Genomic DNA, 57671 nt, shown 5'->3' on the forward strand with positions numbered 1-57671 from the left:
AAAACTTTTTTCAAGCGCTTAGCTTGGCTAATTTGACCTGCTGATTCGTTTTGGTTTCTTACGAAGCCATCCCGTGTCAGCGAGGTGGCATTATAGAGATTTCGATCACACTGGCAAGCCCTTTTTGAAGTTTTTCTTACTTTTTTGATTGTTCGAGCGTTTTTTGTTCAAAACACCCCATTTTCACTAGTATTCCTCTTAATTAAGGGCTTAAGGTGCCTATATAAAGGAGGATTTATGAGTTCAATACGCAGTTATAAAGGAATATCCCCTCAGATTGGGCAAGGTGTCTATATAGATACCAGTTCAGTACTGGTTGGTGATATCAAAATCGGTAACGACTCTAGCGTGTGGCCTTTGGTTGCAGCTCGAGGGGATGTGAACCACATTCATATTGGAGAGAGAACGAATATCCAAGATGGTAGTGTCTTGCACGTCACCCATAAGAATGCTGAAAACCCTGACGGTTATCCTCTCTTAATAGGTAATGATGTCACTATCGGGCATAAAGTAATGCTGCATGGCTGCACTATTGAGGATCGTGTACTTGTTGGTATGGGAGCGATCGTGTTGGATGGCGTGATTATCCAAAAAGAAGTGATGATTGGTGCTGGTAGCTTAGTGCCACCAAACAAGGTACTTGAAAGCGGTTACCTCTATGTAGGAAGCCCAGTAAAACAAGCTCGTCCATTAAATGATAAAGAGCGTGCCTTTCTACAGAAGTCTGCAGACAACTACGTTCAGAATAAAAATGACTATCTAGACTCTGTAATTTCAGTCTAAAGCGCTTTGATCTGAATCCGATTAGAGGAGTCATACTCCTCTTCTTCTATTAACTCTTCCGCTAGCTCTTCAATATCGAAACGTAACTCTGAAAAGATAACTAAAGCTTGATCGCCTTCTTCTATATCTTTACCTGCCAATCGTGATAATTCCTCAATAGACATGACACATTCAATCAATGCGCCCGACTGTTGTGCTGGGAACGTGATTGTTCGGCTCTCTTCATCCCAATCTTGGATATCAGGAAATAGAATTGATTGATTCATTTTTTATAAACACCCCATTACATCTCTAGATTTTTACGTAATTCTCTTAAAATCTGTTTTGTTCCCGGACGAAGACCACGCCAAAGCATAAAGCTTTCTGCTGCCTGCCCCACTAGCATACCCAAACCATCATAAGCAGCATGAACACCATTATCTAATGCCCATTGATTGAATACCGTCGTTCCAGATCCATAAACCATGTCATAAACGGCGCTAGTAGAATTGAAAATCACCTCAGACACTTCAGGAAGCTGCCCGCTTAGACCAGATGAGGTAGAGTTAATAATGACATCAAAGCCTTCATTAACATCACTTAGCCCCATCCCCTTGATGTTGCCATGCGACGAAAACATCTCAGCCAGAAGTTCAGCCTTGGAGCTGGTTCGATTAGCGACCACCAGCTGTTGTGGCTTTTGGTCGAGAAGAGGTTGAATCACTCCTCTCGCAGCACCACCAGCGCCAAGAAGAAGAACACGTGCTCCTTTTAGCGTGACTTGATGTTGAAGCAGGTCTTGAACTAAGCCCTCACCATCGGTGTTATCACCAATGATCTCTCCATCATCTAACTTCTTAAGGGTATTTACGGCACCAGCTAGTTCAGCTCTCTCAGTTAGGCGATTGGCAAACTGATACGCATCTTCTTTAAAAGGTGCTGTGACGTTACATCCTCGACCACCTTCACTGAAAAATGTTTTGGCCGCAGTGATAAATTCACCATGCTCTGGCTGTAATGCTGTATAGGTAAGTTGTTGTCTGGTTTGGCGAGCAAATAATGTGTGAATGAATGGCGATTTGCTTTGCCCAATAGGGTTACCGAAAACGGCATAACGATCTACTTGCTGTGTCATATCCTTACCTAACAGAAATAAAAAAGGGTCATCTATATAGATGACCCTATCACTATCCCTATAAGGAAGGAAGAACTACCAAACTCGAGGCTTTAGGTAGTCGCTATAAAGCAGAGCTTCCGGTGAACCCGCTTGTGGTTCGTAGCGGTATTCCCAGCGAGCCAATGGCGGCATCGACATTAATATAGACTCTGTACGACCGCCGCTTTGTAAACCAAATAGAGTGCCACGGTCATAGACTAAGTTAAATTCAACATAGCGACCACGACGATAAAGTTGGAAATCACGCTCGCGCTCACCATAAGGCGTCTGTTTGCGTCGTTCTACAATTGGTAAGTATGCGGCTGCAAAACCTTCACCGACCGCCTGCATATAAGCAAAGCTCTTTTCAAAGCCCCACTCGTTAAGATCATCAAAGAACAACCCACCAACACCACGTGTTTCGTCTCGGTGAGGAAGATAGAAGTACTTATCACACCACTCTTTGTGCTCTTGATAAACATAATCTCCAAATGGCGCACAAAGATCTTTGGCTGTTTGGTGCCAAGATTGGCAATCTTCATCGACAGGATAAAATGGCGTTAAGTCAAAACCACCACCAAACCACCAAATCGGGTCTTCCCCTTCTTTTTCCGCAATGAAGAATCGAACGTTCGCGTGTGAGGTTGGGATATATGGGTTTTTAGGGTGGATAACTAATGAAACCCCCATCGCCTCAAACTTACGTCCGGCTAATTCAGGTCGATGAGCTGTAGCTGAGGCAGGCATAGCCTTACCCGCTACGTGAGAGAAGTTAACCCCACCTTGCTCAAATACCGCACCGTTGGTCATCACACGAGTTCGACCACCGCCACCAAGGCGCTCGCCAGGCTCACGCTGCCATGCATCTTCTTCAAACAGTGCAGTACCATCAGCTTGCTCAAGCTGCTGGCAAATCGAATCTTGTAGACTCAGTAAAAACTGTTTTACTGCTTCTTTATCAATTGCTGACATCTTACTTCCTTTGCAGGGTTTAGCCCTGTCTTAATATTTTCGACGTTTTTGCATCTCTAATTTCGCTTGGCTTCTCACGACCACTCGTTTGACCTTCTAAAATAGCCACCAAATGTTGGCCAAGTTGCTGCTTAACTTCTTCAGTCGTCATACAAGGCGGCTCGCCGGTCAGGTTAGCACTGGTAGAGGTTAACGGCTTACCAAACTCATTACACATTCTTTGAACCAAAGGGTGATCAGTCACTCGTACCGCGATGGAATCAAATTGACCACTTACCCAGTCAGTAACTTTGCTGCTGGTTGGCATAATCCAAGTGACCGGACCTGGCCATGTCGCTTTCACTGTTACCAACTGTTCTTCCGTCAACTGGCTTTCATCAATGTAAGGTAACAGTTGCTCGTAACTTGCAGCAATTAAGATCAACCCTTTCTCGATCGGTCGTTGTTTTAAGTCGAGTAATTTCTTGATGGCTTGTGGATTATCGGGATCACAACCGACCCCAAAAACGCCTTCAGTCGGGTAAGCAATGACTTCACCTTGTTGTAATGCCTGCAAAGTATGTTGAAAGTTATCCACGGGTTGCCTCATTAATTCAGTTATCTAACTCACTAAGTGTACAAATTATCATTCACTGTGACTAAAGCTATTTGTTTATAAAATGTATCAATTAACAACTCAGACTGACGCAAACGTTTTCCTTAAGCAATTTTACCCGTATAATGCGCGCAAAATATCTAATCACTAATTAAATCGTACCTGAAGGAGTTTGAGATGACTGTCGGTATTATCATGGGTTCTAAATCTGATTGGCCAACAATGAAGCTAGCTGCAGAAATGTTGGATCAGTTTGGCGTGGCGTACGAAACAAAAGTGGTTTCTGCTCACCGCACACCTCAGTTGCTTGCAGACTACGCAACCAGTGCGAAAGAGCGCGGTATTAAAGTAATTATTGCTGGTGCTGGCGGTGCAGCGCACCTTCCGGGCATGACTGCTGCTTTCACAAGCGTACCAGTTCTGGGTGTTCCAGTTCAGTCTAAAGCACTGAAAGGCATGGACTCTCTGCTTTCTATCGTGCAGATGCCAAAAGGTATCGCGGTAGGTACTTTGGCTATCGGTGAAGCTGGCGCTGCCAATGCAGGCATCCTAGCGGCTCAAATCATTGGTACACACAATGAAGAAGTAATGGCAAAAGTAGAAGCATTCCGTTCTGAGCAAACAGAAACGGTTTTGGCTAATCCAAACCCTGCAGAGGACTAATTTCCATGCATGTTCTTGTGTTAGGCGCGGGCCAACTTGCTCGCATGATGTCCCTAGCTGGGGCACCGCTGAATATTGAAATTTCTGCTTTTGATGTTGGCAGCAAAAATATTGTTCACCCATTAACGCAAGCGATTCTAGGTAACGGCTTAGAAAATGCGATTGAGCGTGCGGACGTCATTACTGCTGAATTCGAACATATTCCTCACGATGTACTTGAGGTGTGTGAGCGCAGCGGTAAGTTCTTACCGACAACAGAAGCAATCAAAGCTGGCGGTGACCGTCGTCTTGAAAAAGCCCTGTTAGACGAAGCGAACGTGAAGAATGCTAAGTACTACGTGGTTAACTCTCGCGAAGACTTTGACGCTGCAATTGCTCACGTTGGCTTACCAATGGTGTTGAAGAGCACACTTGGCGGCTACGACGGCAAGGGCCAATGGCGCTTAAAGACATTAGACAATGTTGACGCGACTTGGGCAGAAATGGCTGAGTGCATTACCGCGACCGACAACCAAGCGATTGTGGCTGAAGAGTTTGTTCCGTTTGACCGCGAAGTATCACTGGTTGGTGCTCGTGATACCAATGGCGAGGTTCAAGTGTATCCACTGGCTGAGAATGTTCACACCGATGGCGTGTTGAGCTTATCAACAGCCATTGATGACATTGAACTGCAAGAGCAAGCTAAAGCCATGTTCACTGCCATTGCTGAGCGTTTAGATTACGTTGGCGTGCTAGCACTTGAGTTCTTTGATGTTCAAGGTTCACTGCTTGTTAATGAGATTGCACCACGTGTTCATAACTCGGGCCACTGGACGCAACAAGGCGCAGAGACTTGTCAGTTTGAAAACCACCTACGTGCAGTGTGTGGCATGCCACTAGGTAGCACTAAACTGATTCGTCCAACCGCAATGATCAACATTCTTGGCGAAGATACTCTTCCTGAGGCTATTCTTGCTCAAGGTGGTTGTCATGTTCATTGGTATGGCAAAGAAAAGCGTGCAGGTCGCAAGATGGGTCACATTAACGTGAGCGCTGACTACAACGCAGAATTACAAAGAGCTTTGTGCTCATTGGCTGAGATTCTTGATAAGCAAGCCTACCCTGCTGTGCATGAGTTTGCTGAGCAGATGAAGTAAGCCTACATTGGCTTATTGATATAAAAAGTTTATTGGATACAAAAACGGCGCTCAGTGAGCGCCGTTTTTTTGTGTCTATAATATCGAGTTATTGAGATTGAATGTGGTGACACTTGCGATCAGCGCATTGCTTCTTGGTACCACTGGCTGTTTTCTTCTCAAGTAACAACGGGAACTGGCACTGTTCACAACGACCTATAACAGGTGGCTGATTAACGGCGAACTTACACTTAGGGTAGTTATCACACGCATAGAAGGTTTTGCCATAGCGAGATTTACGCTCAACCAAGTGGCCTCGACCACACTCAGGGCAGGCAACAAGTGGCTGCTCTTCAGGTTGTTCTTTCGGTTGGTCCAAAGATTCGATGTGATTACACTCTGGATAACTGCTACAGCCAATGAACATCCCAAAGCGACCTTGCCTTAATACCAATTCGTTTTGGCATTTAGGACACGGAACGCCCAGCTCTTTCACCACATGACCATCATTTTGATGAAGAGACTTGATGTAATCACAGCTCGGATACTGCTTACAGCCTAAAAATGGGCCGTGCTTACCATGGCGAAGCTGAAGCTCCCCACCACACTGTGGACATGGTTCATGCTCTAACGCATGTTCATGTGCTGAAAAAAGCTGATTATCAATCTTACTACTCATGATAAGCCTGTATTAATGCAAGATACCTTGCTCTTTGGTGTACAACAGCTCTTCCATTTGCGTGTAAGCACTTTCATTACCCGGTACATTGAACAGTACCATTAAGATAATCCACTTCAGATCATCCAACTCAAATTCATTGGTCTCTAACCCCATGACACGATCAATCACCATTTCACGAATCTCTGTCGTGAGGACGTTGATCTGCTCAAGGAACAACAAGAAACCACGACACTCCATATTAATACGTGATATCTCTTTACTTGTGTAAACACGCATCGAGGTATTAGAGCACATAGTAATCGCCGCTTGGTTATCGGTATCTTGCAGTGCAGCAAGGTCTTCTAACCAATGGAGAGCCTTATAAATATCATCTTGGTGAAACCCCGCTCGAAGAAGTTCATCTTCAAGTTCGTCTTGATCCACCTGCAATTCAGAATCGCTATGGATGTAGGTTTCAAACAAGTACATCAGTATGTCCATCATCATAGCTTAGCCTCTCCCCTTTCGAATATAGCCACCGGAAACTGCAACAACATGCCCTGAGAGCTCAAGCTCTAAAAGCTGCATCATGACTTCATGCACAGGTATATGGGTTCTCTGTGCCAAAATATCAACGGGTGTCGCCTCTAATCCTACGTTAGCTAACAGCTGTGGAAATGGCAATTGTTCATTTTCACCCTCATTCGGCGTAGGTTCGAATAAGCTCGGCTGCTGATCTATAGACCAGTTTAACAGACTCTTTATTTCAATCAGAACATCTTGAGCATTTTGTACTAAACATGCTCCAGCTTTAATTAAGCTATTACCTCCGCGACTGGTTGGGCTATGAATTGAACCGGGCAGCGCAAACACCTCTCGGCCTTGCTCCATGGCATAGCGAGCCGTAATCAAAGAACCACTCTTTTCAGCTGCCTCAACCACCAAAGTTCCGAGCGACAACCCACTTATAATACGGTTACGGCGAGGGAAATGTTCAGGTCGTGGTTTGGCGCTTGGACGAAACTCTGAAATCAGCGCCCCATTTTCACAGATCCTATCGGCTAAATTTCTGTGCCGCGCAGGGTAAATTGAATCTAAGCCAGAGCCCAGCACCGCGAAAGTCTCTCCTCCTTTATCCAAAGCACCATCATGAGCATAGCCGTCAATGCCCAACGCTAAGCCACTGGTGACGATCAAGCCATTTTGTACAAACTCTTTAGCGAATGATTTCGCCGTCTGTAGACCTTCGATACTGGCATTACGGCTGCCAACCATCGCGATTTGAGGTTCAATCAGCTTTTCAACGTTACCTCTAACGAAAAGCACAGTAGGCGCCGAAGCAATCTCACTCAGCAATTTAGGATAATGTGGGCAACTCGGAGTCAGGATGTGATGGTTGGATTGTTTAGCTCGCCAAGCGAGACAAGCCTCTACCTCTCTTGGGGCCTGTTCTCTTAGATAGGAGATTTGTTTGGTTGATAAACCCAATGCTTGCAGCTGTTGCCCTGAGTAACCAACAATATTTAAAGGAGAATCAACACTGAGTAGGCGAGCAAGACGCTTTCCACCCAGTTGCGGAATATAACTTAACGTTAACCAAGCGATCAGTTGCTCTTCATTCACTCGCTTCCCTCTTCTGTCACTGCAAGGTCCAAAGGCGATACCGCCACAATGTCATTACTTACTGGCTTTGAACTTTGAGTGATCAACGCGAGGCTAAAATACTCATAAGGACGAATGACCATCAAGCTACCGAGCGAGGTACTTGGTAGCTGCACTTTATTACTCGCCGCAGACTCTTTATAGCTGTATTCACCCTGCTTACCAAACACCACCGCACCGCTTTCGCTGAGGGTAAACATAGAACCTTGGCGAAGGTTATCCTGTGAACCTTTGTTGATCACTACCACCTGATTCTTCGCGCTGTATTGGCTGCCATCTAATGAGCCCAAGATATTAGCAAATTGACCCGCCGCACTAGGTGCAGGATAAAACGTGGTAGAGAGCTTCACCTGATCAACACCAAGTTCTGGTAGCACAAGGTCGTTCAGCAATACCTCTTGCAGCTGAGTGTCTATCTGCAAGCTGCTGAACTCAGCATCCACTTCTTTTAAGCGCGCCGTGGCGACCAAACGCAAAGAGGTCATACTTGCTTGGGGTTGCTGCCGTTGGTAGGTTTCAACTGCGCGGTAGATACCCCACTTTTGATGCTGTTGGTTACCTGAGATAAATAACCGTTCTACACCCGATAAGAAGCGTTTGCCATCGCTGGTACCTAATACTCGTTGCGCTGATTCGATATCTTGCTGCTCTACCAAGCGATCAGACTGTAAATATGGCAAAACCAGCCCTTCATTGACGGTAGGTACTGCTTTCTTCTCAGAGACACGAATCTTAGGGCTAAGCTTGATAACAGGCTTGAGGCTCAATACAGGCTCGCCATTAATCCAAACCAAAGACAGTTTATCTCCGGGATAAATGAGATGAGGGTTTTCTATCTCTGGATTGACCTGCCATAACCTTGGCCACAACCATGGACTATCGAGATACATCGCAGAGATATCCCACAAAGTATCGCCCTTAACCACCACATACGCCTCAGGTGCGCCCTGTTTAATGGTTAAAGGTTGCTCACTATTTTCAGCCGTAGCGGCGAACGAAATCGAGGCACAAATAAGAGATAAAGCAGGCAATAAATGACGCATGACCTAGGTTCCTTGGTCTGAATATATGACATCTGATTGGAGAATTACCTTCAGGATGCTGTCATTTGACCTCTAAAATGTCTAGAATTGAGCCAACAAGGTTTAAGCTGTTTCGGCACAGTTCAATATTTCGAGTGTATATGTCTGTATTACAAGTATTAACATTACCAGATGATCGTCTACGTACCGTGGCGAAACCGGTAAAAGAAGTTACCCCAGAGATTCAAAAGTTCGTTGATGACATGATTGAAACCATGTACGACGAAGAAGGTATCGGCCTTGCGGCAACGCAAGTAGATTTCCACCAACGCATCGTTGTTATCGATATTTCAGAAACACGTGATGAGCCAATGGTGCTTATCAACCCTGAAATTACTGAGAAGCGCGGCGAAGATGGAATCGAAGAAGGCTGCCTATCTGTACCAGGCGCTCGAGCTCTAGTACCTCGCGCTGCAGAAGTAACGGTTAAAGCACTAGACCGTGACGGCAACGAATTCACATTCGACGCTGACGACCTTCTGGCTATCTGTGTTCAGCACGAACTTGACCACCTAGAAGGCAAGTTGTTTGTTGATTACCTATCGCCACTAAAGCGTAAACGTATCCAAGATAAGCTAGCGAAGATTAAACGTTTCAACGAGAAACAAGGTTAATAACCGCTGCTATTACTAAATTAGAAGGAAGCCTACCTTGAGTCAGTCTTTAAGAATTGTCTTTGCAGGTACTCCGGATTTCGCCGCCCGTCACTTGGCGGCGTTGTTGTCTTCGGAGCATGAAGTTGTTGCTGTTTACACACAGCCAGATCGCCCAGCAGGCCGCGGTAAAAAACTCACTGCGAGCCCAGTAAAAAACATCGCACTTGAAAACAATATTCCGGTTTACCAACCAGAAAACTTCAAGTCAGATGAGGCTAAGCAAGAGCTAGCTGAATTGAACGCTGACATCATGGTTGTTGTCGCTTACGGCTTATTGCTTCCGCAGGTTGTATTAGATACGCCTCGCTTAGGTTGTATCAACGTACATGGCTCTATCCTACCGCGCTGGCGTGGTGCTGCTCCGATTCAACGCTCTATTTGGGCAGGTGATAAAGAGACAGGCGTGACGATCATGCAGATGGATATCGGCCTAGATACTGGCGACATGCTAAGCATCGCAACGCTGCCTATCGAAGCGACAGATACTAGCGCATCAATGTACGAGAAGTTAGCGGGTCTTGGCCCTGACGCGCTTGTTGAATGTCTAGCGGACATCGCTTCTGGCAAAGCAGTTGCAGAAAAGCAAGACGATGAGCTTGCGAACTACGCGAAGAAGCTAAGCAAAGAAGAAGCGCGTATCAACTGGAGTGATGAAGCTGCGCATATTGAACGCTGCGTTCGTGCCTTCAACCCATGGCCAATGAGCCACTTTGAAGCTGCTGAGAACAGCATCAAAGTATGGCAAAGCCGTGTGGCAGAGCAAACTTCTGATAAGCCTTCAGGTACAATTCTGCAAGCGGATAAAACTGGTATCTACGTAGCGACAGGGCAAGGCGTACTTGTTCTTGAACAGCTGCAAGTTCCAGGTAAAAAAGCCATGTCAGTTCAGGATATCTTGAACTCACGTGCAAGCTGGTTTGAAGTTGGTACACAGCTTTCTTAATCCGCTTTTAAAGCTGCTAATTACGCAGCTAAGAAAACCTTTACGAGGGCAGAGATGCCCTCATGTATTCAAATAAATATTCGGTACCCCTCATGAATGTTCGCGCTGCTGCTGCAAATGTCCTATTCCAAGTTGTCGATAAAGGCCACTCTCTTTCACACGCTCTCCCTGCGGCTCAAAAAACGATCCGTCCGCGAGACCATGCTCTACTGCAAGAGATTTGCTACGGCGCACTTCGTTACCTGCCTCGTTTAGAGTCAATCGCTAACGAACTGATGGAAAACCCACTTAAAGGTAAAAAGCGTGTATTCCACCACCTAATCTTGGTGGGCATTTACCAACTAAGCTTTATGCGTATCCCTTCGCATGCTGCGGTTGCTGAAACGGTTGAGGGTACTAAAACACTGCGTGGTCCAAGCCTGAGTGGTTTGATCAACGCTGTACTACGTAGCTACCTACGTGACCAAGAAGAACTAGACGAGAAAGCCGTTAGCCACAATGCAGGCAAATACGGCCACCCAAGCTGGATTCTAAAAATGCTTCAAGAGAGCTACCCAGATCAATGGGAGCAACTGGTTGAAGCAAACAACAGTAAGGCACCAATGTGGCTGCGCGTTAACCGCCAACACCACACTCGTGACGAGTATGTTGAACTGCTTAAAAACGAAAACATTGAATACACATTGCACCCTGAAGCTGCTGATGCCATAAAATTAGCTGCACCTTGTGATGTTACTTTGCTTCCTGGCTTCGACAGAGGTTGGGTATCAGTGCAAGACGCTGCCGCTCAGCTTTCGGTTGATTACCTAACACCAAAAGATGGTGAGCTGATCTTAGATTGTTGTGCTGCACCAGGTGGTAAAACGGCACACATTCTTGAGCACACTCAAGATACTGAAGTGGTTGCGATTGACTGCGACATCAAACGTCTAGACCGCGTTTACGATAACCTTGAGCGCCTGCAACTGCGTGCCGACGTAATTTGTGGTGATGCTCGCTACCCTGAAGAGTGGTGGATGGGTGATAAGTTCGACCGTATTCTGCTTGATGCACCTTGTTCAGCGACTGGCGTTATTCGCCGTCACCCTGACATCAAGTGGCTACGTCGTGCGTCTGACATTGATGCGCTGGCTGAACTGCAAAGCGAGATTATGGATGCAATGTGGCGTCAGCTGAAAGAAGGCGGCACCATGGTTTATGCGACATGTTCTATCACGCCGCAAGAAAACGTGCTGCAAGTGAAAGCATTCCTAGCACGTACTGAAAATGCAACGCTGGTTGGGTCTGATATCGAAAATCCGGGTCGTCAAATACTACCTGGAGAAGAAGATATGGATGGCTTCTACTACGCAGTTCTAGTAAAACAGGCATAACAACTAACAGCGGCTAAGAATTTATTTCTTAGCCGCTGTTTCTTTCTAGTGCATTATCAAAACAAAGTTAGATAACTAGAATTACCACGGTAAAGAAAAGAGAAAGGCTATGAAGATCATTATCCTAGGTGCTGGACAAGTTGGCGGTACCCTTGCTGAAAACCTGGTTGGTGAAAACAACGACATCACCATTGTCGACCGTAATGCTGACCGACTTCGTGAACTTCAGGATAAGTACGACCTTAGGGTTGTAAACGGTTATGCCAGCCACCCAAACACACTACGTGAAGCGGGTGCGCAAGATGCCGACATGTTGGTTGCCGTAACTAACATGGATGAAACCAACATGGCTGCGTGTCAGGTTGCTTTCTCTCTTTTCAATACGCCGAACCGAATTGCTCGTATTCGTTCTCCTCAATACCTAGAAGAGAAAGAAGCGCTATTCAAATCAGGTGCCATCCCAGTCGATCACCTGATCGCACCCGAAGAACTAGTGACCAGCTACATCGAGCGCCTGATTCAATACCCAGGCGCACTGCAGGTTGTGAGCTTTGCTGAACAGAAGGTTAGCCTAGTAGCAGTAAAAGCCTACTACGGTGGTCCACTGGTGGGTAACGCACTGTCTGCTTTGCGTGAGCACATGCCGCACATTGATACCCGTGTTGCCGCTATTTTCCGTCAAGGTCGCCCTATTCGCCCACAAGGCACCACCATCATTGAAGCCGATGATGAGGTTTTCTTTGTGGCAGCGAGTAACCATATCCGCTCAGTAATGAGTGAGCTACAACGCCTAGAGAAACCGTACCGCCGCATCATGATTGTCGGTGGTGGTAACATTGGTGCAAGCTTGGCAAAACGCCTTGAGCAGAGCTACAGCATCAAGCTTATCGAGCGCAGCTACACTCGTGCCGAAAAGCTGTCTGAAGAATTAGAAAACACCATCGTCTTCTGTGGCGATGCGGCAGACCAAGAGCTGCTAACCGAAGAGAACATCGATCAAGTGGACGTGTTCATTGCCCTAACCAATGAAGATGAAACCAACATCATGTCAGCAATGCTGGCGAAGCGAATGGGTGCCAAGAAGGTAATGGTACTGATTCAGCGTGGTGCTTACGTAGACCTTGTTCAGGGTGGCGTGATTGATATTGCTATCTCTCCACAGCAAGCGACCATTTCTGCGCTGCTTACTCACGTTCGTCGTGCTGATATTGTTAACGTATCATCTCTACGTCGCGGCGCTGCAGAGGCGATCGAAGCCATTGCTCACGGTGACGAAACCACATCGAAAGTGGTTGGCCGAGCGATTGGCGACATCAAGCTACCACCGGGCACCACTATTGGTGCGATTGTTCGCGGAGAAGAAGTACTTATCGCGCACGATAGAACCGTAATCGAACAAGATGACCACGTAGTGATGTTCCTAGTGGACAAGAAATACGTACCTGATGTTGAGTCTCTATTCCAACCGAGCCCGTTCTTCTTATAGCCTTGTTCTCGTAAGTATCTTCTCGCAACCTTCTTCTTGTGAGAACGACGCTCCGGCACAAAGCTGTAATCAATTAAAGCTATGGTCTATTAAGCTATGGTCAACTTTCGTCCGATATTATTAGTGATAGGGTTAGTGTTATCAAAACTCGCCCTTTTCATGTACATCCCCACATTGGTTGCCTTTTTCACAGGCACCGGTGGCTTCCTCGAGTTTGGTCAATCGGTAGTGATCACGCACATTGTGGCGTTCATCTGCTTGAGCTTAGGCCGTTCAGCTAAGTTCCGACTTGGGGTGCGGGACATGTTCCTGATCACCTCTCTGGTATGGACGATAGCCAGTGCCTTTGCTGCACTGCCGTTTGTCTTCATCAACCACATCAGCTTCACTGACGCCTATTTTGAAACCATGTCTGGTATCACCACAACAGGCTCAACCGTATTAAGCGGCTTAGACAGCATGGCACCAAGCATTCTGTTGTGGCGTTCTATATTGCAATGGTTAGGTGGCATCGGCTTCATCGTTATGGCGGTAGCGGTTCTGCCAATGCTCAACGTCGGTGGTATGCGCCTGTTCCAAACCGAATCATCCGACTGGTCAGATAAAAGCAGCCCACGAGCAAAAACGGTCGCGAAGAACATCGTGGCGGTTTATCTGGTTCTGACTGGCTTGTGCATCATTAGCTATCTCTTTGCAGGCATGGGCATCTTTGACGCGATCAATCATGCCTTCACAACACTGTCTACGGGTGGTTACTCAACATCAGATGGCTCGATGAACCACTTCTCTAACAGTGCTCACTGGGTGGGAATCCTGTTCATGTTCCTTGGTGGTCTGCCGTTCCTACTGTTCGTTAGCGCACTGCGTGGCAGAAAACTCTCAATCCTCTACAAAGACGCGCAAGTGAGAGGTTTCACCTATCTATTCTTAGTCACCAGTGCCGTGATATCGACATGGTTGGTGGTTAGAGATGGCTACACGGTCATGGATGCGATGCGTGTTTCGATGTTCAATATTGTGTCAGTCGTAACCACAACCGGTTTTGGCTTAGAAGATTTCACCGCGTGGGGCGCTTTGCCTACCACGCTGTTTGCCTTTTTAATGATGGCGGGCGCGTGCTCAGGTTCAACCTCTGGTGGTATCAAGATCTTCCGCTTCCAGATCGCGATGACCATGCTTCATAAGCAGATGATGAAACTGATTCACCCGTCGGGCGTGTTTGTTCAACGCTACAATCAGCGACCGGTGAATGACGATATTGTGCGTTCACTAGTCGCATTTGGTTTGATGTTCTTTATTACGATTATCTTAATTGCAGGTGGCTTGAGCGCGATGGGGCTTGATCCTGTAACCAGTATATCTGGCGCTATCACAGCCGTTGCCAACGTTGGTCCTGGTATGGGCAGCGTTATCGGTCCAACCGGGAACTTTGCTCCACTGCCCGACGCCGCTAAATGGTTGCTAAGCTTAGGAATGCTGATGGGGCGACTCGAGATATTGACGCTCATTGTTCTATTTTTCCCAGCCTTTTGGCGACGTTAACCAAGCACAAAATCAAGGAAACACAGATGAAATCATACGTACTTCTCGCTAGCGCATTGCTCGCAAACTCAGTATTCGTAAGTTCTGCCTTTGCTGATCAAATGGTCACACTGCCTGATGGAAAACAAGTGTTACTCAAAGATGATTTTACTTGGCAATACGTGGCACCGAAGCAAACGGAAACAGCAGCGACAACATCAGAGATCGAAGCGCCTATTGCAGCAGCCCCTGTCGTAGCCGTACCTGTCGCAACGAACACGCGTGGCACTACAATTGTGGTTGATAGTAAGAAGCCAAGCTTACAGCTGTCTCAGTCAGGAGTGGATGTTGTACTGGGTGCAAGTCGCTATGAAGATGGTGAGCTTATAATTCCGACAGCCATCACCAACCAAGGCACTCAAGCGGTTATTTTGGTATCACTTAACATCAGCGTATTTACTGCAGAAGGTGAGTTGTTGGCAGAAGAAGAAGTTGCAGTGTGGAAATCAATCAAACGAATGGCCGACACATATCTGCGACCAAAGACGGGTGAAGAAGGCAAGCTAATCAAGCTCGACCTAGAACAACACCCTGAATATCAGATTAAAGCAGAGATTACTGAGGTACTGGCTCGCTAAACCGGAGTCACGTACAAATAAATAGCGAAGAAATGGCAAGCGCAGCCCGCCAAAACAAACAAGTGCCAGATGGCATGGTTGTAAGGGATGCGTTTGGCCACATAGAAAATAACGCCCAACGAGTAGATCACGCCGCCGAGCGCCAATAACACCAAGCCGCCCATCTCGATATTCATCGCCAGTTGATACACCACAATCAACGACAACCAGCCCATCGCTAAATAAATGAACAGCGATAGACGCTTAAATCGGTAGACGAAGGCAATCTTCATGATGATACCGACCAGCGCAATTCCCCAGATAACCGCCATCAAGCCCATCGCTAATGGGGTTCTTAAGCCAACCAATAAAAACGGGGTGTAGCTACCTGCGATGAGTAAGTAAATTGCACAGTGATCGAGGGTTTTCAATAAACGCTTGGTTTTTTCTGTGGTGATCGAGTGATAAAGCGTGGAAGCGAGAAAGAGTAGGATAATACTGCTGCCATATACCGCCATACTCGCAATAGTCAGTATGTCGGCTTGATGGTCAAACGCACGAATCAGCAGCAGGATTAAACCAACCACGCCAAGCACAACACCCAAGCCATGGGTTATCGCATTGGCGCGTTCTTCGATGTCACTGTATTCGCTCGCCGATGATGCAGACATGATTATCCTACTAGAGTAAATGTTCGATTTGCCTAGTATTGCACATTAAGCTTACACGTGTAAGCTTAAATTTTTATGACATCTTTTATGACATTAATAACGCCTAAACGGTGTGATGAAGCTAAGGTCTCTAAAGCTACAGAACCAAAGAGCTAACTAAGATGCGTTGTCTAGATACTCAAGTACCATCTTGCCCGCATCTTGTGGTGACGTATCCAATGGCACACTCAATTGACGCTGCAGTTGGCCAATGCCTAACAAGCTCGCCAACATGCCTTTTGCACCATCGCGATTACGGTCTATCTCAAACCACAACTTAAGCTCAGTTTCATCACGATGAGCTACAACCTCAAGCTCACGCCAACGGCCATGATATGGACCAGTGGTAGGAACAAACTCGAACTCTTGTACAAATGGCAGTTCAAAGCCTTCTACCGCTTCACACTCCACTTGGCGAATACGCAGCCCTTGAGCTTCAAGCTCGTTAAAAATACCATCGAGGAGTGCGTCAGGGCGCACCGTTAAGATGTCTTTATCCGATGGATCAATCGCCATCGCAATATCGAGCCCGGTTTCTAGCCACACCTTTGAATCACCAATCGTGACAGGTGTGTTCAGCGGGACATCAAACTCACATTCAAAATCACGGGTTTCACCCGGCTGAATAACAAAGGCATACGGCAGGCTCCATTTGGCCAACGAGTATGTCTGGTGCATTCGACGTGTTTGACCGCCCTCTTGCCTTTGCGAATTCATAGTAATTTCTTTGACGTAACGACAGCACAAGTTGAGATCGATATTGTCGATCTCTTGTGGCTGAGCGCCACCATAGACATGCACAATAATGCTCGCCTTCTTGCCTGGATAAAGCACTTCCTGTTGCAATACAGAATCCACCTTGGCAGATCCAATTCCAAAACTTGCTAACGTTTTCTTTAAGAACGACATATGCACCTCCTTTAAAGCATCATCTTAAGCCTGAAAGAGGTTCAAACTCAAATATACTGCTCACACTATTTTAGCTCTAATATCGTCTATTTATCACTCAGGCGTCGATCGATAACTTAGATAGTGATAATCTAAGCCTTGATATGCATGCATATCATTATCCTGATTTATTCTTCGGATTGGCGAAAGCCAGACGAGTGACGCTTCAAGCAATTGAGGTGGAGCTCATGGTAAATCAGGCCATTAGATTGGCAATGGATATGCCTGACCGTTAGGTAAATTAATGCGCCCAACAGCTGTCAGGTTCTCGCACACCAACCGTAGTGCGATGCGTCGTCGTAGTGGCTTTGTTGCTGCTCCAACGGCTAAGAAATTGGCTCCTACAATGACTCTAGTTGAAAAGACTGCTTTATTAGCACCGACTACAACGAAAGTGATTAAAGCCGCTTAACAAAAAGCGCAGTTTTTACTGCGCTTTTTTCTTGCCCGCTCCCATCTTGAAATGTGTTTACACATTGGTATTCCCTACCCGATTTGATACCTTAGCCACAAATCATTATAAAATTTGTGGAGAAATAAAGTATGAAGTGTCACCGCATTGAAGAACTGCTTGAACTGATGGAGCCTGAGTGGCAGAAAGATCAAGAGCTTAACCTATTAGAGTTCATCATTAAGCTATCAAAAGAAGCGGGCTACCAAGGCAAGCTTGAAGAACTGACTGACGATGTTCTTATCTATCACCTAAAAATGCGCAACAGCGAAAAAGATGAGATGATCCCGGGCCTGAAAAAAGACCAAGAAGATGATTTCAAAACCGCAATTCTAAAAGCACGTGGCCTTCTTTAGTCGCCCGTTAGTTTAGAGCTCAATTGCCGTATAGATAAAACACTCAATTTTAAAAAGCGACCACCAGGTCGCTTTTTTGTTTCTGTTCGCTATTTTTTCGTCACAACTGTTATGACTTTTGTTGTTAAAGGTTGATAGCGTTAAAGAAATGAGAACAAGATTGTCGCTATAATCGCCATCCATAAGAATCTTCTAAAATAATAAGAGTGAGTGCGATAACAACAAATGCACCAAGCTCAATTTCAACAGGTTCTCTAAACCATACTTTCAAGTAATGTCGTCATGCCCGACTTAACCGGGCAAACAAGCCACAAAAAGGATAGTCCATGAGTCAGGATAAAATCGATATCAAAGATGTGACTCCTAAAACCTTTAACCCGAAAACACATAAAGGTAATGGAGATCGATTTAACCCAAGTAACCGAATCTATGTTCGAGAAAGCAAAGGTAAATTCCAACAACTGCGTCGCTATGGCGGTTGGTTCTTACTTTTACTTTTTGCGCTTATCCCATGGATTCCCTTTGGTGAACGTCAAGCGATCTTGCTCGATATCGGCAGCCAACAGTTCAACTTCTTTGGCACCACCTTATACCCGCAAGATCTGACCCTACTCGCGATCCTATTTATGATTGCCGCGTTTGGCCTGTTTTTCATAACCACCTTCTTAGGCCGTGTCTGGTGTGGCTATTTATGCCCACAAACCGTCTGGACCTTCATGTATATCTGGTTCGAAGAGAAGCTAGAAGGCGCTGCCAATAAGCGAAGAAAACAAGACTCGGGCAAACTGACGAGCAATTTAATCCTCAGAAAAACCCTCAAACACATTGCGTGGTGGGCGATTGCCATTGCGACGGGCTTAACCTTTGTTGGTTACTTCATCCCAATCAAAGAGTTAGTGGTTGGCTTCTTTACTTTTAACTCGTCTTTCTGGCCGGTGTTTTGGGTACTGTTCTTTGCTGGATGTACTTATGCCAATGCGGGTTGGATGCGTTCAATTGTTTGTCTGCACATGTGTCCTTACGCGCGTTTCCAGTCGGCAATGTTCGATAAAGACACCTTCATCGTTGGTTACAACACAGAACGTGGTGAAAGCCGTGGCCCTCGCTCTCGTAAAGCCGATCCAAAAGAGCTTGGTCTAGGCGACTGTATTGACTGTAATCTGTGTGTACAAGTGTGCCCTACGGGTATCGATATCCGTGACGGCCTGCAATACGAGTGTATTAACTGCGGCGCGTGTATTGATGCCTGTGACAACACGATGGAGCGTATGGGCTATGAGAAAGGCCTGATCAATTACACCACCGAGCACAGACTTGAAGGTCACTCGACCAAGGTAATGCGTCCCAAGCTGTTGGGCTATGGCGCTATCTTGATCGTGATGCTGGGCTTGTTCTTCGCCCAAATCGCGAGCGTTGATCCTGCCGGCCTAAGTGTTCTGCGTGACCGAAACCAACTGTTTAGAGTCAATAACCAAGGGTTGGTTGAAAACACCTACACCTTGAAAGTGATCAACAAGACTCAACAAGAGCAAGAATACAAACTCGATGTTAGCGGACTGCCCGATTCTATCTGGTATGGTAAACAGACGATTACTGTCGATCCAGGCGAGGTTTTGAACCTACCTATCAGTTTGGGCGCCGACCCAGAAAAACTGAGCTCACCAGTTTCGACAATTCAGTTTATACTCTCGGATAATGAAGAGTTTACGATGGAAGTCGAAAGCCGCTTTATCAAGAAGCTCTGATACCCGCACCGTAGTGCTTGGTATAACAACCCAATAAATGGAAAAAGGCTCAGTAATGAGCCTTTTTTATTCTATGACGATGCAAGCCTTTAACTTTGATAACCTGACTCCTGACTTCATGTGGTACGCACTGGAGAGCATTGGAGTTCGTGCTGAATCCGGGCTTCTCGCTCTCAACAGCTACGAAAACCGGGTGTATCAATTCACCGATGAAGACCGTAAGCGCTACGTCGTTAAGTTTTATCGTCCGCAACGCTGGAACAAGGCACAGATCCAAGAAGAGCATGACTTCGCACTCGAGCTTATCGAGCAAGAGATGCCGGTTGCGCCTCCAATGCGAATCAACGGTGCAACCTTACATGAATACCAAGGCTACCTATTTGCACTATTTGAAAGTGTTGGCGGCAGACAGTATGAAGTTGACAATCTAGATCAATTGGAAGGCGTAGGACGCTTTCTTGGTCGTATTCATAAAGCCAGCGCGGGAAGAACATTCCAGCATCGCCCGACCATCAGCTTAGATGAATACCTTTATCAGCCACGTAAGATTCTAGAGAACTCTCAGTTTATCCCGACGCACCTAGAAAATGCCTTCTTCAATGACGTTGACCTTCTGATCAAAGAGCTAGAGAGCCAGTGGCCGAGCAACATTGAGAATATCCGCCTGCACGGTGACTGCCACCCTGGCAATATTTTGTGGCGCGATGGGCCAATGTTCGTCGATCTTGATGACGCACGTAACGGCCCTGCGATACAAGATCTGTGGATGCTGCTCAATGGCGAGCGCCAAGATAAGCTGATGCAACTGGATATTTTGCTAGAGAGTTACCAAGAGTTTTGCGATTTTAATACCGCACAACTGAAACTAATCGAACCACTACGCGGTCTACGTATGGTGCATTACATGGCATGGTTGGCGAAACGATGGCACGATCCTGCGTTTCCTCTGGCCTTCCCGTGGTTTAATGATCCGAAATATTGGGAGCAACAAGTACTTGCTTGTAAAGAGCAAATTGCTACCCTGCAAGAGCCACCACTTTCGTTAATGCCTCAGTGGTAACAGCAATCGCAACATACAACTAGATAAAAATTCAAACATAATGGAGATTGGATAAATGAAAAAGCTATTCGCATTTTTCTCATTGATCATGTTGAGCCTTACCGCTCACGCTGCGAAATTTAACGAAGGTGAACACTACAAAGTTCTCGACCTAGAAGCATCCAAAAAACCAATGGTGACAGAGTTCTTCTCTTTTTACTGCCCACACTGTAATAGCTTTGAGCCAATCATCCAGCAGCTAAAACAACAGCTACCTAAAGACGCTAAGCTACAGAAGAACCATGTTTCATTCATGGGTGGCAACATGGGTCTGCCAATGAGCAAAGCTTACGCGACAATGATTGCACTGAAAGTTGAAGATAAAATGGTGCCAGTGATGTTTAACCGCATCCACACAATGAACAAGCCACCACGTGATGAAGAAGAACTGCGTCAAATCTTCCTAGACGAAGGCGTTGATGCGAAGAAATTCGATGCTGCGTATAACGGCTTTGCTGTAGATTCTATGGTTCGTCGCTTCGACAAAGCATTCAAAGACAGCGGCCTTTCAGGTGTACCCGCTGTTGTGGTTAACAACCGCTACCTAGTAGAAGCTCAAGGTATCAACTCTCTTGATGAGTACTTCGAGCTCGTGAACTTCTTATTAAAGAAGTAAGCCATTGATGAAAGGAAGCTTCGGCTTCCTTTTTTTTGCTAGTTCAAAAATCATTATTGATAAATAATTAACCTGGAAGTTTAAAGCTTTACTGCTATTAATAACCCGTCCTAAGAACCGGTGGGCAAGGAGCCCTTGAATGAAAATAAAAATAACTCTCTTGGCATTGAGCGTTGCGGCTTCTCCCGCTTTTGCCAAGCTTGCAGACCAACAAGGTTTCAGTGGTGAAATCTCTCTCAATACCGGGGTTACCTCTTCCACCTCGAACTTTAATACCGATGCTGATAGCAATCTTTCATCCACAGATCAGAAGGCTTCTTCGGAAAGCTCTTTTCTGGTTGCTCCTTTAGGTAGTGTTGCTTATACCTTTGGTGAAAAGCTAAACCATCAGGTATACACAGGTACCGCGCGAGATGATGTAGCAACAGGTACTGTAGTTCTCGAAGTCGGTTACAAATACCAACTTGAGTCAGGCATGGTGATCGACGCTTCACTGCTGCCAACCATTATGTCTGGTGAAACTTGGGCTGATCCATACAACACCACATCAGCTCGCACCAAGACCGATGAAACTGGCAATGCGTTTCGTTTGAAGCTAAGCAACATTGCGGGCTCAGCTTTCTCGCTAGACATGGCCTATGCGACCAAAGATGTCGACAAGGATGATATTCAAGATCAAGAGCTCAAACGAGATGCCAATACTCTCTACTTGAAAGGTCAATATCGCCTGCCACTTAGTCGTACCATGATGCTTATTCCATCCGTCATCTATCAAACACGTGATGCTGATGGTAAAGCTGAATCTTACGACCAATTCGGTGGTGAGGTAAGCTTGTTTGGTGGCATGGGGCGTCACAAGTACGCACTAACAGCGGGTTACAACCAACGCTCTTACGATGCGAGCAACCCGATCTACGACAAGAAACGCAGCGACGACAATATCAACCTATTCGCCGCCTATGAGTATGATCAATTCATGGATTGGGAAAACTGGTCGTTTATTTCACTGGCAGGCTACGGCACCAGCGACTCGAACATTACCTTCTACGACGAGTCTCAATATATAGTTTCAGTTGGCTTGAACTACAAGTTCTAACCTTAGCGAGTATGAACTGCAATCCAACGAAAGCCTGCATCTAAGCAGGCTTTTTCTGCTTGCTAGACAGCTTGAGCCGTGAGTTGTTTCAGCAAGCGATCCATCGCGCGATAGCCTAGCGCTTCTGATAGATGTTTCTTTTCGATCTGCTCGTTACCGTCAAGGTCGGCAATGGTTCGTGCCACCTTAATAATTCGATGATAAGCACGAATCGATAAACCCAAGCGATGTAGTGCTGTCTCAAGAAACTCTGCATCTTCGCGTCGCAGTGGGCAATACTTCTCAATTTCTCGGCTACCTAACAGTGCATTCGATTTATGGTTGCGAGATAGCATTAACTCTCGCGCCTGCCTAACCCTTTGCTTAACTACTTGAGTGGTTTCACCGCGATCACCGCCTTCGGCCAACATTCCTTTTGGCAACAGAGGTATCTCCAATGACATATCGAACCTATCCAGCAAGGGCCCAGATAAGCGATTGAGGTAACGCAGGATGATCTGTGGGTTGGCGCGCGCCTGGTTACCTTCGTAATAACCCGTTGGACTTGGGTTAAGTGCACCGACCAATTGAAAACGCGCAGGAAAACGAGTCTTGCCCGCAGCACGGGAGATAATGATCTCGCCCGACTCTAGTGGCTCTCGTAATGAATCAAGCACCTTGCGCTCAAACTCCGGCATCTCATCTAAGAACAATAAGCCGTTATGCGCTAAAGAGATCTCTCCGGGGCGAGGCACCGAACCACCACCCACTAATGCCGCCATTGAACTGGAATGGTGAGGAGAGCGAAAAGGTCGTTGCTTCCAGTTGTATTGATTGATTTCTTGTTGCGTTAACGAGGCCACCGACGCGGTTTCCATCGCTTCGTCATCACTCATTTCAGGTAATAGGTCACGCAGTCGAGAAGCGAGCATAGTTTTTCCGGTTCCGGGTGGGCCAAGAAACAATAAGTTATGATTCCCAGCAGCGGCTATCTCTAGAGCTCGCTTTCCTTGTTGTTGGCCGATAATATCTTGTAGGTCGCGAAGCACTGAAACATCAGCCTGATGATGTTCCGTTCTATATAGCCCAAGCTGAGCCTGTCCACACATGTCAGCACAAACCTCCAACAAGGTTTGTGCAGATTTATGCGCTCCCTTGCCCACCAGCGCAGCCTGATCACCGTTATGATGTGGGACAACTAAGCATCGCTCTACACTGTCGGCGGCTAACGTCGCAGGCAAAACGCCCTTTACCGAGCGAAGTTCTCCTGACAATGCCAACTCACCGATAAATTCATGTTGAGCTATTTTTGATGTCGGAAGCTGATCTGACGCCACCAAAATCCCAAGCGCGATGGGCAGGTCAAAACGGCCACCTTCTTTGGGCAAATCGGCTGGGGCGAGATTGACCGTGATTCTTTTCGATGGAAACTCAAAGCGAGAATTGATGATCGCGCTTCTCACTCGATCTTTAGATTCCTTGACCGTTGTTTCAGGTAGACCCACCAGCGTGAAGCCAGGCATTCCGTTGCTTATATGCACCTCAACGGTCACTTCTGGCGCCTCTACACCCACACTAGCTCGGCTATGAATTATCGCGAGTCCCATAACTTTCCTTTGTCTTTGATTTAAAAGTATTCGCTCTGGATATTCGTTGCTCACCAAAGCGATAAGGTTGTTATATAGCTTGGTGGAATGGTATTTTAATGTGAAAAAAGAATGACATTTCCCTTGTCATGCGGCAGATTTGTGTGATAACACTAGAGATGTAGACATTTACTGAAGACAATAAACGAGAAAACTCGAATATTATGATTTTTAACGCTCGCATTTACGCACTGATTAACCTGATTATCGTAGTCATTATTAAGACTGCGCGGGGGCGAGTGGGAAGAAAGTAACCACGAATTAGAAAAAACCCCCGCACTGACAAGTCCGGGGGTTTTTTCTAATTTAAACATTCGATTTTTATATTTTTGAGCATTTTCGGCTTTGCCGATTTACAGGAAGAATGGGAGCACAAGATGTGCAGAGACAAAGGAAACAGTTACCAAAATAAAGGTAATACGGGAGAATTCCGATGAAAGGCGCAGAACTAGTCGTATCCGCACTCAAGCAACAAGGAATTGAGACCGTATTTGGTTACCCCGGTGGTGCCATCATGCCAATCTACGATGCACTCTATGACGGCGGGGTTGAACATATCCTATGTCGCCATGAGCAAGGCGCCGCTATGGCCGCGATCGGCATGGCTAGAGCAACACAAGATGTCGCTGTTTGTATGGCAACCTCGGGACCAGGTGCAACCAACCTAGTCACTGGCCTTGCTGATGCCTTTATGGATTCAATCCCATTGGTTGCTATCACAGGTCAGGTTGCAAGTTCCCACATTGGTACCGATGCATTCCAAGAAATGGATGTGATTGGTATGTCTCTGTCATGTACTAAACACAGCTACCTAGTAACTGATATTGAAGAGCTAGCTCCAACCCTCGCTGAAGCGTTTGTGGTAGCAAAGTCTGGCCGCCCTGGCCCGGTTATCGTCGATATCGCTAAAGACGTTCAACTAGCAGAAGCACCTGTTAATGCTCTTCCTGAATTTACTCCACCCGCAATTCCTGTTGCGACAACTGATGCCATTGAACAGGCACAGTACTTTTTGTCTCAAGCGACCCGTCCTGTTTTATACGTAGGTGGTGGTGTTCAACTTGCTAAAGCAACCGATGCGGTTCGTGAGTTTTTACGCCTAAACCCAATGCCAGCAGTAAGCACACTGAAAGGCTTGGGCACTATCGAACGTGACGACCCACACTACCTTGGCATGCTGGGTATGCACGGCACTAAAGCCGCTAACCTTGTGGTTCAAGAGAGTGACCTGTTGATTGTTGTCGGTGCTCGTTTTGATGACCGAGTAACTGGCAAACTCGATACCTTTGCGCCGCATGCTAAGGTTATCCATATCGATATCGATGCCGCTGAGTTCAGCAAACTGCGTCTTGCCAATGCGCCAATTCGCGGTGACATCAACAAGATCATGCCTCAACTAGAGCTAAGCCAAGACATCTCCTCTTGGGTTCATCACTCTGAAGGTCTTCGTAGCTCATTCAAATGGCGTTACGACCACCCTGGTGATCTGATTTTTGCTCCACTGCTGTTGAAGCAACTGTCAGACATGATGCCAGCAAGCTCTATCGTATCGACTGATGTGGGCCAACACCAAATGTGGGCAGCTCAGCACATTCAGCCTCGCGATCCACAGAACTTCATTACCTCTGCCGGTTTAGGCACCATGGGCTTTGGCTTGCCAGCTGCAATGGGTGCTTCGGTTGGGCGTCCTGATGACCAATCTATTCTAATCTCTGGTGATGGCTCGTTCATGATGAACGTGCAAGAGCTTGGCACATTGAAGCGTCGTCAGATCCCAGTGAAGATGGTACTGCTTAATAACTCTCGCTTGGGTATGGTTCGCCAATGGCAATCGTTGTTCTTCGATGGCCGCCACAGTGAAACCATCCTAGATGACAACCCAGACTTCGTGATGCTAGCGAAAGCCTTCGATATCCCGGGTAAAACCATCACGCGCAAAGAAGAAGTAGAGCCAGCACTGAAAGAGATGCTAGAAAGCAAAACCGCTTACCTACTTCATGTTCTTATTGATGAAGAAGAGAACGTATGGCCACTAGTACCGCCAGGTGCTTCAAACAGTGAGATGTTGGAGAACACATAACATGAAAAGATACCTATTAGACATCAAAGCCGATGATAAGCCTGTACTACTAGAGCGTGTTCTTCGTGTTATCCGCCACCGTGGCTTTATTGTTAAGCAAGTAGCGGGCACTCAAAACCACGAAAGCAAAGTGGCGAGTGTTGAGATCATTGTAGACAGTGACCGTCCGATCTCTTTCTTAGTCAATCAAATCGAAAAGCTGTGGGATGTGCGTACCGTTGACGTTATCTCTATCAGTCGTAATGAATTGCCAAACAACAACTTACAACAAAAGATAAACGCATAAGGAACCACAAACATGACAGCTAAAACGGCAGACTATATTTGGTTTAACGGTGAGATGGTTCCTTGGGCAGAGGCGAACGTTCACGTCCTGACTCACGCAATGCACTACGGTACTTCCGTATTTGAAGGTGTTCGTTGCTACAACACACCAAAGGGTCCGGTTATTTTCCGTCACCCTGAGCACGCTAAGCGCCTAAAAGACTCAGCAAAAATCTACCGCTTCCCTATTCCTTACACTGAGGAAGAAATTATGGAAGCGACTCGCGAAACGCTACGTCAAAATAAGCTAGAGTCAGCGTACATCCGCCCTCTCGGCTTTGTTGGTAACGTAGGTTTGGGCGTATGCCCTCCAGAAAACACTGAGATGGAACTTATCATCGCTGCTTTCCCTTGGGGTTCTTACCTAGGTGAAGAAGCGCTAGAGAATGGCGTAGACGCAATGATCTCAAGCTGGAATCGTGCCGCTCCAAATACTATCCCTACCGCTGCGAAAGCCGGTGGTAACTACCTATCTTCATTACTGGTTGGTGGTGAAGCTCGTCGTCATGGTTACGATGAAGGTATCGCACTGAGCGTCGATGGTTACCTTTCAGAAGGTGCAGGCGAGAACATCTTTGTGATTCGTAATGGTGTGTTATCAACGCCACCAGCAACCAGCGCGATTCTACCGGGCATCACCCGTGATTCAATCATGACACTAGCAAAAGACATGGGTTACGAAATCCGTGAAGAGAACATTGCTCGTGAAGCGCTATACCTTGCCGATGAAGTATTCATGACAGGCACAGCTGCAGAGATCGTTCCGGTTCGCAGTGTAGACAAAATTACAGTAGGTGAAGGCAAACGCGGTCCTATCACTGAAAAAGTTCAAGCGGCTTACTTTGGTCTATTCAATGGAACCACTGAAGATAAGTGGGGCTGGTTAGACTACGTCTACCCAGCAGACCAAACTTCAGAAAACCAAACGCAAACAACTAAGTAAGCAACAGCCAAATATTTTATAAGGATTTAAGCAATGCCAATCTATCGTTCAGCAACGACTACCCACGGACGCAACATGGCTGGTGCGCGCGCTTTATGGCGTGCAACTGGCGTTAAAGATGATGACTTCGGTAAGCCAATCATCGCAGTTGTAAACTCTTTCACTCAATTCGTACCAGGCCACGTTCACCTTAAAGATATGGGTCAATTGGTAGCAGGTGAAATCGAGAAAGCAGGCGGTATCGCTAAAGAATTCAACACCATCGCAGTTGATGATGGTATCGCAATGGGTCACGGTGGCATGCTGTACTCACTGCCATCACGTGAGCTTATCGCAGACTCAGTAGAGTACATGGTGAATGCTCACTGTGCGGATGCGATGGTATGTATCTCTAACTGTGACAAAATCACTCCGGGAATGATGATGGCTGCAATGCGCCTTAACATCCCAGTGATCTTTGTATCAGGCGGCCCAATGGAAGCAGGTAAAACCAAGCTTTCCGATCAAATCATCAAGTTAGACCTTGTTGATGCAATGATTCAAGGTGCCGATCCAACGATTTCTGATGAGCAAAGTGAGCAAGTAGAACGTTCTGCGTGTCCGACATGTGGTTCATGTTCAGGTATGTTCACAGCGAACTCAATGAACTGTCTAACAGAAGCGCTTGGTCTATCTCAGCCAGGTAACGGTTCTATGCTAGCAACCCACGCAGACCGTGAAGAGCTGTTCATCAATGCAGGTAAACGTATCGTTGACCTAACTAAGCGTTACTACGAGCAAGACGACGAATCAGCACTGCCACGCAACATCGCTAACCGCGCAGCCTTTGATAATGCAATGGCGCTAGATATCGCGATGGGCGGTTCAAGTAACACAGTACTTCACCTTTTAGCGGCAGCTCAAGAAGGTGAGATTGATTTTGATATGGGTGATATCGACGAGATGTCTCGCCGTGTTCCACACCTATGTAAAGTTGCGCCTTCAACACCTAAGTACCACATGGAAGACGTTCACCGCGCTGGTGGTGTAATGGCTATCCTAGGTGAGCTTGATCGTGCAGGTCTACTGAACAACCAAACACGCACTGTACTTGGCCTAAGCATGCAAGAGCAGCTAGCTCAATACGACATCATGCAAACAGAAGATGAAGCCGTGCTTAAGTTCTTCCGCGCTGGCCCTGCTGGCATTCGTACTACCAAAGCCTTCTCACAAGATTGTCGTTGGGATCGCCTTGATGATGACCGCGTCGATGGTTGTATCCGTACCAAAGAGAACGCATTCAGCCAAGAAGGTGGTCTAGCGGTACTTTCAGGTAACATCGCGGTTGATGGTTGTATCGTTAAGACCGCGGGTGTTGATGAAGAAAACCTTAAATTCCAAGGCCCTGCAATCGTATTCGAAAGCCAAGATACGGCAGTAGACGGCATCTTAGCGGGTAAAGTAAAAGCAGGTGAAGTGGTTGTTATTCGTTACGAAGGTCCTAAAGGTGGTCCGGGCATGCAAGAAATGCTCTACCCAACGACTTACCTAAAATCTATGGGTCTAGGTAAATCTTGTGCTCTTCTAACTGACGGACGTTTCTCTGGTGGTACATCAGGTTTGTCTATCGGTCACGCGTCTCCAGAAGCTGCAAGTGGCGGTGTGATTGGTCTCGTGAACACGGGCGATATCATCACTATCGACATCCCTAGCCGCTCAATCACACTTGATGTGCCTGAAGCAGAACTTGAAGCACGTCGCGTTAAACAAGATGCACTAGGCTGGAAACCAGAAAACCGCCAGCGTGAAGTGTCTTTCGCACTGAAGGCTTACGCAAGCATGGCGACTAGTGCCGACAAAGGCGCAGTACGTGATAAGTCTAAACTTGAGGGCTAACTATGAGTGATGACACCTCCAGTCCCCAGAAACAAACTGGCGCAGATTACCTGCGTCAGATCCTGAGAGCGCCGGTTTACGAAGCGGCAATCGTAACACCTCTACAGGATATGCCGCGTTTAAGCGCGCGCATTGGTAATCAGGTTCAGCTTAAGCGAGAAGACCGTCAGCCGGTGCACTCGTTCAAGCTACGCGGCGCCTACAACATGGTATCAAGCCTTTCTGAGCAGCAAAAAGCCGCAGGTGTGATTGCTGCATCGGCGGGTAATCATGCTCAAGGTATGGCGCTGTCTGGCTCTAAGCTGGGCATTCAGACTACGATTGTGATGCCAAAAACCACGCCAGACATCAAGGTTGATGCGGTACGTGGCTTTGGCGGTAACGTGGTTCTGCACGGCAGCAACTTTGATGAAGCCAAGGCAGAAGCCGAGCGTCTTTCTGCTGAACATGGCTTTACCTTTGTGCCGCCTTTCGATCACCCACTGGTGATTGCAGGACAAGGCACGATGGGTATGGAGATGCTGCAGCAGAATGGTCATATGGATTACATCTTTGTGCCGGTTGGTGGTGGTGGCTTAGCTGCGGGTGTTGCTGTATTAGTAAAACAGCTGATGCCAGAGATTAAAGTCATTGCAGTAGAACCAGAAGATTCGTCTTGCTTAAAAGCGGCCCTCGATGCCGGTGAACCTGTGGTACTGGATCAGGTCAGTATGTTTGCTGATGGTGTTGCGGTTAAACGCATTGGTGAAGAGACATTCCGTCTTTGCCAACAATACATTGACGGTCACATTGCAGTCTCTAGCGATGAGATATGCTCTGCGGTGAAAGACATCTTTGAAGACACTCGTGCGATTGCCGAGCCTTCTGGTGCGCTTGCTCTGGCTGGTTTAAAGAAGTTTGCAGAGCAGAACCAACTGCAAGGCAAACAACTGGCAACTGTACTTTCTGGTGCTAATACCAACTTCCATGGTCTGCGCTATGTGTCTGAACGTTGTGAGCTGGGTGAAAAGCGCGAAGGTCTACTTGCGGTTACTATTCCTGAGCGACAAGGTGCCTTCCTAGAGTTCTGTAATATCATTGGCGGCCGTGCTGTGACTGAGTTTAACTACCGTCATAACGATGACAGCCTAGCGAACATCTTCGTCGGTGTACGCCTGCAAGGTGGCCAAGAAGAACTCGAACACATCATCAATGACCTACGTGAGGGCGGCTACCCAGTTGTCGATCTGTCTGATGATGAGATGGCAAAACTGCACATTCGCTACATGATTGGCGGTAAACCATCGAAGCCACTGAAAGAACGCCTATACAGCTTTGAGTTCCCAGAATACCCAGGTGCATTGATTAAATTCCTTGATACCTTAGGTACCCACTGGAACATCAGCCTATTCAATTACCGTAACCATGGTGCCGACTACGGCCGCGTATTGTGTGGCTTTGAACTTGATGACGATGACTTGGCTCAGTTCTCAACACACTTAGAAGAACTTGGCTACCAGTGTAAAGATGAAACTGATAACCCTTCCTACAAGTTCTTCTTGTCTTAAGAGTTAACGACCGAATCAAAAAAGAGCGAGTATTTACTCGCTCTTTTTATTGGTGCTGATTCAGCTCAAGCTTGAAAAGGATCTTCTTGTAAACAGATCATTAGATCGCCTTGCGATGATCCAACCAATCTTGGTGAAGTTGCTCACTCGATCCTAGGTACTTCACCATCCATTCGATCAGTTTATGGTTATCGTCTTTTCGCCATACCAAACAACAATGACTCTGCGGACTCGGTTCAGGCAGTATTTTCTCCACCAGCAGGCCTTGTTCGATAATTGGCGCGGCAATGTGCCTTGGCATGTAACCTACACCAACGCCATTTTTTAGACATTCAATCGCACTATACCAGTTAGGTAACAACAGTCGCCTTTGATTCGAAAAGTGTCCTGTGTGTCGCTTAGGCAGTACACTAGAAGTATCATCCAAGCAGATGGCTGGATATTGGCTCACGAACTCTTCATTGAGGTTCTGTTCGCGCACACACGGGTGACTTGGCGACATTACAAATGCCCAATCTAATTGCCCCATGTCTTTGACTTCAAAATCGCCACCAACTGGCACAGCTGAGGTGGCGCCAATCACGATATCCGCCCTGCCCTGTGCAATCGCTTCCCATGAGCCGTTGAATACCTCCATGTTGATCTGAAGTTCGGCAAACTCAAAGGTTTGATAGAACTCTTCAATCATCGGCTTCATCTTGTCGAGCTTCACCACATTATCGAGCGTCAGACGCAAGGTTTTCTTCCAACCTCGAGCTGCTCGACGAGTCTGGGCACTGACCTCTTCCATTTGCCTCAGTAGTGCACGCGCCTCTTCAATGAACAGTTCACCTGCCGGAGTGAGCTCAACCTTTCTCGGTAAACGCCTGAAAAGCAGCACATCCAGTTCTTGTTCGACCTGTCTGACACCATAACTGATCGCCGAGGGCACTTTGTGCAACTGCTCAGCCGCCGCGGTAAAACTGCCCAAGCGCGCTACCGTATCGAGCATTTCTAAAGAGGATTTAGAGAACATAAGCCTTCAAATTTTTTGATTGATAACCACATATTTTAGCGTTTTATTTTATCAGGTCTGAAAAATAGAATGTCAGCATAAATAAACAGGGGCTTTCACTTCTGTATATCAAACAATTTTTTTGATGATAAAAACATCACTACCTTTAGCTTAATGGCATCTTATGAATATTTCTAAATTTCAATTGGTCTACCTTGCAGTTCTTTCAATGCTTGGCTTTATTGCGACCGATATGTACCTTCCTGCATTTAAGGCAATGGAAGTTGATTTCGCAACCGGCCCAGAGCAGATTGCCCTGTCTTTAACGGTATTCCTTGGCGGTATGGCAATGGGTCAGCTTCTTTGGGGTCTGGCGAGTGACAAGTATGGTCACCGTAATACGCTGGCGGTTGGTCTTGTTATCTTTACTGCAGCTTCATTCGGCTTAGCATTCAGCACCGAGGTATGGCATCTACTGACACTGCGCTTCATTCAAGCGATCGGCGTATGTGCTCCTGCGGTAATCTGGCAAGCAATGGTTATCAAGCGTTACTCGCAAAGCAGTAGCCAGCAAATTTTTGCAACCATCATGCCTTTGGTTGCGCTATCTCCTGCACTAGCACCTCAGCTAGGTGTGTTACTGGCGGATAGCTTTGGCTGGCACAGTATCTTCATCACGTTGACCTTGATGGGTGCACTGCTAGTGGCGACAACAATGGCTCAACCAAAAGAAGCGCCTGAAGTAAAACAGACATCGATTAAGACAGACATCAAGATGTTGCTTAAATCAAAGCCTTACATGGGTAATGTCTTAATGTTTGCTTCAGCATCTGCAGCGTTCTTCGCTTACCTAACGGGTATGCCAGAGATCATGGCTCAGCTAGGTTATGAAGCAAAAGACATCGGTTTGAGCTTTATCCCACAAACAATCGCGTTCATGGCGGGTGGTTACTTCGGTAAGCAAGCAGTGAAGAAATATGGCGATGGCGTTGTACTAAGAAACCTTATCGGTTTGTTCAGTGTAGCGGCGATGCTTATCTTTATCGCATCACAGTGGGAACTGACGTCAATCTGGCCTCTACTTGCGCCTTTCTGTTTGATTGCTGTCGCAAACGGCGCACTTTACCCAATCGTAGTAAACCGTGCTCTATCAAGCGCTAAACAAAGCCCAGCAACAGCTGCTGGTCTACAAAACAGCCTGCAAATCAGTATCAGTGGCCTATCAAGTGCATTGGTCGCGGCAATGGCTAGCCAAGCACTAAGCGCGACGGGTATTGCCGTTGTAATCTGTTTGGGTGCGTTGTGGGTTGGCTATATTGTTTCGAACAAAGAGCTTTCTGAACACTTCGCGACACCTGACAACTCTCGAGTAGTCGCTGACGAGAAACAAGACTAGTTTCTAAGTTAACGAAAACAAAAAAGAGCGAGATTACTCGCTCTTTTTTTATATCTAGATAAATAAGAAAAAGCCAGTAGCGGTACTACTGACTTTCATTTAAATCATCTTATTTGTTAAGAGACTACTTTTTCTTAGTCGGACGTTTCCAATCAGCGATCTTGCGCTCTTTAGCTCGGCTGATAACCAGCTCATTTTCCAACACATCACGCGTCACTGTAGAGCCAGCACCAACCGTCGCACCATTACCAATCGTAACAGGCGCGATTAATTGGCTGTCTGAACCAACGAATACGTCGTCGCCAATGATGGTCTTAAACTTATTCGCACCATCATAATTACAAGTAATTGCACCCGCCCCTACGTTTACACGCTGACCAATTTCAGCATCGCCCAAGTACGTTAGGTGATTCGCTTTAGAACCTTCACCAAGGCGAGTGTTCTTCACTTCAACAAAGTTACCGACGTGCGAGTTATTACGCATGTCTGCACCAGGGCGTAGGCGAGTAAATGGACCAACCGTACAGTCTTCACCAACAGTCGCTCCTTCGATTACGCTGTATGGACGAATAACTGTGTTGTCATCGATCTCACAGTCTTTCAGCACGCAGCCAGTGCCGATAACCACGTTATCGCCAATGCTTACGCTGCCTTCGATGATAACGTTAGTATCAATCTCAACGTCCATACCGCACTGCAGTTCACCACGCAGATCAAAGCGGCTTGGGTCGCGTAGCATCACGCCTTGCTTCAATAGCTTATCGGCTTGCGTAGCTTGGTAAGCGCGCTCTAGGCGAGCCAGTTGCGAACGATCGTTAACGCCTTCCACTTCAATTGGGCTTACTGGGTGTACCGCTTCAACTGCACGACCTTCGTCGTGAGCCGCAGCGATAACGTCAGTCAGGTAATATTCACCCTGTGCGTTGTCGTTGCTTAGACCTGACAACCAGCGCTTCAGATCGCCACCAGTCGCCACCATAACGCCGGTATTGATCTCTTTGATAAGCTTCTGCTCATCCGTTGCATCTTTCTGTTCAACGATAGCCACAACAGGGCCATTACGACGAATAATACGTCCGTAGCCCATCGGGTTGTCTAACACGACAGTAAGTAGCGCGATGCCACCGTTTGGTTGAGCGTCTAATAGGTTTTCAATGGTTTCAGGTGAGATTAGTGGAACATCACCGTAGAGCACCAATACTTTTTCATCATCAGCGAAATGTGCAGATGCTTGATCCACAGCGTGACCTGTGCCGAGCTGTTCAGCTTGCAGTGCCCAGTTTACAGATTCTTCAGCTAAGGTAGCCTTCATCTGATCACCACCGTGGCCGTAAACCAGGTTGATGTTTTGAGCGCCTAGACCATTACATGTATCGATAACATGTTTCACCATTGGCTTACCCGCAAGTGTGTGCAGAACCTTTGGTGTGTTTGAATACATGCGAGTGCCTTTGCCCGCCGCGAGAATTACCGCGCTAAACTTCATTGTAAACCTATCCAACGTTATTTTTATTAAGCCGATATTGTAACCGTTTTTGGGCAAAAAATTAAATCGCAATAACCATTTAACCGGTAGTGATACGTAAAAGAAGCATTTTTGAGAATCTAAAAATGCAAAAAGGCGACCCTTAGGTCGCCTTTATCTCAGAGTCTGTAATCTTAAAAAGATTAACGACGCTGTTTTGTCAGTTCGATAACTCGTAACTGAGCAATGGCTTTAGCCAGTTCACCGGCCGCTTGTGCGAAGTCTATGTCGCCATGCTGATTTTGGATATTCTCCACAGCCTTGCGCTTAGCTTCTTCCGCCTTTGCTGCGTCTAGCTCTTCACCACGGATAGCTGTATCAGCCAGTACAGTTGCTGTACCAGGCTGAACTTCTACCATACCACCAGAAACATAAATGATTTCTTCGTGGCCGTGCTGCTTAACAATACGCACCATGCCAGGCTTGATAGCGGTCAGCAGTGGACAGTGACCATGGAAAATACCAAGTTCACCCTCACTACCGGTCACCTGAAACGTCTCAACAAGGCCTGAGAAAATTTGTTTCTCTGCACTTACAACGTCTAGGTGAAAGGTTATTGCTGCCATATCGCCTCCTAGTTAGCCTTATAGCTTCTTAGCATTCTCGATAGCTTCGTCAATTGCACCACAGTACATGAACGCTTGCTCTGGAATGTCATCGTATTCACCAGATAGAAGACCTTGGAAGCCACGTAGAGTCTCTTTAAGAGGTACGTAAATGCCTGGGTCACCTGTAAATACTTCCGCTACGTGGTAAGGCTGAGTTAGGAACTTCTCAATCTTACGAGCACGAGATACAACTTGCTTATCTTCTTCAGATAGCTCGTCCATACCTAGGATAGCAATGATATCTTTCAGCTCTTTATAGCGCTGAAGAGTAGACTGAACGCCACGAGCGATGTCGTAGTGCTCTTGTCCAACTACCAATGGATCCAGTTGACGTGAAGTAGAATCTAGCGGGTCGATCGCAGGGTATAGACCCATAGATGCGATGTTACGGTTAAGTACAACCGTTGCATCCAAGTGAGCGAACGTTGTTGCTGGAGACGGGTCAGTCAAGTCATCCGCAGGTACGTATACCGCCTGTACAGACGTGATAGAACCAGCTTTAGTTGACGTGATACGCTCTTGTAGAACACCCATTTCTTCAGCCAGTGTAGGTTGGTAACCTACCGCAGAAGGCATACGACCTAGAAGTGCTGATACTTCAGTACCTGCTAGTGTGTAACGGTAGATGTTATCAACGAACAGTAGAACGTCACGACCTTCGTCACGGAAGCGCTCTGCCATTGTTAGGCCAGTCAGGGCAACACGTAGACGGTTACCTGGTGGCTCGTTCATCTGACCGTAAACCATCGCTACTTTTGATTCTTCAGGTTTTTCGATGTTTACAACACCTGCTTCCTGCATCTCAAAGTAGAAATCGTTACCTTCACGAGTACGCTCACCTACACCTGCAAATACAGATAGGCCTGAGTGTTGAAGTGCGATGTTGTTGATAAGTTCCATCATGTTAACGGTCTTACCTACACCAGCACCACCGAATAGACCGATTTTACCACCCTTAGCGAATGGACAAATCAAGTCGATTACTTTAACACCAGTTTCTAGAAGAGCTGTCTCGTTAGACTGCTCTTCGTAGCTTGGAGCTTCACGGTGAATGGCGTAATGCTCTTCAGCACCAATCTCGCCACACTCATCAATCGCGTCACCTAGGACATTCATGATACGACCCAATGTCTTAGTACCTACTGGTACTGAGATTGGAGCGCCAGTATTTTCAACTGTCAAACCACGACGTAAACCATCAGAGCTACCCATTACGATTGCGCGAACTACGCCACCGCCAAGTTGTTGCTGAACTTCAAGAACTAGACGTTCTTGTACTTCATTAACATTCAGAGCGTCGTATACACGAGGTACTTCACCCTGTGGGAACTCTACGTCGACTACCGCACCGATGATCTGTACGATCTTACCTGTAGCCATCGTTAATCCTCTAACTATTTAGTTTTACCTAAGCTTAAACCGCAGCTGCGCCTGAAACGATCTCAGAAAGTTCTTGTGTAATTGCCGCTTGACGCGCTTTGTTGTACACAAGTTCTAAGTCATCAATAATGTCACCAGCGTTATCTGTTGCTGATTTCATAGCAATCATTCGAGCCGCTTGCTCACAAGCAAGGTTCTCGACCACACCTTGATATACTTGAGATTCGACGTAGCGAACCAGTAGTGCATCTAGTAGTGGTTTTGGCTCAGGCTCATAAATGTAGTCCCAAGCATGATCGCGTTTCATGTCTTCGCTGTCTGATTTAGGCAAAGGAAGTAATTGATCGATCGTTGGTTCTTGTACCATAGTGTTTTCAAACTTGTTGAACACTACGAACAGGCGATCCAATTCGCCTTCATCATATTTCTTCAGCATAACGCTTACAGAGCCAATCAAGTCTTCAAGGCTTGGGCGATCGCCCAGACCAGAAACTTGAGCTGCTACTTTCGCGCCGCTGTTGTTGAAAAATGCTGTCGCTTTTGAACCTACAATTGCAAGTTCAACGTCAGCACCTTTCTCAGACCAATCTTTCATGTCGTTCATGGCTTTTTTGAACAAGTTAATGTTCAAACCACCACAAAGACCACGGTCTGTAGAAACGATGATGTAACCAACACGTTTGGCTTCACGTTCCTCAAGATAAGGATGCTTATACTCGAGGCTACCATTAGCCAAATGACCGATCACTTTACGCATTGTTTCTGCATATGGACGAGTAGCTTCCATTGCGTCTTGAGAACGACGCATTTTTGAAGCTGCTACCATTTCCATTGCTTTCGTAATCTTCTGTGTGCTTTTAACACTACCGATTTTATTACGTATCTCTTTTGCGCCGGCCATCGTTACTCTCCGTTAATGGTATGAGGTGGCCCTAAGACCACCTACCAATTACCAGGTCTGGGTTGCCTTGAAATCGTCAACAAGCTTCTTCAGCTCAGCTTCGATTTCTTTATTGAAAGCACCCGTTGTGTCGATCTGTGTTGCTAGATCGGCATATTGACCACGAGCAAACGACAGTAAAGCAGCTTCAAAGTCTAGAACTTTAGAAAGTTCAACGTCTTGAAGGTATCCACGCTCTGCAGCGAAGATTACTAGAGCTTGGTCAAATACAGACATAGGAGCGTATTGCTTCTGCTTCATCAGTTCTGTAACTTTTTGACCATGGTCTAGCTGCTTCTTAGTCGCTTCATCAAGATCCGAAGAGAACTGAGCAAATGCTGCAAGTTCACGGTATTGAGCTAGAGCAGTACGGATACCGCCAGATAGCTTCTTGATGATTTTAGTCTGCGCCGAACCACCTACACGAGAAACTGAGATACCAGGGTCAACAGCTGGACGTACGCCCGCGTTGAATAGCTCAGTTTGTAGGAAGATCTGACCATCGGTAATCGAGATTACGTTCGTCGGTACGAATGCAGATACGTCACCAGCTTGCGTTTCGATGATAGGAAGAGCAGTTAAAGAACCCGTCTTGCCTTTCACTTCGCCTTTAGTGAATTCTTCTACGTAGTGTTCGCTTACACGAGCAGCACGCTCTAGTAGACGAGAGTGAAGGTAGAAAACATCACCAGGGAACGCTTCACGACCTGGTGGACGCTTAAGCAGTAGTGAGATCTGACGGTAAGCGACAGCTTGCTTAGATAGATCATCATAAACAATCAGTGCATCTTCACCGCGATCACGGAAGTATTCGCCCATCGCACAACCAGCATACGGTGCAAGGTATTGCAGCGCTGCAGATTCAGAAGCCGATGCAACAACAACAACAGTGTTTGCTAGTGCGCCGTGCTCTTCTAGTTTGCGAACTACGTTAGCAATAGTCGACGCTTTTTGGCCGATAGCTACGTAGATAGAGAAAATACCAGAATCTTTTTGGTTAATAATCGCATCGATCGCCATTGCTGTTTTACCAGTCTGACGGTCACCGATTACTAGTTCACGTTGACCACGACCGATAGGGATCATTGAGTCAACAGACTTGTAACCAGTTTGAACAGGTTGATCTACCGATTTACGGTCGATTACACCTGGTGCGATAATTTCTACAGGCGAAGTCAATTTAGCTTCGATTGGACCTTTACCATCAATTGGCTCACCTAGCGTGTTTACAACACGACCAAGCATTTCAGGACCTACTGGTACTTCTAGAATACGACCAGTACCTGTAACTTTCATGCCTTCCTGTAGGTCAGCATACGGGCCCATTACAACAGCACCAACCGAATCACGGTTCAAGTTCAGTGCTAGAGCGTAACGGCCACCCGGTAGTTCGATCATTTCACCTTGCATCACGTCCGCTAGGCCGTGGATGCTAAGGATGCCATCGCTTACAGAAACGATAGTACCTTCATTGCGAGCTTCACTAACAACGTCGAAAGATTCAATACGTTGTTTAATTAGATCGCTAATTTCAGTGGAATTAAGTTGCATGCTCCAATCCCCATTAAGACTGCAATGCATCGCTCAGGCGGTCTAAACGACTGCGCGCTGAGTTATCGATGACTAGGTCTCCGGCTCGAATAATAACTCCACTAAGTAGAGTCTCATCTATACTGCAATTCAGCTGAACTTTGCGCGCAAGGCGCAGTTCCAATTTGCTGATAATGCTTGTGCGTTGTTCTTCAGAAAGTTCAACAGCTGAAGTAACTTCAACGTCGATCTCTTTCTCATACTCTTTTTTGAGTATAAAGAACTCTTTACAAACATCAGGAAAAGCCATTAAGCGGCCATTCTCTGCCATCACTTTAATTAAGTTCTGGCCGAATTCATCAAATTGTTCGCCACAAATTACAATGAATACTTCAGCTAATTTTTCAGCAGTCATAGAACCGCTTAATAAATTGTGAACATCATCATTTTGTGCCACTTCGGCAGCAAAAGTAAGCATTTGACCCCATTGGTCTAGCTCACCTTTATCTACCGCAAAGTCAAACGCTGCTTTAGCATAGGGGCGTGCGATTGTAGTCAAATCAGACATATACAGCCCCTTGCTTTAAAGTTTTGCAGTAATGTTGTTAAGAAGATCATCGTGTACATCTTTATCGATTGTACGCTCAAGGATTTTCTCAGCACCAGCTATAGCCAGAGTTGCGACTTGTTTGCGCAGGTCATCACGGGCACGTGTACGCTCTGCTTCAATTTCTGCTTCAGCTTGCGCTAAGATTTTCTGGCGTTCTGCCTGAGCTTCTTCGCGTGCTTCATCAATAATTTGAGCTTTACGTTTGTTTGCCTGATCAATAACCTCAGTTGCAGTGCGCTTTGCTTCTTTCATTTGCTCAGAAGCGTTGGCTTGTGCCAGGTTCAAGTCTTTAGCAGCGCGTTCAGCGGCTACAAGACCGTCAGCAATTTTTTTCTGACGTTCTTCAATTGCTTGCATGATTGGTGGCCATACATATTTCATGCAGAACCAAACAAACAGTGAAAAAGCAATTGCTTGACCTAGCAGAGTTGCGTTCATATTCACAACAGCTACCCCTCGTTAAGAATCAACTACAAAAATTTAATTAACTATTAAAGAGTTAATTAGCCTGCTAGTTGACCAACAAATGGGTTAGCAAACGTGAATAGTAGTGCGATTACGATACCGATCATTGGAACAGCATCCAGTAGACCAGCGATGATGAACATCTTAACTTGTAGCATTGGAGCCATTTCAGGTTGACGCGCAGCGCCTTCTAGGAATTTACCACCAAGAATAGCAAAACCAATTGCAGTACCTACGGCACAAAGACCAACAATAATAGCAACAGCGATTGCTGAAAAACTTAGTACAGTTTCCATTTACGTTCTCCGATTAACATTAATAGTTAGAATAAAGCTTAAAAATTTTTTAGTGATCACTATCTTCATGAGCCATTGATAAGTAAACGATTGTCAACATCATGAAAACAAACGCTTGAATCAATATAACTAAGATATGGAAGATAGCCCAAGGTAGTGCACCTACCCATTGTAAGTACCACGGTAGCATTGCCGCGATAAGAATAAACACCACCTCACCCGCAAACATATTACCAAATAAACGCATACCTAGAGATAGTGGCTTCGCTAATAACGAAATTACCTCAAGTACCAAGTTAAATGGGATCATGATTGGGTGATTAAATGGATGCAGTGCCAATTCTTTAGCAAATCCGCCTAGGCCTTTCACTTTGATGCTGTAGTAGATCATCAGAGCAAAAACACCCAAAGCCATTGCCATGGTTATATTTACATCAGCTGTAGGAACCACTTTCAAGTAAGGGATACCTAGCCAATGCTCTGCAGGATATGGTAAGAAATCGATAGGCACTAAGTCCATCAAGTTCATAATGATAATCCAGCAGAATATAGTCAGTGCTAGTGGGGCAATCAGAGGGTTGCGACCATGGAAAGTTTCTTTAACGTTGTCGCCAACGAATTCCACTACCATTTCAACAAAACACTGAAGCTTACCAGGTACACCTACTGTTGCTTTCTTAGCGACTGAGCGAAAAACCCAAAGGAATAACATCCCTGTCAACACCGAAAAAAACAGACTGTCTATATGTACGTTCCAGAAACTTGTCTCCTCTACAAGACCAAACTTAGCTAAAGAAAGGTTTTGTAAATGGTGTTCAATGTATCCGGATGCTGTTGGCGCAGCCATAACTCATCCTATTTTTTATTGTTAATGAAAAGCACTGGCGCAAAGATATTAATACCTAGAACCAGTAAATAGGTCAGTTTGAGGGGAATTAATTCCACCTGCATATACATGTAGACAATAGAGAATAGTAGAACTGTGATAAGGATCTTTAGTGCTTCACCTGCATAGAACGACGCCGCAACTAACTTAGTTGCGCGAGCTCCACAAAATAGGAAAGCACACACACAAAAAACCACATTCGCGATGACAAAAATACCGCCACCAACCAATGCAGCAAAACCCCAATCAGGATTAACAGCTAAACCTAACCCTATCGCCACTAATATAACCGCGCTAAGCTCGATCAATAACATTTGCTTTGCAAGCACTCGTCCTGGTCTTGCTAACGCCGCTACCATGTATTCGTTCCTCTTTAAGCCCACTTTACCACTCGCTTAAAAGCGTGCTGAGAAATTGGCGAAAATTATACGTTCAGCCAAATTGATTGCAATAAGAATGCAGCAATCATTTACATTTCTGTATACAAACCGACAACTTTTGTAAGAAATTACTTGTTTATTACATAATTGACCTAAATCAATTATCTCATTTAGTACTCTAGTTTAGCAATAAGTTGCTCTAATTTGTGAGGCTCATCAAGAGTAATTGTCACTTTTGACTTACCGCTAACAGAACGAGTAACTGAAACGTTTGCTTGCAATTTTTCCGTGAGTCTTCGTGAAAGTTCGATGGCCTCAGTGTCTTCGGGCTTCGATTCCGCTTCAACGTCTGGTTTTAAGCACTTTTTGACAAGTTGCTCAGTTTGACGCACGGTCATTTTTTTGGTTGCTGCAGTATTCGCTGCCTCAACCTGGGTAACACCTTCAAGCGCAAGCAGTGCTCTAGCATGCCCCATTTCTAGTTGTTTACTGGAAACTAAACCTTTTACTTCATTTTCGAGCTGATTTAGACGTAATAAGTTACTAACGGTAGCTCTGGATTTACCAATCACATCGGCGACCTGCTGATGTGTCAGTGAAAACTCGTTCTGCAAGCGCTCTAGCGCTTGTGATTCTTCGATAACATTCAGATCTTCACGTTGAATGTTCTCGATCAATGCCATCGCAATCGCGGCCTTGTCTTCTACTCTCTTGATCAAGCATGGAACTTGTTTAAGACCAGCTTGACGAGCCGCTCTCCAACGACGTTCACCAGCAATAATCTCAAATTGGTCGTGCGCTAAAGGGCGTACAACGATCGGTTGGATAATGCCTTGAGATTGTATAGATGCCGCTAACTCTTCTAGCGCTTCCGGCGCAATATCCTTACGCGGTTGATATACACCTGGCTTTAAGCAACCGACAGCAAGTTCGATGAGCTCACCATCAGCCGATAACGCTTGACTATGAGAAGCTACTTGTTGTTTTTCACGAGCCAGAGAGCTAGTTGCAAGCAATGCATCTAGCCCCTTTCCTAAACCGCGCTTAGACATTGAGCGAATTCCTTTGGTTAGACCTATACTGGGACTTCTTCACGACGCAACATTTCGCCTGCAAGAGCAAGATATGCCTTCGCTCCTGCGGAATATTTGTCGTAGTACATTGCTGGCTTGCCATGACTAGGCGCTTCTGCCAGACGCACATTTCTAGGGATAACAGTTCGGTAGACTTTGCTACCAAAATGTTTTTTGAGTTGATCAGATACTTCGTTCGATAAGCGGTTACGAGGATCGTACATAGTACGTAGAAGACCTTCGATCTTCAGGTTCTCGTTTACAACAGCCGCTAGCTTACTGATGGTATCCATCAATGCAGTCAAACCTTCCAAAGCAAAGTATTCACATTGCATAGGAACCAATACGGAGTCGGCCGCAGCCATCGCGTTGATTGTAAGAAGGTTTAATGAGGGCGGGCAATCAATAAAGATGAAATCATAGTTATTGCGAATGGGTTCGAGTGCATTTTTTAAACGAACTTCACGAGCAAACACTTCCATCAGCTTGATTTCTGCCGCAGTAACATCACCGTTCGCGGCGATGAGGTCATAATTGCCAGATGTACTCCGGCAAACCACCTCATCAAATGGGGTGTCTTCAACCAACAAATCGTAAGCTGTTGCTTCAACTTGATACTTGTCGACACCGCTCGCCATAGTGGCATTACCTTGAGGATCGAGGTCAACAACCAATATCTTGCGTTTTGTTGCCGCCATTGATGCTGCTAAATTAATGCAAGTTGTTGTTTTTCCTACGCCACCCTTCTGGTTGGCAATTGCTACGATTCTACCCACTATGGCCTCGCTGATTATCCCTGACGCGATAAAGTAACTAGATGACGCTCTCCATCAAGCTCTGGCACTTGCAAAGCTTTAATGTCTGTCACTGAACACCATTCAGGTAACAGGTCGATTTCGTCTCTAGGATGTTGTCCCTTAAGAGCCAAAAATACACCGGATTGCTCTTTAGGTAAATGGTGACACCACTCTACCATGTCTGTCATTGACGCAAATGCACGACTGAGCACTGCATCAAACTTTTCTTCTGGTTGAAATTCTTCAACGCGACTTTGAACCGGTACCACGTTGTCGATACCCAGCTCATGAATCACCTGTTTGATAAAACGAATACGCTTACCTAGGCTGTCTAGCAAGTAAAACTCGCAGTCTGGATTCATGATTGAGAGCGGAATCCCAGGAAGACCAGGTCCCGTACCCACATCGATAAAGCGCTTACCTTGTAAGTGAGTGCTAACAATGATGCTATCTAAGATATGTTTCACCATCATTTCTTGTGGGTCACGAACTGATGTTAGGTTATAAGCTTTGTTCCACTTGTTCAGTAACTCAACGTAGCCAACCAACTGGCCACGTTGTTTTTCAGATACTTCAAGTTCAGTCTGGCCAATAAGGTGATCCAGTTTTTCGCGTAATGCGCTCATTATGCTTCCTCACCTTTTTTCAACAGGCCGTGTTTTTTCAAGTAAACCAACAGAATTGAGATTGCTGCAGGTGTGATACCTGAAATTCGCGAAGCAATACCAATTGAGTCAGGCTTAGCTGTCGTTAGTTTAAGAACCACTTCGTTAGAAAGTCCTTTTACCTTGCTGTAATCGATATCAGCAGGCAGTTTGGTGTTTTCATGACGCAGTGATTTTTCAATTTCGTCTTGTTGACGCTGAATGTAACCATCGTACTTCACTTGGATCTCAACTTGCTCAGACGCTTGTTGATCTTCCAGTGCAGGACCAAAACGATCCAATGCGGTTAACTGTGAATAAGTCATTTCAGGGCGACGAAGAAGATCTTCACCGCTCGCTTCACGAGACATTGGTGTTTTCAGAATTTGGTTCAGTTGATCAATATCTTCAGATTTTGGATTAATCCAAGTCTCTTTCAGACGTTGACGCTCCTTCTCCATGTTTTCCATCTTCTCGTTGAAACGAGCCCAACGAGCGTCATCAACAAGGCCAAGTTCACGCGACTTTTCAGTCAAGCGGATATCGGCGTTGTCTTCACGAAGCAGCAGACGGTATTCCGCGCGAGACGTAAACATGCGGTAAGGTTCTTTGGTACCCATGGTAGATAGGTCGTCGATAAGCACGCCCATGTAAGCTTGGTCACGACGTGGACTCCAGCCTTCTTTGCCTTGAGTAAACAAACTTGCATTCAGACCGGCCATCAAGCCTTGTGCAGCCGCTTCTTCATAGCCAGTGGTACCGTTGATTTGACCCGCAAAGAATAGACCTTTGATAAACTTAGTTTCGTAAGTCAGCTTAAGGTCGCGAGGATCAAAGAAATCGTACTCAATCGCATAGCCAGGGCGAACGATATGAGCATTTTCAAAGCCCTTCATCGAACGAACAATTTGAACCTGTACATCAAACGGCAGACTGGTAGAGATACCATTCGGGTATAGCTCGTGAGTCGTTAGACCTTCTGGCTCAATAAAAATTTGGTGACTGTTCTTGTCAGCAAAACGCATTACTTTGTCTTCAATCGAAGGGCAGTAACGAGGGCCAATGCCTTCAATCACACCCGCGTACATAGGGCTGCGATCAAGGTTGGCACGAATTACGTCATGCGTATTTTCATTGGTATGCGTGATGTAACATGGAATTTGACGAGGTTGTTGAGCTCGGCTGCCCATGAACGAGAAAACAGGCGTCGGGTTATCACCGTGCTGAACCTCAAGCTCAGAAAAATCAACGCTACGCGCATCGATACGAGGAGGAGTACCTGTTTTCAGGCGATCAACTCGGAATGGAAGATCACGAAGACGGTCAGCCAGTGCGATCGATGGTGGATCACCAGCACGGCCACCTGAAGAACTTTCCATACCAATATGGATCTTGCCGCCTAGGAATGTGCCCACAGTCAGAACCACAGCGCTTGCGCGGAACTTAAGGCCCATCTGCGTTACCACACCTACCACTTGATCCTGTTCAACGATCAAGTCATCAACCGACTGTTGGAACAAAGTCAGGTTTGGCGTGTTTTCAAGAACGTTACGAACAAAGGCTTTGTACAGTGCGCGGTCAGCTTGTGCACGAGTAGCACGAACCGCAGGGCCTTTTGATGCGTTCAATGTTCTGAACTGAATACCTGCATGATCAATAGCTTGCGCCATTAATCCACCCATTGCATCGACCTCTTTTACCAAGTGGCCCTTACCGATCCCGCCAATGGCTGGGTTACAAGACATTTGTCCTAGTGTATCGATATTATGAGTAAGTAATAACGTACTTTGACCAGTACGTGCAGATGCGAGTGCGGCTTCCGTTCCTGCATGGCCACCACCAACAACGATGACGTCAAATTTTTCGTGATAAAGCATGAACCGACCTCAGGTATTCAAACGTTTTCTAGATTGATAAAAAGGAGCGATATTCTACCTGTTTTCATAGCCTGAGAAAACGTTTTTGGGATTTTTCGAAAAAGCTGTTTTTAATTAATATAGATAAGATCTTTAAGGAGATCTTTTATTAGATCTATTATTAGGATCGAGGGTATCTGTGGATAAGTCGGAAATGATCAACGAGATCATGGATCTTTTTTGGATCAAATGATGTGATCTAACTTTGATCAGGATGAGGATTAGCTGGGATCAAAATGGCTACTTATTCACAGGAGGAAATTAGCCTAAAACTTGTTATTTGGATAACTATAGGTTAATCACCGTATATGTATGATCTTATCCACAGCAGAAATTGAAAATAGATCGCTAATTTTCGATGTTTTTGAAAAAAAGTTATTCACAATCACGATGTTCAGAGACAAAAAAAGCGGCATAAGCCGCTTTTTGAGAGAGGAGAGAGGTTAAAACTGGTCGCTATGATCGTTGAACCAAGCTTCTGCTGCGTCTTCTGGTACCGGAGTTTCCAATACATCGATGGTAAAACAGTCAGAAATAGGCTGAGCACCGAGCTCTTTCATCTGGCTGTGGACTGATTTTCCCGCCAAACAGAAGGTATCGTAACTCGAATCACCAAGCGCCACGACAGCAAAGCGAACCGGGCTTAAATCTGGAGATTGCTGGGTCAATGCGTCGATAAACGGCTTAATATTATCTGGAAATTCACCCGCACCATGAGTTGAAGTCACCAGCAACCAAAAGCCTTGTTGGGGAATATCATCGAATTCAGGCTGATTATGAAGGGTGATCTCGTGGCCTTGCTCTTCAAGAAGATCATTAAGGTGATCGCCAACGTACTCTGCACCACCTAAGGTGCTGCCTGTAATAATGTGGATCATTAAGCTGTCCTTACTAAAGAAAAAGGCCAGCATGAGCCGGCCTTTAAAGGTTATTTACCAATACAGAAAGAGGTGAAGATACGGCCGAGTAGGTCATCGGAACTGAATTCACCAGTAATCTCGTTAAGGTGTTGCTGCGTTATACGCAGTTCTTCTGCCAAGATTTCCCCTGCCATATAGCCTTCGAGCTGTTGCTGGCCAATATCTAGATGCTCAGATGCGCGTTCTAGGGCATCTAAGTGGCGACGACGTGCCATGAAGCCACCTTCATTGCCACCAGCAAAGCCCATGCAATCTTTTAAGTGATTACGTAGTGCATCAACGCCTTGTCCCGTCTTTGCTGATAGTCGAATCAGAGTTGGATCATTAACATGGCAAATCCCGAGATCTTCACCGGTTTGATCGGCTTTGTTACGAATCACGGTCATTCCGATGTTATTCGGCAGACGATCAACGAAATCTGGCCAGATATCTTTCGGGTCGGTTGCATCGGTAGTGGTGCCATCGACCATAAATAAAACGCGATCGGCTTGAGCAATTTCTTCCCAAGCGCGTTCAATACCGATTTTTTCGACTTCATCCGAGGCTTCACGCAGGCCTGCGGTATCAATAATGTGCAGTGGCATACCATCAATATGGATATGTTCACGAAGTACATCACGGGTTGTACCTGCAATATCAGTCACAATCGCGGAGTCTTTACCCGATAATGCATTCAGTAAGCTCGACTTACCGGCATTAGGACGACCTGCAATCACCACCTTCATACCTTCACGCATGATGGCACCTTGATTGGCTTCTTGGCGAACCGCTTCGAGGTTGTCGATGATAGCTTGTAAGTCAGCACTTACTTTACCGTCAGCAAGGAAATCAATCTCTTCTTCTGGGAAGTCGATAGCGGCTTCAACATAGATGCGTAAGTGAATCAGAGAGTCCACCAGCGTATTAATGCGTTTCGAGAACTCACCTTGCAACGATTGCAGAGCTGATTTCGCCGCTTCTTCTGAACTGGCATCAATGAGGTCAGCAATCGCTTCTGCTTGGGTTAAATCCATCTTGTCGTTCAAGAAGGCACGCTCCGAGAACTCACCTGGGCGTGCTGCGCGTAGCCCTGGAATAGCGAGGATGCGCTTGATGAGCATATCCATTACCACAGGACCACCGTGGCCTTGCAGCTCTAAAACGTCTTCACCGGTAAACGAGTGCGGGTTAGGAAAGTAAAGCGCGATGCCTTGGTCTAGCTCTAAACCATCGTGAGATTTAAAAGGGGTGTACTCAGCGTAACGTGGTTTCAGTACTTTGCCGGTAACTTCAAGCGCAACTTGGGCTGCTTGTGGGCCTGAAACGCGAATAATACCGACGCCGCCACGGCCGGGTGCAGTCGCTTGAGCAACAATCGTATCTGTAGTCATAGTTGTGCCTGCTAGCATGTGAAAGCCAAAAAGGGGCGCTCACGATTAATCAATTAGCTGAATTGTAATCAGCTAAAAACAAAAAGGCGACCTTTTGGTCGCCTTTCTTTGTCTCTTTCTATTATCGAACTTACTTAGAATGTAAGCCTTTCTTTTCCAGCGCGCGGTAGATAAGCGTTTGCTGAATCAGAGTTACGATGTTCGATACTAGCCAGTATAGAACCAGACCTGAAGGGAAGAACAGGAAGAAGAATGTGAACATAACCGGCATAAAGGTCATGATCTTCTGCTGCATTGGATCCGTTACAGTTGTCGGGCTCATCTTCTGGATTAGGAACATTGAAGCACCCATCAGAAGTGGCAAGATGTAGTATGGGTCTTGTGCTGAAAGGTCAGTAATCCAACCGAAGAACGGTGAGTGACGCAGTTCAACAGACTCCATTAGTGCCCAGTATAGCGAAATGAAGATAGGCATTTGCAGAAGGATAGGTAAACAGCCACCTAGTGGGTTTACTTTCTCTTTCTTGTAAAGCTCCATCATTTCTTGGCTCATGCGTTGACGGTCGTCGCCGATACGCTCACGCATTGCAGTCAGCTTAGGCTGAAGCATACGCATTTTCGCCATAGACGTGTACTGAGCTTTCGTTAGTGGGTACATAGCACCACGAACGATGAAAGTTAGACAGATGATTGCCAGACCCCAGTTCACAACGATGCCTTGAATGAACGAAAGCAGAGTATGAAGTGGTTTAGCAATGAACCATAACCAACCGTAGTCAACTACTAGGTCTAGGTTAGGTGCAACAGCAGCCATTTGGTCTTGAAGTTTAGGACCAACCCAAAGCGTTGCTTTGAAGTTTGCTTCGTCGCCAGTAGCGATGGTTTTGTTCGGCATGCGAACACCGATGTCGCCAAGGTTACCAATTACACGAGTGTAAAGGTTGCTGCCTGCTTCGTCGCGTGGGATCCATGCACTTGCAAAGTAGTGCTGAATCATCGCTGCCCAACCTTGACCGTTTGCTAGGTTAAGAGACAGGTTGCGATCTTGCATGTCGTCGAAGCTGTATTTTTTGTAACGCGTATCTTCCGTAGAGTAAGCACCACCACGGTAAGTTGGCATTGTTAGGCTACCGCCGTCATCCATTACGTTCTGACGCAGGTGAGCGTACATGCCGAATGTCGCGTTGTTACCAGAGTTGTTGACTACATCGTATTCAACATCCATTGCGTAGCTGCCACGCTTAAGGATGAATGTTTTCGTGTAATCAAGGCCGTTCGCTTGGTAAGTCATCGGGATGCGTAGTTCATCCTGACCATCAGCAAGCGTGAAGCTGTCTGCTGAAACTGTGTAGCTTGGGCGGTTTGTGCTGCTTAAATCGATACCTTGAGGACCCACTAGACCGCTTTGTGCGATAAATTGGTGACCTGGTTCGTTTTTAAGAAGAACAAACGTATCTTCAGAATCGAACTCAGCAGAGTAATCGTTTAGGTTTGCTTTAACGACATCACCACCAACCGTATCAATTGACAGAGTCAGTACATCAGTTGTTACTGTGATAGTTTTAGCAGAAGAAGCAACTTGACCAGGAGCCGGGTCTAGATCATCTGCATAAGATGGCGCTGGTAGGGTGCTGCCAGATTGTGCCTGCTCAACCGCTTGTGGTGCTGGATTCTGAGCTACGTTCCATTGTTGGAACAGTAGGAAAGAAACCAAAGCCAATGCGATTAACAGGATATTACGTTGAGAATCCATCGTTATTTATCTCTGTCTTGTTTTTGGACTGGTGGAACGGGGTCAAAGCCCCCTTCGTTCAAAGGATGGCATTTTAATAGACGTTTGCCTGATAACCAACACCCTTTTACAAAACCGTGAGCTTTCAACGCTTCTATCGCATATAAAGAGCAGGTTGGAGTAAATCGGCAGCGTGGGCCGATGAGTGGACTAATAAACCATCTATAAAAATAGATGGGTATTAGCGCTATCCACGCGAAGGGCGAGACAGGCGAAGCCATAATTTGTCGAGTAGCTTGAACATTTCTTCATTGCTTAAATCTTGCGCGCTCTTCTTAGCGATTACAACAAAATCTTTGTTAGGAAGTTTGTGTTGAGTGTTACGAAAGCTTTCACGAGTAAGACGCTTGAATCGGTTACGACCCACGGCGGTTTTAATCTGCTTTTTCGGAACGGCTAATCCAAGACGAGGATTTGAAAGAGAGTTATTTCGGGCAATGATGGTGAAATGAGGGGAGCCAGCTCGATGAGCTTGCTTGAAGACATTTTGATAATGTTCGGGAGTTAACAAGCGTAACTCCCGACCGAAGGCTAGCTTATTCAAAATAATCAAAGATTACTTAGAAAGACGCTTACGGCCTTTTGCACGACGTGCATTGATTGTTGCGCGACCGTTCTTAGTAGCCATGCGAGCACGGAAACCGTGAGTACGCTTACGCTTTAGAACTGTAGGTTGAAAAGTGCGTTTCATTGTAATTACCTTACTGATCAGTAGTTTTAGGTTTTTGTTAAACCCGGCGTGGGCATTTTTTCTCTTCTTTATATAAGAAAGGAAAACCGACGCCTCTCAACAAAGAGGCGGAATTGTAATCACTGTCACAAAAAGTGTCAATGATTGGGTTAACTAAAATTCCGGTCGGGGGATTATACGTAGAATAACTAAAATCACAAGGATCCTTAGTCGATCCCAACCTTATTTAAGAATTTTTTTAATTTAGGATCCTGTGGATTACCAAAAATATCCTGTGGAGATCCCTGCTCGATAATATGACCGTCAGCCATGAAGATCACTCGGTCTGCGACCTCTCTCGCGAACTGCATTTCATGGGTAACCACCAGCATGGTTTGATGCTGATTTGCCAGTTTTTTCATTAGGTTAAGCACTTCGCCAACCCACTCAGGATCGAGCGCTGAAGTCGGCTCATCAAACAGTAAAAGCTCGGGTTGTAGTGCCATTGCACGGCCAATACCCACCCGTTGTTGCTGGCCACCAGAGAGCGCGGCTGGGTAGCTATCACCTTTGTCACCTAAGCCAATATCATCAAGTATTTGTTGTGCTTTTTCATGGGCTTGCTGTTTTTTCCAACCACGAACGGTAATTAAACCTTCAGCAATATTCTGTCTCGCGGTTTGGTGAGCGAACAGTGCATAGTTTTGGAACACAAAACCGGTCTTACGACGCAGTGCAAGCACCTCTGCCTTAGTGTGTTTCTGAGTATCAACCTTGATATCATCAATCGAAATCGTGCCTTGATCGGCTTGCTCTAGAAAATTCACACAACGCAGTAGGGTAGATTTACCCGTACCACTTGAACCTATGATGACAATTATCTCACCTTGTTTGATTTCTAGGTCGATCCCTTTCAAAACTTCGGTGTCACCAAACTGCTTGTGGATATTTTGTAATTTGATCATCGTACATACGCCTTATTCAGTTTCACTTCGGCCCAAATTTGAATACGAGTGAGGATAACCACCACGCCCCAGTAAATCAGTGCGACTGCTAAGAAAGCCTCGAAGAAGCGGAAACTTGAAGAAGCCTCCATCTGAGCTTTAGCCATGATTTCGGCGACACCTAGGGTGAAGGCAAGTGAAGTCGACTTGATCATATCGATGAAGTAGTTCATCAACGACGGCAGTGCCACGCGAGTTGCTTGCGGTAAGATCACTCGGCGCATCGCTTGGCTGGTTGTCATACCGACCGAAAGGCTGGCTTCCATCTGGCTGCGATCAATACCGATAATCGCGGCACGAATACTTTCTGCCATATACGCGGCAAAGTGCAGGGTTAAGCCAATCACAGCGGCGCTGAAGGCATCCAACCCAACCATCCACGGGAAGACTTGTGGTAAGCCGTAATAAAGGAGGAACAGCTGCACCAACAGTGGTGTGCCTCGGAAGAAGCTAATGTACAGCTGGCTCAGTTGGTCGAGCACTGGGATTTTGAATACACGAATATTCGCCAGTATCAGAGACAGGATCAGAGCAAAGAACAAGCCCCAGGTCGCCATCTCCATCGTGGTGCCTAAATACTTCAGTAGTATTGGCAACAGCTCTAGCATGTAATTAAAGTCAAATCCCATAATCTATCTCGTATTTTTATTGGCAGTGTTGTTCTATATGTAAGTACTGTTGTATCAGGTTTTTTAATCAGTGCACAAAAGCAAAAAGCCCACCGCTGTATAAAGCAGTGGGCCTTGAATGGAGAAAGTGAGTAATTACTTCTGAGTAATGTCCGCACCAAACCATTTCTGAGAGATACTTTCTAGCGTACCATCTGCGCGCATTGCTGCTAATGCTTCATTTACTTCTGCTTGCAGTTTTTTGCCGTTATCGTTGTCGACGAAAGGCCAAGCGTTTTCAATTGTTTCGAATGGCTGACCTGCTAGTTGTAATGGTAGACCAGTCTTCTTGATAAGCTCTAGTGCTGATAGGCGATCCATTACGAATGCATCGGCACGACCCAGTGCCACGTCATGTTCAATACCTGTATCGTAGGTTTTGACATTGATCTTGCCATCTTTATCGTAGCTGCGAAGCAGTTGTTCAAAGTTTGAGCCTAGGTTTACCGCAACCGTCTTGCCATCAAGGTCTTCGATGCCTTTAATGCTGTCATTACCTTTACGAACGGTAATTTGTGCGCCGTCTACTACGTATGGGTCTGCGAATAGGTATTTCGCTTTACGTGCATCCGTCATTGTAATTTGGTTTGAAATGGTATCGATGCGACCCGTTTCAAGAAGACCAAACAGACCAGAGAAGTTTGCCGTTACGTATTCAACCTTGTAATCGTTACGCTTACCGATCTCATCCCATAAATCCACTTCAAAACCCTGTAGCTGGTCTTGTTTAACGAACGTAAACGGGAAATAGCGACCAGACATGCCGACTTTAACTTCAGTCGCAGCTTGAACAGTAGCAGCAGAGAGTGCGATAGCCGCAATTGCAGCCTTAATCCAGTTATTCATTTGGTAACTCCTTATATTTATGGGTTTGGATGTTACTGGGAAAATGCTCACTAGAATAAATAACCAGATGTTATTAACCATAACCAGATTGAATTCCCGATTTGGGGATAACTAGCAAGGATCCGGGCATAAGTGGATCATTGTGTGAGTAAATTAGGGGCAAGATGTGTGGATCCACCGATAAATTACAAATTTATTGTGAATAACTTGGATCTTATTCACTGGATCTGTGATCAATTGCTGGTGATCTGACTTATCAACAGGTAAAATTAGCGGTCATTTCATATTACTTTAAATAGAGTGAGGGCACCGTGTCATCTTCGCTTTGGTTGCAGTGTTTGCAACAGCTTCAAGAAGAGTTACCAGCTACAGAATTCAGTATGTGGGTTCGTCCGTTACAAGCGGAACTCAATGACAATACTCTAACTCTATTTGCACCGAACCGTTTCGTACTCGATTGGGTTCGTGATAAGTATCTAAATAGCATTAACCGTCTGCTGCAAGAATATTGCGGTAACGATATCCCACATCTTCATTTTGAAGTGGGAAGCAAGCGTGTGATTGCACCAAAGCCTGCGACACCGACACCAACTCAGACTCGCACTGCAGCTGATGTGGCCGCTGAGTCATCAGCACCTGCGCAATTACAAGCTCGCAAACCTGTCCATAATATCTGGCGTGATGAAGAGCCTGTCGCGGTTGACTTGAATCACCGCTCAAACGTGAACCCAAAACATAAGTTCAATAACTTTGTTGAAGGTAAATCGAACCAACTCGGTTTGGCTGCGGCACGTCAGGTTTCTGATAACCCAGGTACAGCCTACAACCCGTTGTTCCTATACGGCGGCACTGGTTTAGGTAAAACGCACTTGTTGCATGCGGTGGGTAACGCCATTGTTGATAATAAGCCGAATGCGAAAGTGGTTTACATGCACTCAGAGCGTTTTGTTCAGGATATGGTAAAGGCTCTGCAAAACAACGCGATCGAAGAATTTAAGCGCTACTACCGTAGTGTTGATGCATTGCTTATCGATGACATCCAATTCTTTGCTAATAAAGAGCGTTCTCAAGAAGAGTTCTTCCATACCTTTAACGCGCTGCTTGAAGGCAACCAACAGATCATCCTAACGTCTGACCGTTATCCAAAAGAGATCAACGGGGTAGAAGATCGTCTTAAATCTCGTTTCGGCTGGGGTTTGACGGTAGCGATTGAGCCACCAGAGCTTGAGACACGTGTTGCGATCTTGATGAAGAAAGCCGAAGACCACCAAATTCACCTTGCGGATGAAGTGGCGTTCTTTATTGCCAAGCGTCTACGCTCTAACGTTCGTGAACTGGAAGGCGCATTGAACCGTGTTATTGCGAATGCAAACTTCACTGGCCGCCCGATCACGATCGACTTCGTGCGTGAAGCACTGCGTGACTTACTTGCACTGCAAGAAAAACTGGTCACTATTGATAACATTCAAAAGACAGTAGCCGAGTACTACAAAATCAAAGTCGCTGATCTATTGTCTAAGCGTCGTTCTCGTTCTGTTGCTCGTCCACGTCAATTGGCGATGGCACTGGCGAAAGAGCTAACAAACCATAGCTTGCCTGAGATTGGCGATGCATTCGGTGGTCGTGACCACACGACGGTACTGCATGCTTGTCGTAAGATTGCTCAGCTGCGTGAAGAGAGCCACGACATTAAAGAAGATTATTCGAACTTGATTCGTACCCTTTCTTCTTAATACACAGTATTCTTAACCTTAATAAGTAGAATCTTGGCCACGTACTATTACGCAGTGCCATTTAGACCGTAAGAGCAAGATATGAAATTTACCATTGAACGTAGTCACCTGATTAAGCCATTACAACAAGTATCTGGCGCACTCGGTGGCAGGCCAACGCTTCCAATTCTAGGAAACCTACTGATTAAAGTAGAAGATAACGTGTTGTCGATGACAGCGACGGATCTAGAAGTTGAACTGATCAGCCGTGTAACGCTTGAAGGTGATTTCGAAGCGGGTAGCATTACCGTACCTTCACGTAAATTCCTAGATATCTGCCGTGGATTGCCAGATAACTCAGTGATCACGGTGGTATTGGATGATGACCGTATTCAGGTTCGCTCTGGTCGTAGCCGCTTCTCTTTAGCAACATTACCCGCGGCAGATTTTCCAAATATTGAAGACTGGAGCAGTGAAGTTGAAGTGTCAGTGACACAAGCTGAACTTCGCGGTCTTATCGAGAAAACACAATTCTCAATGGCGAACCAAGATGTTCGTTACTACCTCAACGGTATGTTGTTTGAGATTGAAGGCTCTATCCTGCGCAGCGTAGCGACCGATGGTCACCGTATGGCAGTATCTCAAGCACAACTGGGTGCGGATTTTGCTCAGAAGCAGATCATTGTTCCTCGTAAAGGTGTTCAAGAGTTAGTGAAGCTATTGGATGCACCTGAACAGCCAGTAACACTGCAAATTGGTAACTCTAACGTGCGAGCTGAAGTGAACAACTATGTCTTCACTTCTAAGCTGGTTGATGGTCGTTTCCCTGATTATCGCCGCGTAATGCCGCAAAATACCACCAAGACACTTGAAGCTGGCTGTGATGAATTACGTTCAGCATTTTCTCGTGCTGCGATTCTATCGAATGAAAAATTCCGTGGTGTTCGCGTTAACCTTGCGGATAGCGAGATGCGCATTACCGCGAACAACCCAGAGCAAGAAGAAGCAGAAGAAGTACTCGATGTTAACTTCGACGGTGACGCGCTAGAGATTGGCTTCAACGTAAGCTACGTATTGGATGTTCTGAACACACTGCGTTGTGAACAGGTTCGCATCTCAATGTCAGACGCCAATGCGAGTGCTCTTATCGAGAACGCACAAGATGACAGCGCGATGTACGTTGTTATGCCAATTCGCTTATAAGCAGCCCTATGTTGACCTACCGAGTCATGATTGAAGATTAATATGAAGACGTTATGCCTTTATCGCGCTTAATCGTTAAGCAGTTTAGAAATATTGAAGCCTGTGACATTCAACCGTCATCAGGCTTTAACTTTCTTATAGGGGCTAACGGAAGCGGCAAAACCAGTGTCCTTGAAGCTGTGTATCTGCTCGGACATGGTCGCTCATTCAAGAGTTCACTTACCGGTCGTATCATACAAAACGAGTGTAGTGAGCTGTTTGTACATGGCCGTTTTATGACCTCGGATCAATTTGAGCTGCCAATTGGCATTAATAAGCAGCGCGATGGCACGACAGAGGTTAAAATAAGCGGTCAAACTGGGCAAAAGTTGGCTCAGTTAGCTCAAGTCTTACCTTTGCAGTTGATTCACCCTGAAGGGTTTGATTTACTAACCGATGGACCTAAGCATCGCCGAGCATTCATTGATTGGGGAGTCTTCCACAGTGAGTCGGGCTTTTATGATGCGTGGGGCAGGGTAAAGCGCCTCAATAAGCAGCGAAACGCCTTATTGAAAACGGCAACGCACTATCGAGAGCTGAGCTATTGGGACCAAGAATTGGCCCGTTTAGCAGAAAGCATCAGTCAGTGGCGTGCCACCTACGTTGATCAGCTCAAAGAAGTCGCCGAAGAAATCTGTGCGACCTTCCTTCCTGAGTTTGAGATAAAGATTAACTACTATCGTGGCTGGGACAAAGACACCCCGTACGCCGATATATTAGAAAAGAATTTTGAAAGGGATCAGCAGCTTGGTTACACCTTTAGTGGGCCAAACAAAGCGGATCTAAAGATAAAAGTGAACGGCACTCCAGTGGAAGATGTCTTGTCACGAGGTCAATTGAAGTTGATGGTGTGCGCGCTACGAGTAGCACAAGGGCAACATCTCACTCAAATGACAGGTAAGCAGTGCATCTACTTGATAGATGACTTTGCTTCCGAATTAGATAGCCAACGCCGAGCACGTCTTGCTGAGTGTTTAAAGGCGACCCAGGCTCAAGTTTTTGTAAGCTCTATTACCGCTGATCAGATTGCAGATATGCATGACGAAAATAGCAGGATGTTTCATGTGGAACATGGCAAAATAGAGCAAGGATAATTAGTCAGAGAGTAACTATGTCAGATAATTACGATTCATCGAGTATTAAAGTACTGAAGGGTCTGGATGCGGTACGTAAGCGTCCTGGAATGTACATTGGCGACACGGATGATGGTACCGGTCTGCACCACATGGTTTTTGAGGTGGTAGATAACTCTATTGATGAAGCACTCGCTGGTCACTGTAATGACATCATCGTAACTATCCATGAAGATAGTTCTGTGTCAGTAAGCG

At 46.0% G+C, this 57671-nt stretch carries 60 protein-coding genes (1 of these 60 running past the window's edge); 25 read left to right on the top strand and 35 right to left on the bottom strand.

All coding sequences use genetic code 11. The annotated features are described in order from the left end of the window. Positions 1 to 237: 237 nt before the first annotated feature. Entirely contained in the window at positions 238 to 783 is a 546-nt protein-coding gene (locus AB4486_RS08255; RefSeq protein ID WP_017058763.1) for a gamma carbonic anhydrase family protein, read from the top strand. Here the strand turns inward: AB4486_RS08255 and AB4486_RS08260 are convergent. From AB4486_RS08260 to AB4486_RS08275, 4 genes are all read right to left on the bottom strand, one after another. After that, positions 780 to 1049 (bottom strand): DUF1488 domain-containing protein, encoded by a 270-nt coding sequence (locus AB4486_RS08260; protein WP_017058764.1) that lies wholly within the window; start codon positions 1047 to 1049, stop codon positions 780 to 782. The genes AB4486_RS08255 and AB4486_RS08260 overlap by 4 nt on opposite strands. Before the next feature lie 17 nt (positions 1050 to 1066). Continuing rightward, positions 1067 to 1897: a shikimate dehydrogenase gene (aroE, locus tag AB4486_RS08265; protein WP_102429018.1), complete on the bottom strand. Its 831-nt coding sequence runs from the start codon at positions 1895 to 1897 to the stop codon at positions 1067 to 1069. A gap of 75 nt (positions 1898 to 1972) precedes the next feature. Continuing rightward, entirely contained in the window at positions 1973 to 2890 is a 918-nt protein-coding gene (gene hemF / locus AB4486_RS08270; RefSeq protein ID WP_065584143.1) for an oxygen-dependent coproporphyrinogen oxidase, read from the bottom strand. Between the two features lie 19 nt (positions 2891 to 2909). Further along, complete coding sequence (locus AB4486_RS08275; RefSeq protein ID WP_372116933.1) at positions 2910 to 3467, bottom strand: L-threonylcarbamoyladenylate synthase; 558 nt, start codon at positions 3465 to 3467, stop codon at positions 2910 to 2912. Positions 3468 to 3662: 195 nt separating this feature from the next. Here AB4486_RS08275 and purE point away from each other — a divergent pair, with 195 nt between their 5' ends. Then, on the top strand, positions 3663 to 4148 hold the full coding sequence (gene purE / locus AB4486_RS08280) for a 5-(carboxyamino)imidazole ribonucleotide mutase (RefSeq protein ID WP_372116935.1): 486 nt from the start codon (positions 3663 to 3665) through the stop codon (positions 4146 to 4148). Positions 4149 to 4153: 5 nt separating this feature from the next. Beyond that, positions 4154 to 5284, top strand: coding sequence for a 5-(carboxyamino)imidazole ribonucleotide synthase (locus tag AB4486_RS08285; RefSeq protein ID WP_102321074.1), 1131 nt, complete (start codon positions 4154 to 4156; stop codon positions 5282 to 5284). Between the two features lie 88 nt (positions 5285 to 5372). Here the strand turns inward: AB4486_RS08285 and AB4486_RS08290 are convergent, their stop codons facing one another. The 4 genes from AB4486_RS08290 to AB4486_RS08305 are packed head-to-tail and all read right to left on the bottom strand — an operon-like array spanning position 5373 to position 8629. Beyond that, complete coding sequence (locus AB4486_RS08290; RefSeq protein ID WP_372116937.1) at positions 5373 to 5942, bottom strand: type I DNA topoisomerase; 570 nt, start codon at positions 5940 to 5942, stop codon at positions 5373 to 5375. A gap of 12 nt (positions 5943 to 5954) precedes the next feature. After that, positions 5955 to 6431: a DUF494 family protein gene (locus AB4486_RS08295; protein ID WP_029235095.1), complete on the bottom strand. Its 477-nt coding sequence runs from the start codon at positions 6429 to 6431 to the stop codon at positions 5955 to 5957. Positions 6432 to 6434: 3 nt separating this feature from the next. Then, positions 6435 to 7547, bottom strand: a complete 1113-nt coding sequence (dprA, locus tag AB4486_RS08300; protein WP_372116939.1) for a DNA-processing protein DprA — start codon at positions 7545 to 7547, stop codon at positions 6435 to 6437. After that, positions 7544 to 8629 carry a LysM peptidoglycan-binding domain-containing protein gene (locus AB4486_RS08305; RefSeq protein WP_372116941.1) on the bottom strand — a complete coding sequence of 362 codons (1086 nt, stop codon included), beginning with the start codon at positions 8627 to 8629 and terminating at the stop codon, positions 7544 to 7546. The genes dprA and AB4486_RS08305 overlap by 4 nt, the downstream gene beginning before the upstream one ends. A 140-nt stretch (positions 8630 to 8769) precedes the next feature. Here AB4486_RS08305 and def point away from each other — a divergent pair, with 140 nt between their 5' ends. From def to AB4486_RS08335, 6 genes are all read left to right on the top strand, one after another. Then, positions 8770 to 9282 (top strand): peptide deformylase, encoded by a 513-nt coding sequence (gene def, locus AB4486_RS08310; RefSeq protein WP_017058772.1) that lies wholly within the window; start codon positions 8770 to 8772, stop codon positions 9280 to 9282. A gap of 37 nt (positions 9283 to 9319) precedes the next feature. Further along, positions 9320 to 10267 (top strand): methionyl-tRNA formyltransferase, encoded by a 948-nt coding sequence (gene fmt / locus AB4486_RS08315; RefSeq protein ID WP_017063006.1) that lies wholly within the window; start codon positions 9320 to 9322, stop codon positions 10265 to 10267. Between the two features lie 92 nt (positions 10268 to 10359). After that, complete coding sequence (rsmB, locus tag AB4486_RS08320; RefSeq protein ID WP_017058774.1) at positions 10360 to 11640, top strand: 16S rRNA (cytosine(967)-C(5))-methyltransferase RsmB; 1281 nt, start codon at positions 10360 to 10362, stop codon at positions 11638 to 11640. A gap of 109 nt (positions 11641 to 11749) precedes the next feature. Next, positions 11750 to 13126, top strand: coding sequence for a Trk system potassium transporter TrkA (gene trkA, locus AB4486_RS08325; RefSeq protein ID WP_004735766.1), 1377 nt, complete (start codon positions 11750 to 11752; stop codon positions 13124 to 13126). Between the two features lie 96 nt (positions 13127 to 13222). After that, positions 13223 to 14668, top strand: a complete 1446-nt coding sequence (locus tag AB4486_RS08330) for a TrkH family potassium uptake protein (RefSeq protein ID WP_372116942.1) — start codon at positions 13223 to 13225, stop codon at positions 14666 to 14668. Between the two features lie 26 nt (positions 14669 to 14694). Further along, on the top strand, positions 14695 to 15285 hold the full coding sequence (locus AB4486_RS08335) for a DUF3157 family protein (RefSeq protein WP_372116944.1): 591 nt from the start codon (positions 14695 to 14697) through the stop codon (positions 15283 to 15285). Here AB4486_RS08335 and AB4486_RS08340 read toward each other — a convergent pair. Further along, positions 15282 to 15935: a hemolysin III family protein gene (locus AB4486_RS08340; protein ID WP_371721170.1), complete on the bottom strand. Its 654-nt coding sequence runs from the start codon at positions 15933 to 15935 to the stop codon at positions 15282 to 15284. The genes AB4486_RS08335 and AB4486_RS08340 overlap by 4 nt on opposite strands. Positions 15936 to 16091: 156 nt before the next feature. Beyond that, positions 16092 to 16883, bottom strand: coding sequence for a sporulation protein (locus tag AB4486_RS08345; RefSeq protein ID WP_017058778.1), 792 nt, complete (start codon positions 16881 to 16883; stop codon positions 16092 to 16094). A 283-nt stretch (positions 16884 to 17166) separates the two neighbouring features. Between AB4486_RS08345 and AB4486_RS08350 the strand changes: the two genes are divergently transcribed. From AB4486_RS08350 to AB4486_RS08375, 6 genes are all read left to right on the top strand, one after another. Continuing rightward, the gene (locus AB4486_RS08350; protein ID WP_004739323.1) at positions 17167 to 17334 is read left to right on the top strand and encodes a hypothetical protein; all 168 of its coding nucleotides are present in this window, start codon (positions 17167 to 17169) and stop codon (positions 17332 to 17334) included. Between the two features lie 131 nt (positions 17335 to 17465). Then, the gene (locus AB4486_RS08355; protein WP_009848104.1) at positions 17466 to 17729 is read left to right on the top strand and encodes a YihD family protein; all 264 of its coding nucleotides are present in this window, start codon (positions 17466 to 17468) and stop codon (positions 17727 to 17729) included. A 326-nt stretch (positions 17730 to 18055) separates the two neighbouring features. Then, a complete protein-coding gene (ccoG, locus tag AB4486_RS08360) occupies positions 18056 to 19474 on the top strand; it encodes a cytochrome c oxidase accessory protein CcoG (protein WP_065584151.1) in 1419 nt (472 codons plus the stop codon). 73 nt (positions 19475 to 19547) lie between these two features. After that, positions 19548 to 20534: a serine/threonine protein kinase gene (locus tag AB4486_RS08365; protein WP_017058781.1), complete on the top strand. Its 987-nt coding sequence runs from the start codon at positions 19548 to 19550 to the stop codon at positions 20532 to 20534. 55 nt (positions 20535 to 20589) lie between these two features. Continuing rightward, positions 20590 to 21189 carry a thiol:disulfide interchange protein DsbA/DsbL gene (locus AB4486_RS08370; RefSeq protein WP_017063015.1) on the top strand — a complete coding sequence of 200 codons (600 nt, stop codon included), beginning with the start codon at positions 20590 to 20592 and terminating at the stop codon, positions 21187 to 21189. Between the two features lie 139 nt (positions 21190 to 21328). After that, positions 21329 to 22285, top strand: a complete 957-nt coding sequence (locus AB4486_RS08375) for a DUF2860 domain-containing protein (protein ID WP_017066751.1) — start codon at positions 21329 to 21331, stop codon at positions 22283 to 22285. A gap of 62 nt (positions 22286 to 22347) precedes the next feature. Here the strand turns inward: AB4486_RS08375 and AB4486_RS08380 are convergent, their stop codons facing one another. Beyond that, positions 22348 to 23871 carry a YifB family Mg chelatase-like AAA ATPase gene (locus AB4486_RS08380; protein ID WP_017058783.1) on the bottom strand — a complete coding sequence of 508 codons (1524 nt, stop codon included), beginning with the start codon at positions 23869 to 23871 and terminating at the stop codon, positions 22348 to 22350. A 472-nt stretch (positions 23872 to 24343) separates the two neighbouring features. On the opposite strand from AB4486_RS08380, the gene ilvG reads away from it, so the two are divergent. Genes ilvG through ilvA form a run of 5 tightly spaced genes read left to right on the top strand, consistent with a single transcriptional unit; the run spans position 24344 to position 30679 of the window. Next, the gene (gene ilvG, locus AB4486_RS08385; protein ID WP_017058784.1) at positions 24344 to 25990 is read left to right on the top strand and encodes an acetolactate synthase 2 catalytic subunit; all 1647 of its coding nucleotides are present in this window, start codon (positions 24344 to 24346) and stop codon (positions 25988 to 25990) included. Position 25991: 1 nt separating this feature from the next. After that, on the top strand, positions 25992 to 26276 hold the full coding sequence (gene ilvM, locus AB4486_RS08390) for an acetolactate synthase 2 small subunit (protein ID WP_017055442.1): 285 nt from the start codon (positions 25992 to 25994) through the stop codon (positions 26274 to 26276). Positions 26277 to 26288: 12 nt separating this feature from the next. Then, on the top strand, positions 26289 to 27257 hold the full coding sequence (locus AB4486_RS08395) for a branched-chain amino acid transaminase (protein WP_372116946.1): 969 nt from the start codon (positions 26289 to 26291) through the stop codon (positions 27255 to 27257). 33 nt (positions 27258 to 27290) lie between these two features. Then, a complete protein-coding gene (ilvD, locus tag AB4486_RS08400; RefSeq protein ID WP_048610861.1) occupies positions 27291 to 29132 on the top strand; it encodes a dihydroxy-acid dehydratase in 1842 nt (613 codons plus the stop codon). 2 nt (positions 29133 to 29134) lie between these two features. Beyond that, positions 29135 to 30679 carry a threonine ammonia-lyase, biosynthetic gene (gene ilvA, locus AB4486_RS08405; RefSeq protein ID WP_372116948.1) on the top strand — a complete coding sequence of 515 codons (1545 nt, stop codon included), beginning with the start codon at positions 29135 to 29137 and terminating at the stop codon, positions 30677 to 30679. Positions 30680 to 30779: 100 nt separating this feature from the next. On the opposite strand, the gene punR is transcribed toward ilvA, so the two are convergent. Then, the gene (gene punR, locus AB4486_RS08410; RefSeq protein WP_372116949.1) at positions 30780 to 31694 is read right to left on the bottom strand and encodes a DNA-binding transcriptional activator PunR; all 915 of its coding nucleotides are present in this window, start codon (positions 31692 to 31694) and stop codon (positions 30780 to 30782) included. A 163-nt stretch (positions 31695 to 31857) separates the two neighbouring features. Here punR and punC point away from each other — a divergent pair, with 163 nt between their 5' ends. Further along, positions 31858 to 33069, top strand: coding sequence for a purine nucleoside transporter PunC (gene punC, locus AB4486_RS08415; protein ID WP_017063021.1), 1212 nt, complete (start codon positions 31858 to 31860; stop codon positions 33067 to 33069). A 124-nt stretch (positions 33070 to 33193) separates the two neighbouring features. Here punC and glmU read toward each other — a convergent pair whose 3' ends face one another. The 23 genes from glmU to AB4486_RS08530 all read right to left on the bottom strand — a co-directional run bounded on the left by glmU (position 33194) and on the right by AB4486_RS08530 (position 53389). After that, positions 33194 to 34555, bottom strand: coding sequence for a bifunctional UDP-N-acetylglucosamine diphosphorylase/glucosamine-1-phosphate N-acetyltransferase GlmU (gene glmU, locus AB4486_RS08420; RefSeq protein WP_372116951.1), 1362 nt, complete (start codon positions 34553 to 34555; stop codon positions 33194 to 33196). Between the two features lie 182 nt (positions 34556 to 34737). Further along, positions 34738 to 35160: a F0F1 ATP synthase subunit epsilon gene (locus tag AB4486_RS08425; RefSeq protein WP_017058791.1), complete on the bottom strand. Its 423-nt coding sequence runs from the start codon at positions 35158 to 35160 to the stop codon at positions 34738 to 34740. An 18-nt stretch (positions 35161 to 35178) separates the two neighbouring features. Beyond that, on the bottom strand, positions 35179 to 36582 hold the full coding sequence (gene atpD, locus AB4486_RS08430; RefSeq protein ID WP_017058792.1) for a F0F1 ATP synthase subunit beta: 1404 nt from the start codon (positions 36580 to 36582) through the stop codon (positions 35179 to 35181). Between the two features lie 34 nt (positions 36583 to 36616). Continuing rightward, the gene (gene atpG / locus AB4486_RS08435) at positions 36617 to 37483 is read right to left on the bottom strand and encodes a F0F1 ATP synthase subunit gamma (protein WP_017058793.1); all 867 of its coding nucleotides are present in this window, start codon (positions 37481 to 37483) and stop codon (positions 36617 to 36619) included. A 48-nt stretch (positions 37484 to 37531) separates the two neighbouring features. Then, a complete protein-coding gene (gene atpA / locus AB4486_RS08440) occupies positions 37532 to 39073 on the bottom strand; it encodes a F0F1 ATP synthase subunit alpha (protein WP_017063023.1) in 1542 nt (513 codons plus the stop codon). Positions 39074 to 39086: 13 nt separating this feature from the next. After that, positions 39087 to 39620, bottom strand: a complete 534-nt coding sequence (atpH, locus tag AB4486_RS08445; protein ID WP_010433233.1) for a F0F1 ATP synthase subunit delta — start codon at positions 39618 to 39620, stop codon at positions 39087 to 39089. Positions 39621 to 39635: 15 nt separating this feature from the next. Beyond that, positions 39636 to 40106, bottom strand: a complete 471-nt coding sequence (gene atpF, locus AB4486_RS08450; RefSeq protein ID WP_010433231.1) for a F0F1 ATP synthase subunit B — start codon at positions 40104 to 40106, stop codon at positions 39636 to 39638. A 59-nt stretch (positions 40107 to 40165) separates the two neighbouring features. Beyond that, entirely contained in the window at positions 40166 to 40423 is a 258-nt protein-coding gene (gene atpE / locus AB4486_RS08455; protein ID WP_004411110.1) for a F0F1 ATP synthase subunit C, read from the bottom strand. 49 nt (positions 40424 to 40472) lie between these two features. After that, positions 40473 to 41270, bottom strand: a complete 798-nt coding sequence (atpB, locus tag AB4486_RS08460; RefSeq protein WP_009848124.1) for a F0F1 ATP synthase subunit A — start codon at positions 41268 to 41270, stop codon at positions 40473 to 40475. 8 nt (positions 41271 to 41278) lie between these two features. Continuing rightward, positions 41279 to 41668, bottom strand: coding sequence for a F0F1 ATP synthase subunit I (locus tag AB4486_RS08465; RefSeq protein WP_010433210.1), 390 nt, complete (start codon positions 41666 to 41668; stop codon positions 41279 to 41281). 191 nt (positions 41669 to 41859) lie between these two features. Next, positions 41860 to 42741, bottom strand: a complete 882-nt coding sequence (locus AB4486_RS08470) for a ParB/RepB/Spo0J family partition protein (RefSeq protein ID WP_017063024.1) — start codon at positions 42739 to 42741, stop codon at positions 41860 to 41862. A gap of 23 nt (positions 42742 to 42764) precedes the next feature. Next, entirely contained in the window at positions 42765 to 43538 is a 774-nt protein-coding gene (locus AB4486_RS08475; RefSeq protein ID WP_029235097.1) for a ParA family protein, read from the bottom strand. Between the two features lie 14 nt (positions 43539 to 43552). Beyond that, entirely contained in the window at positions 43553 to 44185 is a 633-nt protein-coding gene (gene rsmG, locus AB4486_RS08480) for a 16S rRNA (guanine(527)-N(7))-methyltransferase RsmG (protein ID WP_017058801.1), read from the bottom strand. Next, positions 44185 to 46080, bottom strand: a complete 1896-nt coding sequence (gene mnmG, locus AB4486_RS08485; RefSeq protein ID WP_017058802.1) for a tRNA uridine-5-carboxymethylaminomethyl(34) synthesis enzyme MnmG — start codon at positions 46078 to 46080, stop codon at positions 44185 to 44187. The genes rsmG and mnmG overlap by 1 nt, the downstream gene beginning before the upstream one ends. Before the next feature lie 482 nt (positions 46081 to 46562). Beyond that, complete coding sequence (gene mioC, locus AB4486_RS08490; protein ID WP_017058804.1) at positions 46563 to 46997, bottom strand: FMN-binding protein MioC; 435 nt, start codon at positions 46995 to 46997, stop codon at positions 46563 to 46565. Between the two features lie 50 nt (positions 46998 to 47047). After that, positions 47048 to 48409, bottom strand: a complete 1362-nt coding sequence (gene mnmE / locus AB4486_RS08495; protein ID WP_029235098.1) for a tRNA uridine-5-carboxymethylaminomethyl(34) synthesis GTPase MnmE — start codon at positions 48407 to 48409, stop codon at positions 47048 to 47050. A 130-nt stretch (positions 48410 to 48539) separates the two neighbouring features. Next, entirely contained in the window at positions 48540 to 50162 is a 1623-nt protein-coding gene (yidC, locus tag AB4486_RS08500) for a membrane protein insertase YidC (RefSeq protein ID WP_017058806.1), read from the bottom strand. Positions 50163 to 50164: 2 nt separating this feature from the next. Beyond that, positions 50165 to 50422, bottom strand: a complete 258-nt coding sequence (yidD, locus tag AB4486_RS08505) for a membrane protein insertion efficiency factor YidD (RefSeq protein ID WP_004735802.1) — start codon at positions 50420 to 50422, stop codon at positions 50165 to 50167. After that, on the bottom strand, positions 50389 to 50712 hold the full coding sequence (gene rnpA, locus AB4486_RS08510; protein WP_017055478.1) for a ribonuclease P protein component: 324 nt from the start codon (positions 50710 to 50712) through the stop codon (positions 50389 to 50391). The genes yidD and rnpA overlap by 34 nt, the downstream gene beginning before the upstream one ends. Positions 50713 to 50757: 45 nt before the next feature. After that, positions 50758 to 50892 carry a 50S ribosomal protein L34 gene (gene rpmH, locus AB4486_RS08515; protein WP_004735800.1) on the bottom strand — a complete coding sequence of 45 codons (135 nt, stop codon included), beginning with the start codon at positions 50890 to 50892 and terminating at the stop codon, positions 50758 to 50760. Between the two features lie 206 nt (positions 50893 to 51098). Beyond that, positions 51099 to 51836, bottom strand: a complete 738-nt coding sequence (locus AB4486_RS08520) for an amino acid ABC transporter ATP-binding protein (protein WP_017058807.1) — start codon at positions 51834 to 51836, stop codon at positions 51099 to 51101. Continuing rightward, the gene (locus AB4486_RS08525; RefSeq protein WP_009848134.1) at positions 51833 to 52504 is read right to left on the bottom strand and encodes an amino acid ABC transporter permease; all 672 of its coding nucleotides are present in this window, start codon (positions 52502 to 52504) and stop codon (positions 51833 to 51835) included. Before AB4486_RS08525 ends, AB4486_RS08520 begins: the two co-directional genes overlap by 4 nt. Positions 52505 to 52639: 135 nt before the next feature. Then, positions 52640 to 53389: an amino acid ABC transporter substrate-binding protein gene (locus AB4486_RS08530; RefSeq protein WP_009848135.1), complete on the bottom strand. Its 750-nt coding sequence runs from the start codon at positions 53387 to 53389 to the stop codon at positions 52640 to 52642. A 311-nt stretch (positions 53390 to 53700) separates the two neighbouring features. Between AB4486_RS08530 and dnaA the strand changes: the two genes are divergently transcribed. The 4 genes from dnaA to gyrB all read left to right on the top strand — a co-directional run. Next, positions 53701 to 55122 (top strand): chromosomal replication initiator protein DnaA, encoded by a 1422-nt coding sequence (dnaA, locus tag AB4486_RS08535; protein ID WP_017058808.1) that lies wholly within the window; start codon positions 53701 to 53703, stop codon positions 55120 to 55122. Positions 55123 to 55203: 81 nt separating this feature from the next. Then, positions 55204 to 56304 (top strand): DNA polymerase III subunit beta, encoded by a 1101-nt coding sequence (gene dnaN / locus AB4486_RS08540; protein ID WP_372116952.1) that lies wholly within the window; start codon positions 55204 to 55206, stop codon positions 56302 to 56304. Positions 56305 to 56357: 53 nt separating this feature from the next. Beyond that, complete coding sequence (gene recF / locus AB4486_RS08545) at positions 56358 to 57437, top strand: DNA replication/repair protein RecF (protein ID WP_017058810.1); 1080 nt, start codon at positions 56358 to 56360, stop codon at positions 57435 to 57437. Between the two features lie 17 nt (positions 57438 to 57454). After that, positions 57455 to 57671, top strand: the beginning of a protein-coding gene (gene gyrB, locus AB4486_RS08550; RefSeq protein WP_372116954.1) for a DNA topoisomerase (ATP-hydrolyzing) subunit B. The gene runs 2201 nt beyond the window's last position; only the first 217 of its 2418 coding nucleotides appear in the window; it begins with the start codon at positions 57455 to 57457; its stop codon lies off the right edge, out of view.

It is taken from the genome of Vibrio sp. 10N.222.55.C6 (assembly GCF_041473395.1).
GTDB lineage: Bacteria > Pseudomonadota > Gammaproteobacteria > Enterobacterales > Vibrionaceae > Vibrio > Vibrio crassostreae_C.

Bases quoted from the DNA above. Each gene is read 5' to 3' on its own strand.
- AB4486_RS08255 (WP_017058763.1), top strand. From the start codon at position 238: ATGAGTTCAATACGCAGTTATAAAGGAATATCCCCTCAGATTGGGCAA.
- AB4486_RS08260 (WP_017058764.1), bottom strand. From the start codon at position 1,049: ATGAATCAATCAATTCTATTTCCTGATATCCAAGATTGGGATGAAGAG.
- aroE (WP_102429018.1), bottom strand. From the start codon at position 1,897: ATGACACAGCAAGTAGATCGTTATGCCGTTTTCGGTAACCCTATTGGG.
- hemF (WP_065584143.1), bottom strand. From the start codon at position 2,890: ATGTCAGCAATTGATAAAGAAGCAGTAAAACAGTTTTTACTGAGTCTA.
- purE (WP_372116935.1), top strand. From the start codon at position 3,663: ATGACTGTCGGTATTATCATGGGTTCTAAATCTGATTGGCCAACAATG.
- AB4486_RS08285 (WP_102321074.1), top strand. From the start codon at position 4,154: ATGCATGTTCTTGTGTTAGGCGCGGGCCAACTTGCTCGCATGATGTCC.
- AB4486_RS08290 (WP_372116937.1), bottom strand. From the start codon at position 5,942: ATGAGTAGTAAGATTGATAATCAGCTTTTTTCAGCACATGAACATGCG.
- AB4486_RS08295 (WP_029235095.1), bottom strand. From the start codon at position 6,431: ATGATGATGGACATACTGATGTACTTGTTTGAAACCTACATCCATAGC.
- AB4486_RS08305 (WP_372116941.1), bottom strand. From the start codon at position 8,629: ATGCGTCATTTATTGCCTGCTTTATCTCTTATTTGTGCCTCGATTTCG.
- def (WP_017058772.1), top strand. From the start codon at position 8,770: ATGTCTGTATTACAAGTATTAACATTACCAGATGATCGTCTACGTACC.
- rsmB (WP_017058774.1), top strand. From the start codon at position 10,360: ATGAATGTTCGCGCTGCTGCTGCAAATGTCCTATTCCAAGTTGTCGAT.
- trkA (WP_004735766.1), top strand. From the start codon at position 11,750: ATGAAGATCATTATCCTAGGTGCTGGACAAGTTGGCGGTACCCTTGCT.
- AB4486_RS08330 (WP_372116942.1), top strand. From the start codon at position 13,223: ATGGTCAACTTTCGTCCGATATTATTAGTGATAGGGTTAGTGTTATCA.
- AB4486_RS08335 (WP_372116944.1), top strand. From the start codon at position 14,695: ATGAAATCATACGTACTTCTCGCTAGCGCATTGCTCGCAAACTCAGTA.
- AB4486_RS08340 (WP_371721170.1), bottom strand. From the start codon at position 15,935: ATGTCTGCATCATCGGCGAGCGAATACAGTGACATCGAAGAACGCGCC.
- AB4486_RS08345 (WP_017058778.1), bottom strand. From the start codon at position 16,883: ATGTCGTTCTTAAAGAAAACGTTAGCAAGTTTTGGAATTGGATCTGCC.
- AB4486_RS08350 (WP_004739323.1), top strand. From the start codon at position 17,167: ATGCGCCCAACAGCTGTCAGGTTCTCGCACACCAACCGTAGTGCGATG.
- AB4486_RS08355 (WP_009848104.1), top strand. From the start codon at position 17,466: ATGAAGTGTCACCGCATTGAAGAACTGCTTGAACTGATGGAGCCTGAG.
- ccoG (WP_065584151.1), top strand. From the start codon at position 18,056: ATGAGTCAGGATAAAATCGATATCAAAGATGTGACTCCTAAAACCTTT.
- AB4486_RS08365 (WP_017058781.1), top strand. From the start codon at position 19,548: ATGACGATGCAAGCCTTTAACTTTGATAACCTGACTCCTGACTTCATG.
- AB4486_RS08370 (WP_017063015.1), top strand. From the start codon at position 20,590: ATGAAAAAGCTATTCGCATTTTTCTCATTGATCATGTTGAGCCTTACC.
- AB4486_RS08375 (WP_017066751.1), top strand. From the start codon at position 21,329: ATGAAAATAAAAATAACTCTCTTGGCATTGAGCGTTGCGGCTTCTCCC.
- AB4486_RS08380 (WP_017058783.1), bottom strand. From the start codon at position 23,871: ATGGGACTCGCGATAATTCATAGCCGAGCTAGTGTGGGTGTAGAGGCG.
- ilvG (WP_017058784.1), top strand. From the start codon at position 24,344: ATGAAAGGCGCAGAACTAGTCGTATCCGCACTCAAGCAACAAGGAATT.
- ilvM (WP_017055442.1), top strand. From the start codon at position 25,992: ATGAAAAGATACCTATTAGACATCAAAGCCGATGATAAGCCTGTACTA.
- AB4486_RS08395 (WP_372116946.1), top strand. From the start codon at position 26,289: ATGACAGCTAAAACGGCAGACTATATTTGGTTTAACGGTGAGATGGTT.
- ilvD (WP_048610861.1), top strand. From the start codon at position 27,291: ATGCCAATCTATCGTTCAGCAACGACTACCCACGGACGCAACATGGCT.
- ilvA (WP_372116948.1), top strand. From the start codon at position 29,135: ATGAGTGATGACACCTCCAGTCCCCAGAAACAAACTGGCGCAGATTAC.
- punR (WP_372116949.1), bottom strand. From the start codon at position 31,694: ATGTTCTCTAAATCCTCTTTAGAAATGCTCGATACGGTAGCGCGCTTG.
- punC (WP_017063021.1), top strand. From the start codon at position 31,858: ATGAATATTTCTAAATTTCAATTGGTCTACCTTGCAGTTCTTTCAATG.
- glmU (WP_372116951.1), bottom strand. From the start codon at position 34,555: ATGAAGTTTAGCGCGGTAATTCTCGCGGCGGGCAAAGGCACTCGCATG.
- AB4486_RS08425 (WP_017058791.1), bottom strand. From the start codon at position 35,160: ATGGCAGCAATAACCTTTCACCTAGACGTTGTAAGTGCAGAGAAACAA.
- atpD (WP_017058792.1), bottom strand. From the start codon at position 36,582: ATGGCTACAGGTAAGATCGTACAGATCATCGGTGCGGTAGTCGACGTA.
- atpG (WP_017058793.1), bottom strand. From the start codon at position 37,483: ATGGCCGGCGCAAAAGAGATACGTAATAAAATCGGTAGTGTTAAAAGC.
- atpA (WP_017063023.1), bottom strand. From the start codon at position 39,073: ATGCAACTTAATTCCACTGAAATTAGCGATCTAATTAAACAACGTATT.
- atpH (WP_010433233.1), bottom strand. From the start codon at position 39,620: ATGTCTGATTTGACTACAATCGCACGCCCCTATGCTAAAGCAGCGTTT.
- atpE (WP_004411110.1), bottom strand. From the start codon at position 40,423: ATGGAAACTGTACTAAGTTTTTCAGCAATCGCTGTTGCTATTATTGTT.
- atpB (WP_009848124.1), bottom strand. From the start codon at position 41,270: ATGGCTGCGCCAACAGCATCCGGATACATTGAACACCATTTACAAAAC.
- AB4486_RS08465 (WP_010433210.1), bottom strand. From the start codon at position 41,668: ATGGTAGCGGCGTTAGCAAGACCAGGACGAGTGCTTGCAAAGCAAATG.
- AB4486_RS08470 (WP_017063024.1), bottom strand. From the start codon at position 42,741: ATGTCTAAGCGCGGTTTAGGAAAGGGGCTAGATGCATTGCTTGCAACT.
- rsmG (WP_017058801.1), bottom strand. From the start codon at position 44,185: ATGAGCGCATTACGCGAAAAACTGGATCACCTTATTGGCCAGACTGAA.
- mnmG (WP_017058802.1), bottom strand. From the start codon at position 46,080: ATGCTTTATCACGAAAAATTTGACGTCATCGTTGTTGGTGGTGGCCAT.
- mioC (WP_017058804.1), bottom strand. From the start codon at position 46,997: ATGATCCACATTATTACAGGCAGCACCTTAGGTGGTGCAGAGTACGTT.
- mnmE (WP_029235098.1), bottom strand. From the start codon at position 48,409: ATGACTACAGATACGATTGTTGCTCAAGCGACTGCACCCGGCCGTGGC.
- yidC (WP_017058806.1), bottom strand. From the start codon at position 50,162: ATGGATTCTCAACGTAATATCCTGTTAATCGCATTGGCTTTGGTTTCT.
- yidD (WP_004735802.1), bottom strand. From the start codon at position 50,422: ATGGCTTCGCCTGTCTCGCCCTTCGCGTGGATAGCGCTAATACCCATC.
- rpmH (WP_004735800.1), bottom strand. From the start codon at position 50,892: ATGAAACGCACTTTTCAACCTACAGTTCTAAAGCGTAAGCGTACTCAC.
- AB4486_RS08520 (WP_017058807.1), bottom strand. From the start codon at position 51,836: ATGATCAAATTACAAAATATCCACAAGCAGTTTGGTGACACCGAAGTT.
- AB4486_RS08525 (WP_009848134.1), bottom strand. From the start codon at position 52,504: ATGGGATTTGACTTTAATTACATGCTAGAGCTGTTGCCAATACTACTG.
- AB4486_RS08530 (WP_009848135.1), bottom strand. From the start codon at position 53,389: ATGAATAACTGGATTAAGGCTGCAATTGCGGCTATCGCACTCTCTGCT.
- dnaN (WP_372116952.1), top strand. From the start codon at position 55,204: ATGAAATTTACCATTGAACGTAGTCACCTGATTAAGCCATTACAACAA.
- recF (WP_017058810.1), top strand. From the start codon at position 56,358: ATGCCTTTATCGCGCTTAATCGTTAAGCAGTTTAGAAATATTGAAGCC.